General features: G+C 60.2%; 54 protein-coding genes and 2 tRNA genes (2 of these 56 running past the window's edge). 18 read left to right on the top strand and 38 right to left on the bottom strand.

Translation table 11 applies throughout. The annotated features are described in order from the left end of the window. The 6 genes from VWZ87_RS05925 to VWZ87_RS05950 form a co-directional block, all read right to left on the bottom strand. Nucleotides 1–122: the 5' portion of an acyl-CoA thioesterase gene (locus VWZ87_RS05925; RefSeq protein ID WP_340545571.1), read on the bottom strand. The gene continues 745 nt to the left of window position 1, outside the view; the window shows 122 of its 867 coding nt (coding positions 1–122); it begins with the start codon at nucleotides 120–122; its stop codon lies beyond the left edge, outside the window. A 78-nt stretch (nucleotides 123–200) separates the two neighbouring features. Further along, entirely contained in the window at nucleotides 201–1412 is a 1212-nt protein-coding gene (locus VWZ87_RS05930) for a serine hydrolase domain-containing protein (RefSeq protein ID WP_416534938.1), read from the bottom strand. Nucleotides 1413–1443: 31 nt separating this feature from the next. After that, a complete protein-coding gene (locus VWZ87_RS05935) occupies nucleotides 1444–2196 on the bottom strand; it encodes an enoyl-CoA hydratase/isomerase family protein (RefSeq protein WP_416534939.1) in 753 nt (250 codons plus the stop codon). 143 nt (nucleotides 2197–2339) lie between these two features. Beyond that, the gene (locus VWZ87_RS05940; protein WP_340545568.1) at nucleotides 2340–3134 is read right to left on the bottom strand and encodes an IclR family transcriptional regulator; all 795 of its coding nucleotides are present in this window, start codon (nucleotides 3132–3134) and stop codon (nucleotides 2340–2342) included. A 24-nt stretch (nucleotides 3135–3158) separates the two neighbouring features. Further along, the gene (locus VWZ87_RS05945; RefSeq protein WP_416534974.1) at nucleotides 3159–4148 is read right to left on the bottom strand and encodes a phosphotransferase family protein; all 990 of its coding nucleotides are present in this window, start codon (nucleotides 4146–4148) and stop codon (nucleotides 3159–3161) included. Between the two features lie 92 nt (nucleotides 4149–4240). Further along, a complete protein-coding gene (locus tag VWZ87_RS05950) occupies nucleotides 4241–5263 on the bottom strand; it encodes an NAD(P)H-dependent flavin oxidoreductase (protein WP_340545567.1) in 1023 nt (340 codons plus the stop codon). Between the two features lie 164 nt (nucleotides 5264–5427). Between VWZ87_RS05950 and VWZ87_RS05955 the strand changes: the two genes are divergently transcribed. The 3 genes from VWZ87_RS05955 to VWZ87_RS05965 all read left to right on the top strand — a co-directional run bounded on the left by VWZ87_RS05955 (nucleotide 5428) and on the right by VWZ87_RS05965 (nucleotide 7895). Further along, nucleotides 5428–6429 carry an NADPH:quinone oxidoreductase family protein gene (locus tag VWZ87_RS05955; protein WP_416534940.1) on the top strand — a complete coding sequence of 334 codons (1002 nt, stop codon included), beginning with the start codon at nucleotides 5428–5430 and terminating at the stop codon, nucleotides 6427–6429. A 264-nt stretch (nucleotides 6430–6693) separates the two neighbouring features. Continuing rightward, nucleotides 6694–7143, top strand: a complete 450-nt coding sequence (aroQ, locus tag VWZ87_RS05960; protein ID WP_340545565.1) for a type II 3-dehydroquinate dehydratase — start codon at nucleotides 6694–6696, stop codon at nucleotides 7141–7143. Next, a complete protein-coding gene (locus VWZ87_RS05965; RefSeq protein WP_416534941.1) occupies nucleotides 7140–7895 on the top strand; it encodes a helix-turn-helix transcriptional regulator in 756 nt (251 codons plus the stop codon). The genes aroQ and VWZ87_RS05965 overlap by 4 nt, the downstream gene beginning before the upstream one ends. A 493-nt stretch (nucleotides 7896–8388) precedes the next feature. Here VWZ87_RS05965 and tsf read toward each other — a convergent pair whose 3' ends face one another. From tsf to VWZ87_RS05990, 5 genes are all read right to left on the bottom strand, one after another. Continuing rightward, nucleotides 8389–9264 (bottom strand): translation elongation factor Ts, encoded by an 876-nt coding sequence (gene tsf, locus VWZ87_RS05970; protein ID WP_416534942.1) that lies wholly within the window; start codon nucleotides 9262–9264, stop codon nucleotides 8389–8391. A gap of 79 nt (nucleotides 9265–9343) precedes the next feature. Continuing rightward, nucleotides 9344–10117, bottom strand: coding sequence for a 30S ribosomal protein S2 (gene rpsB, locus VWZ87_RS05975; protein WP_340545562.1), 774 nt, complete (start codon nucleotides 10115–10117; stop codon nucleotides 9344–9346). Between the two features lie 189 nt (nucleotides 10118–10306). Beyond that, the gene (locus tag VWZ87_RS05980; protein ID WP_416534943.1) at nucleotides 10307–11152 is read right to left on the bottom strand and encodes a lysophospholipid acyltransferase family protein; all 846 of its coding nucleotides are present in this window, start codon (nucleotides 11150–11152) and stop codon (nucleotides 10307–10309) included. Further along, nucleotides 11149–11910 (bottom strand): GNAT family N-acetyltransferase, encoded by a 762-nt coding sequence (locus tag VWZ87_RS05985; protein WP_340546318.1) that lies wholly within the window; start codon nucleotides 11908–11910, stop codon nucleotides 11149–11151. Before VWZ87_RS05985 ends, VWZ87_RS05980 begins: the two co-directional genes overlap by 4 nt. Before the next feature lie 105 nt (nucleotides 11911–12015). Further along, a complete protein-coding gene (locus VWZ87_RS05990; protein ID WP_061049281.1) occupies nucleotides 12016–12201 on the bottom strand; it encodes a DUF3553 domain-containing protein in 186 nt (61 codons plus the stop codon). Between the two features lie 28 nt (nucleotides 12202–12229). Between VWZ87_RS05990 and VWZ87_RS05995 the strand changes: the two genes are divergently transcribed. After that, nucleotides 12230–12826 (top strand): histidine phosphotransferase family protein, encoded by a 597-nt coding sequence (locus tag VWZ87_RS05995; protein ID WP_340545560.1) that lies wholly within the window; start codon nucleotides 12230–12232, stop codon nucleotides 12824–12826. A gap of 77 nt (nucleotides 12827–12903) precedes the next feature. Here VWZ87_RS05995 and VWZ87_RS06000 read toward each other — a convergent pair whose 3' ends face one another. From VWZ87_RS06000 to VWZ87_RS06030, 7 genes are all read right to left on the bottom strand, one after another. Next, nucleotides 12904–14169: a glutamate-5-semialdehyde dehydrogenase gene (locus VWZ87_RS06000; RefSeq protein ID WP_340545559.1), complete on the bottom strand. Its 1266-nt coding sequence runs from the start codon at nucleotides 14167–14169 to the stop codon at nucleotides 12904–12906. Nucleotides 14170–14243: 74 nt separating this feature from the next. Beyond that, the gene (gene proB / locus VWZ87_RS06005; protein ID WP_416534944.1) at nucleotides 14244–15350 is read right to left on the bottom strand and encodes a glutamate 5-kinase; all 1107 of its coding nucleotides are present in this window, start codon (nucleotides 15348–15350) and stop codon (nucleotides 14244–14246) included. Continuing rightward, nucleotides 15338–16372 (bottom strand): GTPase ObgE, encoded by a 1035-nt coding sequence (gene obgE / locus VWZ87_RS06010; protein ID WP_340545557.1) that lies wholly within the window; start codon nucleotides 16370–16372, stop codon nucleotides 15338–15340. The genes proB and obgE overlap by 13 nt, the downstream gene beginning before the upstream one ends. 108 nt (nucleotides 16373–16480) lie before the next feature. After that, nucleotides 16481–17020: a GNAT family N-acetyltransferase gene (locus tag VWZ87_RS06015; protein ID WP_340545556.1), complete on the bottom strand. Its 540-nt coding sequence runs from the start codon at nucleotides 17018–17020 to the stop codon at nucleotides 16481–16483. Between the two features lie 191 nt (nucleotides 17021–17211). Beyond that, complete coding sequence (rpmA, locus tag VWZ87_RS06020; RefSeq protein WP_340545555.1) at nucleotides 17212–17481, bottom strand: 50S ribosomal protein L27; 270 nt, start codon at nucleotides 17479–17481, stop codon at nucleotides 17212–17214. Nucleotides 17482–17492: 11 nt separating this feature from the next. Further along, nucleotides 17493–18083, bottom strand: coding sequence for a 50S ribosomal protein L21 (locus VWZ87_RS06025; RefSeq protein ID WP_340545554.1), 591 nt, complete (start codon nucleotides 18081–18083; stop codon nucleotides 17493–17495). A 264-nt stretch (nucleotides 18084–18347) separates the two neighbouring features. Continuing rightward, nucleotides 18348–19166, bottom strand: coding sequence for a DUF2059 domain-containing protein (locus tag VWZ87_RS06030; RefSeq protein WP_416534945.1), 819 nt, complete (start codon nucleotides 19164–19166; stop codon nucleotides 18348–18350). A 152-nt stretch (nucleotides 19167–19318) separates the two neighbouring features. Here VWZ87_RS06030 and VWZ87_RS06035 point away from each other — a divergent pair. After that, nucleotides 19319–19408: transfer RNA gene (locus VWZ87_RS06035), tRNA-Ser, on the top strand. Nucleotides 19409–19645: 237 nt separating this feature from the next. Here VWZ87_RS06035 and VWZ87_RS06040 read toward each other — a convergent pair. The 9 genes from VWZ87_RS06040 to VWZ87_RS06080 form a co-directional block, all read right to left on the bottom strand. Continuing rightward, on the bottom strand, nucleotides 19646–20866 hold the full coding sequence (locus tag VWZ87_RS06040; protein WP_416601032.1) for a cysteine desulfurase: 1221 nt from the start codon (nucleotides 20864–20866) through the stop codon (nucleotides 19646–19648). After that, a complete protein-coding gene (locus VWZ87_RS06045; RefSeq protein ID WP_416535945.1) occupies nucleotides 20859–21440 on the bottom strand; it encodes a YIP1 family protein in 582 nt (193 codons plus the stop codon). Before VWZ87_RS06045 ends, VWZ87_RS06040 begins: the two co-directional genes overlap by 8 nt. Continuing rightward, entirely contained in the window at nucleotides 21437–21922 is a 486-nt protein-coding gene (locus VWZ87_RS06050) for a YIP1 family protein (RefSeq protein ID WP_416535946.1), read from the bottom strand. The genes VWZ87_RS06045 and VWZ87_RS06050 overlap by 4 nt, the downstream gene beginning before the upstream one ends. Beyond that, complete coding sequence (sufD, locus tag VWZ87_RS06055; RefSeq protein ID WP_340545549.1) at nucleotides 21922–23202, bottom strand: Fe-S cluster assembly protein SufD; 1281 nt, start codon at nucleotides 23200–23202, stop codon at nucleotides 21922–21924. Before sufD ends, VWZ87_RS06050 begins: the two co-directional genes overlap by 1 nt. Then, nucleotides 23203–23958 carry a Fe-S cluster assembly ATPase SufC gene (gene sufC / locus VWZ87_RS06060; RefSeq protein WP_340545548.1) on the bottom strand — a complete coding sequence of 252 codons (756 nt, stop codon included), beginning with the start codon at nucleotides 23956–23958 and terminating at the stop codon, nucleotides 23203–23205. Nucleotides 23959–24025: 67 nt separating this feature from the next. Further along, on the bottom strand, nucleotides 24026–24340 hold the full coding sequence (locus tag VWZ87_RS06065) for a YbjQ family protein (protein ID WP_340545547.1): 315 nt from the start codon (nucleotides 24338–24340) through the stop codon (nucleotides 24026–24028). A gap of 38 nt (nucleotides 24341–24378) precedes the next feature. Further along, nucleotides 24379–25902: a Fe-S cluster assembly protein SufB gene (sufB, locus tag VWZ87_RS06070; RefSeq protein ID WP_340545546.1), complete on the bottom strand. Its 1524-nt coding sequence runs from the start codon at nucleotides 25900–25902 to the stop codon at nucleotides 24379–24381. A gap of 15 nt (nucleotides 25903–25917) precedes the next feature. After that, complete coding sequence (locus VWZ87_RS06075) at nucleotides 25918–26961, bottom strand: cysteine desulfurase family protein (RefSeq protein WP_416535947.1); 1044 nt, start codon at nucleotides 26959–26961, stop codon at nucleotides 25918–25920. A 121-nt stretch (nucleotides 26962–27082) separates the two neighbouring features. Further along, entirely contained in the window at nucleotides 27083–27541 is a 459-nt protein-coding gene (locus VWZ87_RS06080) for an Rrf2 family transcriptional regulator (RefSeq protein ID WP_340545544.1), read from the bottom strand. 188 nt (nucleotides 27542–27729) lie between these two features. Here VWZ87_RS06080 and VWZ87_RS06085 point away from each other — a divergent pair, with 188 nt between their 5' ends. The 6 genes from VWZ87_RS06085 (at nucleotide 27730) to VWZ87_RS06110 (ending at nucleotide 32857) form a co-directional block, all read left to right on the top strand. Continuing rightward, complete coding sequence (locus tag VWZ87_RS06085; RefSeq protein ID WP_340545543.1) at nucleotides 27730–28383, top strand: alpha/beta hydrolase; 654 nt, start codon at nucleotides 27730–27732, stop codon at nucleotides 28381–28383. Next, complete coding sequence (locus VWZ87_RS06090) at nucleotides 28383–28631, top strand: hypothetical protein (RefSeq protein ID WP_416535948.1); 249 nt, start codon at nucleotides 28383–28385, stop codon at nucleotides 28629–28631. Before VWZ87_RS06085 ends, VWZ87_RS06090 begins: the two co-directional genes overlap by 1 nt. Continuing rightward, nucleotides 28624–29796 (top strand): HD domain-containing protein, encoded by a 1173-nt coding sequence (locus VWZ87_RS06095; protein WP_416535949.1) that lies wholly within the window; start codon nucleotides 28624–28626, stop codon nucleotides 29794–29796. Before VWZ87_RS06090 ends, VWZ87_RS06095 begins: the two co-directional genes overlap by 8 nt. Nucleotides 29797–29853: 57 nt before the next feature. After that, on the top strand, nucleotides 29854–30189 hold the full coding sequence (locus VWZ87_RS06100) for a DMT family transporter (protein ID WP_340545540.1): 336 nt from the start codon (nucleotides 29854–29856) through the stop codon (nucleotides 30187–30189). Nucleotides 30190–30336: 147 nt separating this feature from the next. Continuing rightward, nucleotides 30337–32157 (top strand): translational GTPase TypA, encoded by a 1821-nt coding sequence (typA, locus tag VWZ87_RS06105; protein ID WP_340545539.1) that lies wholly within the window; start codon nucleotides 30337–30339, stop codon nucleotides 32155–32157. A gap of 118 nt (nucleotides 32158–32275) precedes the next feature. Continuing rightward, nucleotides 32276–32857, top strand: coding sequence for a VOC family protein (locus VWZ87_RS06110; RefSeq protein WP_416535950.1), 582 nt, complete (start codon nucleotides 32276–32278; stop codon nucleotides 32855–32857). A gap of 108 nt (nucleotides 32858–32965) precedes the next feature. Here the strand turns inward: VWZ87_RS06110 and VWZ87_RS06115 are convergent, their stop codons facing one another. From VWZ87_RS06115 to recA, 3 genes are all read right to left on the bottom strand, one after another. Further along, nucleotides 32966–33253, bottom strand: a complete 288-nt coding sequence (locus VWZ87_RS06115) for a DUF1330 domain-containing protein (RefSeq protein ID WP_340545537.1) — start codon at nucleotides 33251–33253, stop codon at nucleotides 32966–32968. Nucleotides 33254–33331: 78 nt separating this feature from the next. Beyond that, the gene (alaS, locus tag VWZ87_RS06120; RefSeq protein WP_416535951.1) at nucleotides 33332–35983 is read right to left on the bottom strand and encodes an alanine--tRNA ligase; all 2652 of its coding nucleotides are present in this window, start codon (nucleotides 35981–35983) and stop codon (nucleotides 33332–33334) included. Between the two features lie 224 nt (nucleotides 35984–36207). Continuing rightward, nucleotides 36208–37275 (bottom strand): recombinase RecA, encoded by a 1068-nt coding sequence (gene recA / locus VWZ87_RS06125; RefSeq protein ID WP_340545535.1) that lies wholly within the window; start codon nucleotides 37273–37275, stop codon nucleotides 36208–36210. A 204-nt stretch (nucleotides 37276–37479) separates the two neighbouring features. Here recA and VWZ87_RS06130 point away from each other — a divergent pair, with 204 nt between their 5' ends. Then, nucleotides 37480–38073, top strand: coding sequence for a gamma-glutamyl kinase (locus VWZ87_RS06130; RefSeq protein ID WP_416535952.1), 594 nt, complete (start codon nucleotides 37480–37482; stop codon nucleotides 38071–38073). Nucleotides 38074–38137: 64 nt separating this feature from the next. Here VWZ87_RS06130 and VWZ87_RS06135 read toward each other — a convergent pair whose 3' ends face one another. The 3 genes from VWZ87_RS06135 to guaB all read right to left on the bottom strand — a co-directional run bounded on the left by VWZ87_RS06135 (nucleotide 38138) and on the right by guaB (nucleotide 43269). Then, nucleotides 38138–40447 carry an ATP-binding protein gene (locus VWZ87_RS06135; RefSeq protein ID WP_340545533.1) on the bottom strand — a complete coding sequence of 770 codons (2310 nt, stop codon included), beginning with the start codon at nucleotides 40445–40447 and terminating at the stop codon, nucleotides 38138–38140. A 93-nt stretch (nucleotides 40448–40540) separates the two neighbouring features. Beyond that, complete coding sequence (locus VWZ87_RS06140) at nucleotides 40541–41752, bottom strand: RsmB/NOP family class I SAM-dependent RNA methyltransferase (RefSeq protein WP_416535953.1); 1212 nt, start codon at nucleotides 41750–41752, stop codon at nucleotides 40541–40543. A 68-nt stretch (nucleotides 41753–41820) separates the two neighbouring features. After that, on the bottom strand, nucleotides 41821–43269 hold the full coding sequence (guaB, locus tag VWZ87_RS06145) for an IMP dehydrogenase (RefSeq protein ID WP_340545531.1): 1449 nt from the start codon (nucleotides 43267–43269) through the stop codon (nucleotides 41821–41823). Nucleotides 43270–43518: 249 nt separating this feature from the next. Here guaB and VWZ87_RS06150 point away from each other — a divergent pair, with 249 nt between their 5' ends. The 4 genes from VWZ87_RS06150 (at nucleotide 43519) to VWZ87_RS06165 (ending at nucleotide 47714) form a co-directional block, all read left to right on the top strand. Further along, the gene (locus VWZ87_RS06150; protein ID WP_416535954.1) at nucleotides 43519–44694 is read left to right on the top strand and encodes a CaiB/BaiF CoA transferase family protein; all 1176 of its coding nucleotides are present in this window, start codon (nucleotides 43519–43521) and stop codon (nucleotides 44692–44694) included. Between the two features lie 150 nt (nucleotides 44695–44844). Continuing rightward, nucleotides 44845–46941, top strand: coding sequence for an ASKHA domain-containing protein (locus tag VWZ87_RS06155; RefSeq protein ID WP_416535955.1), 2097 nt, complete (start codon nucleotides 44845–44847; stop codon nucleotides 46939–46941). A gap of 87 nt (nucleotides 46942–47028) precedes the next feature. Next, a tRNA-Gly gene (locus tag VWZ87_RS06160) sits at nucleotides 47029–47102 on the top strand. A 135-nt stretch (nucleotides 47103–47237) separates the two neighbouring features. Further along, nucleotides 47238–47714, top strand: a complete 477-nt coding sequence (locus tag VWZ87_RS06165) for an acyl-CoA thioesterase (RefSeq protein ID WP_416535956.1) — start codon at nucleotides 47238–47240, stop codon at nucleotides 47712–47714. Between the two features lie 24 nt (nucleotides 47715–47738). Here the strand turns inward: VWZ87_RS06165 and pgl are convergent, their stop codons facing one another. From pgl to VWZ87_RS06180, 3 genes are all read right to left on the bottom strand, one after another. Next, nucleotides 47739–48410, bottom strand: a complete 672-nt coding sequence (gene pgl, locus VWZ87_RS06170) for a 6-phosphogluconolactonase (RefSeq protein ID WP_416535957.1) — start codon at nucleotides 48408–48410, stop codon at nucleotides 47739–47741. Next, nucleotides 48407–49891 carry a glucose-6-phosphate dehydrogenase gene (gene zwf / locus VWZ87_RS06175; protein WP_416535958.1) on the bottom strand — a complete coding sequence of 495 codons (1485 nt, stop codon included), beginning with the start codon at nucleotides 49889–49891 and terminating at the stop codon, nucleotides 48407–48409. Before zwf ends, pgl begins: the two co-directional genes overlap by 4 nt. Nucleotides 49892–50169: 278 nt before the next feature. Next, nucleotides 50170–50439, bottom strand: a complete 270-nt coding sequence (locus tag VWZ87_RS06180) for an usg protein (protein WP_340545525.1) — start codon at nucleotides 50437–50439, stop codon at nucleotides 50170–50172. Nucleotides 50440–50662: 223 nt separating this feature from the next. Between VWZ87_RS06180 and gyrA the strand changes: the two genes are divergently transcribed. Both gyrA and VWZ87_RS06190 read left to right on the top strand, forming a co-directional pair. After that, nucleotides 50663–53395, top strand: a complete 2733-nt coding sequence (gyrA, locus tag VWZ87_RS06185) for a DNA gyrase subunit A (RefSeq protein ID WP_416536301.1) — start codon at nucleotides 50663–50665, stop codon at nucleotides 53393–53395. A gap of 123 nt (nucleotides 53396–53518) precedes the next feature. Beyond that, complete coding sequence (locus VWZ87_RS06190) at nucleotides 53519–53869, top strand: DUF6614 family protein (protein WP_340545524.1); 351 nt, start codon at nucleotides 53519–53521, stop codon at nucleotides 53867–53869. A gap of 94 nt (nucleotides 53870–53963) precedes the next feature. Here the strand turns inward: VWZ87_RS06190 and VWZ87_RS06195 are convergent, their stop codons facing one another. Continuing rightward, a complete protein-coding gene (locus VWZ87_RS06195) occupies nucleotides 53964–55433 on the bottom strand; it encodes a carboxypeptidase M32 (protein WP_416535959.1) in 1470 nt (489 codons plus the stop codon). 2 nt (nucleotides 55434–55435) lie between these two features. Further along, on the bottom strand, nucleotides 55436–56342 hold the 3' portion of the coding sequence (ctaA, locus tag VWZ87_RS06200; RefSeq protein WP_416535960.1) for a heme A synthase. The gene runs 242 nt beyond the window's last position; 907 of the gene's 1149 nt are visible here — the last part of the coding sequence; its start codon lies beyond the right edge, outside the window; it ends in the stop codon at nucleotides 55436–55438.

Below are 56342 nucleotides of genomic sequence, written 5' to 3' on the forward strand. Positions count from 1 at the left end.
ATAACCTGACCACCGTAAATCCGGGTCGGCGTCTCACCACCGGATCCAATTCCGCGATAGAGGTTGCGGTCCAGTTCCTCAAGATCGAGGAGATTGAGCAAAATTTCAGCTGCGTCAGGCATTTGTTACGTCCTGTTGATCTTTGCGCGGGTCATCGGCTGTGCGTCACCCTGCCCTCATGGCGTGGCCGACAGGCAGGATTAGCCCGTTATCGCTCCGTGAACCAGCGCCTTTAGCTCCGCGCGTGCCGGATAGGAGCTGGATGGTGCCAGCTGAGTAAAAAACACGACACTCATATCCAGCAGCGGGTCAACCCAGAAGAACGTCGACGCCATACCGCCCCAGCTGAAATCGCCCACCGATCCCGGACATCGCGCCCGCGCCGGATCAAGCACAACAGCGCCGCCCAGACCAAAGCCCATCCCCTCCATCGGCTGTTCCGCAAAGCTCTGCGGTCCCATCGACGCAATATCGCCTGGAAGGTGGTTTTGACACATGAAATCAACAATTTGTGGACTGATCAGATGGTGTTTCCCCAACCGCCCACGCAACCGGATCAACTCCGCAAAGCGCATATAGTCGTCAATCGTACTGAGCAGGCCGCCGCCGCCCGAGTGCATCTCGGCCCGGTCAAACGGCGTATCGACGTAGCAATCAATCAGCCGCAGGCTTTCGTCTCCCTGCTCTGCACCATTCAAACCCATGGCATCGCCACTCAGCGGAGAATATAATGAAGCCAGACGGTTACCGGCTTCCGCTAAGGTGTGAAATGCGGTTTGATCCATGCCAAGCGGGTCAAATATCTCACGCTTGAGGAACGCCGCAAGGCTGTCACCGGTTACAACCTCAATCACCCGGCCAATCACGTCAATGCCAACCGAGTATTCCCAGCGTTTTCCGGGTTCAAAAGCAAGCGGGAGCGAGGCCAGTTCCGTGACCTTCGTCGCAAGAAGCCCCTGATCCGGTTTGAACATCAGATCTGTTTTCGACATTTCTTCTGCCAGCAAGCCCGGATTGAACGGGTAGCTCAATCCGCTGGTATGGGTCAGCAGCTCATGCAGCGTGGGCGCGCGGCAGGGCTGTGTCTGGTCAATATCGGTCGCGCCCTCAATAAGACAGTGCATATCAATGAATTCAGGAAGAAATTCCGACACCGGCGCATCCAGATGTAACAGGCCGCGTTCCAGCAGCAGCATCAATGCAAGCGAGGTGACCGGTTTCGTCATCGAATAGATCCGTGTCACCGTATCGCGGGTGAATGGCAGACCTTCGGCGATATTGCGATGACCAACCGCGTAGAAATAGCATTCTTCGCCGCCGCGGTTGATCAGCAGCGAACTGCCGGCATATTTGCGGTGATCGACATAGCGATGCTGCCATCTTCTGATGTTTTCTAGCCGCGCGGCATCCATGGGGGCTCCTGTCGTCAGATATCGGTAAGGTTCAGCCGATGAGCCTGGTCATCGCTGGCACGGTTTCACTGGTAAACCACGGCGTATCATCCGATTCCACTGCCATCGCCGCCTTGATCCTGGCGATCGTCTCGCCTCGGAGCTGCTGCTTGATCGCGCCGTAGGTTCCGGCGGGCAAGTCCGCCAGTGTCCGTGCTTCCTTCAGTGCGTATCCGAGCAGATCTTCGGCATCATCGGCAATGATATCAACGATATCAAAGTTGCGGGCTGCGATTGGCCCAATGGTCTGCCCGGTCAGCATCAAACGCCGCTGAATATTGGGGCTGAGGGTTGCCCGGGCGATCTCCAGCGGCGCCACGGGAAAATCCACCCCGGCCTGCACTTCTGCAAGACCAAACTTGGATTTAACCAGGGCTACACGCACATCACTGCAAAGGACAAAGAACAATCCACCGGCAATCGCCGCACCATTAACAGCCGCAACCACCGGCTTGGGACAGGCGTAAAGCGCGAGGAACGCCTCGTTCAGCCCATCCACGGCAGCCCGCTGACCTGCGAGATCGAAATCCTTCGCGGCTTTCAGATCGAGGCCTGCCGAGAACACCTTGAACGCGCTGGTCAACAGGATCGCACGGACGGAAGGGTCCTCTCCGAATTCTTTGATTACATTGGCAAAATCCATCAGAAATTCGGGCGACAACGCATTGACCGGGGCCCGTGATAGTTTGAGTTCGACAACCCCGTCCCCATGTGACTGCCGGAACAACCAGTCGCTCTGTGTCATCTCTGCCTCTTCCCTTTGGGCTGGCGATCTGCTGCCAGCTGTTTGCGATATCATGCGTGGTTTGCCGACTGAGGTCGAGTATTTTGACCTACGTAAAACCACGCATAAAGCTATATCGCCCCCGCTTTGGCAAAGGGTTACCGCTAGGGGCGCATACTTAAGGTTTCGGCAGCAGAAATCAGCTGATCGGCGTAGCGCTGTTCCAGAACGGCACGGCTTACGTGAAAAGACGGTCCACCGACATTCAGCCCGTAGACCCGTGTCCCGTTCAGCGAGACAACCGGCACCGCGATACCGTTCACATCCTCGCGCCAATCGCCATAGCCGGTGCAAAAGCCCCGTGCCGCATATTCCTCCTGCGCGCGACCCAGACAATCCTGCCGCGCCTGTTTTCCCTCAGGGTCAAGCGCGTCGGCGATCTTCAGGCTCTCCGTCCGCTGATCGGGTGACATGCCGGCCAGAATGGCGCGGCCAACGGCCGAGAAAAACAACGGCAGACGCATCCCGACATGTGCCGCAAGCGAGACATCCTCGCGCGAGCGATGCACCGCGATATAGATGACGTCAGCATGATGTGCTTCGCCTAATGCGCTGGTAATATAGGAATTTTCTCCATTCCTCAGATCCCGCAGGATTTGCGAGGCACGGTCGCTGATATCCATTCCCGCCAGCACGCCATAACCCAGACGCAGAACCCCTGCCCCCAACCGATACGTCCCCGACTGCGGATCCTGCACGAGGTAGCCCAATTGGCACAGGGTATAGGTCAGCCGCGATACGGTCGGCTTTGGCAGGCCTGTGCGGTCGGCCAGATCAGTGTTGGTCAGCTCCAGCTCATTGCGCCGAAACGCACGCAGCACATCCAGCCCCCGCGCCAAGGCGGTGACAAAATTGCGGTCTTTCTCCGCATCCGCTGACGCTGTGTGGTTGCTGTCCATGCCCTGTCCCCTTGGCCGCTTGGCCTAGTCAAAACTACGCGTCAACGCGGCGAGCCCGGCGCGCGCAAACTCCGGCACAAATGCGCCCAGTCGCGCTGCATGTTCGGGGTTTGACGCATTGCCATCAAGCCCTCTTTTGCGCACACCCTGCAGGATCGCAGCCATCCGAAAGAAGCTGAAGGAGAGATAATAGCCAAAGTTATCAACTCCGGGCAAATCTCTGCGTTTACAATAGCTTGCAATAAAGGATTTATCTGATGGCAGACCAAGCTCGCGCCGGTCAAGCCCGGCCAGTCCGCGCCCCTCGCGGCCCGGTGGCATCTGCCACTGCATGATGACCCCGGCGAGATCTGCATAGGGGTGGCCGATCGTCGACAGCTCCCAGTCGAGCACCGCACGACAGTTGGTTCCCTCTGCAGCAAAGATCATATTGTCGATGCGGTAATCACCGTGCACCAATCCGCGCTGCCCATCATCCGCAGGCATCTGCGCATCCAGCGCGGCGATCAGATCATCCATTTCGGTAATGGTTTCAACCTCGCTGGCGCGATACTGCTTGCTCCACCGCGCCAGCTGACGCGTGAAGTAATTGCCCTCGGGCCCGTAGTCGGACAGACCGACAGCGGTGACATCAACCCCGTGTAGCGCCGCCAGAACGCGGCTCATTTCATCCATCACCGCGCCACGCTCGGTCGGCGACAGATCCGGCAGTGACGGATCTGAGAAATTCCGCCCAACCACATGTTCCATCAAGTAAAAAGACGATCCGATGACGCTATCATCCTCGCAGAGATGATGCATCATGGCGACCGGCACTTCGGTGTTGCGCAAGGCGGTCTGAACACGAAACTCACGCTCGACCGCATGGGCAGATTTCAGCAGCACACCGGGTGGTTTACGCCGCAGCACATATTGCCCCACATCGGTCGACACCAGATAGGTGGGATTGGACTGGCCGTTCTGGAATTTGCGGGCTGTGATCGGCCCGTCAAAGCCCGGCAGCCGTCCGCGCATGTAATGCTCGATAGCGCGCAAATCCAGCGCCGCTGCGCCTTGTTCACGATCAGAGCCGCTGCGGTCTTTGCCGTTTGAACTGCCGCGTCCCATTATACGTCTCCGATTGTGGTAAACTCTGCCGCCAGCGCTCTGCCCGCGGCCTCGTAATCGGCGGCGATCTCCGCAACCAATGTGGCGACCGGCTGCACCTCTGTGACCGCCCCGATACCTTGACCGGATCCCCAGATCTCCTTCCAGGCCTTGGGCTTGGATGACCCACCGGCGAAATTCATCGCCGTCGCATCGGCGCTGGCCAGATTGTCGGGATCAAGCCCCGCCTTTTGAATGGAACCACGCAGGTAGTTACCAGAAACACCTGTAAACAATGAGGAATAGACGATATCATCGGCACTGCTGTCGACGATCATCTGCTTGTACGCCTGCTGCGCATTGGCTTCCTCAGTGGCGATAAAAGGTGACCCGGCATAGCCGAAATCGGCCCCCAGCGCCCGGGCCGCCAGCAGAGAGCGGCCATTGGCGATTGCTCCCGACAGCGCAAGGGGGCCGTGAAACCAGCTGCGGATTTCGCTGATCAGCGCCAGCGGCGACAGCTGCCCGGCATGGCCGCCTGCCCCGGCGGCAACCGCGATCAGACCATCTGCGCCCTTCTCGATGGCCTTATGGGCAAAGCGATTGTTGATCACATCATGCAGCACGATGCCGCCGCAATCGTGAGCCACCTCATTCACCTCCGGTCGCGCCCCCAGTGATGTGATCCACAGCGGCACCTTCCAGCGATGACAGATCTCAAGATCACGCTCCAGCCTGGTATTTGACCGGTGAACAATCTGATTGACCGCAAAGGGTGCCGCCGGATGATCCGGGTTGTCCTGGTTATGGCGGTCCAGCGCCTCGGTGATCTGTTTCAACCAGGCTTGCAGAAGCGGCGGCTCGCCCTCAGCCTCACGCGCGTTCAGCGCCGGGAAGGATCCAACGATTCCGGCCTTGCATTGGGCAATGACGAGGTCGGGTACGGATATGATGAACAGCGGCGCGCCAATCAACGGCAGCCCAAGCCCCTGCAGGGCTTTGGGCATAGGCTGCCCACCCTGGGTGAGGTAATTTTTCTTCATTTCCAGCCCCTTATCCAGCAGAATTCAGGCCGCTTTCCGGTTGGAAAACAGATCGTTTGCAGAGCAGAATTGCATTTCGCAAATTCATTGACAACGCAAGATCTGCACAGAAGACTTGACGTCACACCGGCCAGGGTTCGGCCACCATGACAGGATAATCACTCATGCATGCGATGCTCTCCACCGCTCCAGGCGGCCCCGAAACCCTGCAGTGGAGCGCACAGGACGATCCCGTCCCCGGCCCCAGGGATGTGCTTGTGGCGATCCATGCCGCCAGCGTGAACTATCCTGATACTCTGATGATACAGGATCTCTATCAGATCAAACCACCGCGTCCCTTTGCACCGGGCGGTGAAATCGCGGGCGAGGTTATCGCCCTTGGCAAGGACGTCGATAATCTGAACATCGGCGACCGGGTTCTGGCGCTGACGGGATATGGCGGGTTTGCCACCCATATCTGCGTCCCTGCCGCCAGCGCCATCAAGATTCCCGATCAGATGCCCTATCTCGATGCGGCTGGTTTTGTCTTTACCTACGGCACATCTCATCACGCGTTGAAAGAACGGGCCCAGCTGCAACCGGGAGAGACCGTGCTGGTGCTGGGCGCCGCTGGCGGGGTTGGCTCTGCCGCAATCGAACTCGCCAAGGCCGCAGGGGCGCGTGTCATCGCTGCGGTGTCCTCCGCCGAGAAGGCGGCCTTCTGCGAGGAGATCGGCGCGGATGCGACGGTGATCTACGGCCATGCGCCCGACAAGGAGGACCAGATTGCCTTTGGAAAGAACCTCAAGGCGATGGCGGGGAAAACCGGGATCGATGTGGTCTATGATGCGGTCGGCGGCCCCTATGCCGAACCGGCGCTTCGCGCGATGGCCTGGCAGGGCCGCTATCTGGTTGTCGGTTTTGCCGCCGGCATCGCGAAAATGCCGATGAACCTGCCGCTCCTGAAAGGATGCCAGATCGTCGGCGTATTCTGGGGCGCCGCCGTTCAGCGGGCGCCAGAGCAGCATCGCACCAATGTCGGTGAGTTGTTTGAGCTCTATTGCAAAGGTGACATTCGACCGCGCATCCACGCGCAGTATCCGATGACCGAAGCCGCTGCTGCCCTGACAGAAATGCAAAACAGAAGCGTTCTGGGCAAGATCATCCTGACAAACACGCCAGATTGACACTGCTCGTCTAGAAGACAACGTTAGCGATAGCTCGCTTGCATATTATTCTAAAATATATATCAATATGAGCGAATTACGGCGGAGCAACCGCAGCGCTGACGGGCCGGCCAACCGATCCTGCGCCTGTCACTTGGGCCAGCCAACGACGCGCCGGCAGGGCTGGAGACTGGCGACCATCCCGGCGAGCCCGCACCACGGCAAATGTCCTCTATTGGGCGGAAGACGGGCAATCGGGACATCACAGAGTTATTGGATATCGACATGCACAACATCCTGGTTTTGAACGGCCCCAACCTGAACCTGTTGGGAACGCGCCAGCCTGAGGTTTACGGGCATGAAACGCTGGCGATGGTTGAACAACGCTGCATCGACCATGGCGCGTCACTTGGGCTTTCGGTGACGTGCGAGCAGTCCAATCACGAAGGCGCACTGCTTGATGCGCTGCACGGGGCCCGCGGCAGCTACGCCGGGATCATCCTCAATGCAGGCGCCTATACCCATACCTCCATCGCGCTGATGGATGCGATTTTTTCCATCGCCCTGCCGGTGGTTGAAGTTCACCTGTCAAACATCCATGCACGCGAGGAATTTCGCCATCGCTCCTATATCGCGCGCGCCGCGCTTGGACAGATCTGCGGATTTGGGTCACAGGGCTATCTGATGGCACTTGATGCGCTCAACAGCCATTTGAATCAGGAAAAACCGGGATGAAGCTGCGTGCCTACATAGACTTTCTATGCGGGGCGCGGACGCTTGAGGAGCTTTGGCTGGAACACGTCAAACAGATGCAGGCCTTTCGTTTTGACCGGCTTATCTACGGCTATACGCGTCACAAGACCAAAACCTCGCTCGGTGACCCCGAAGATTTCGTGATCCTGTCCAATCACTGCACCGAATACGTGAAAGGCTTCGTAAACTCCGGCCTCTATTTCGACGCGCCGATGTTGCAATGGGCGCTGAACAACGAAGGGGCCGGCAGCTGGCGCATGGTGCAGGAGCAGATGGCAAATCAATGCCTGACACCACAGGCGCAGAAAGTGATCGATTTCAATACGGCTATGGGGGTAAAGGCGGGCTACACCGTCAGCTTCTATTCGGCCTCTCAGCGGTTCAAGGGCGCGATATCTTTGGCGGCGGAGGAAACCCTCAGCCAGGATGAGGTCGATGAGATCTGGGCAACGCATGGGCATGATATCGTTCTGATGAACAATGTCGCGCATCTGAAGATCCTCACGATGCCTTATGACCCCCCAAACCGCAGCCTGACAAAACGCCAGAGAGAAGCGTTGGAATGGGTTGGTGACGGCAAGACCACTCAGGATATAGCGGTTCTTATGGGGCTGACGCCTGCGACCGTCGAAAAACACCTGCGCCTGGCACGCGAGGCACTGGCCGTTGAGACAACAGCCCATGCGGTACTCAAAGCGGCACTTCACAACCAGATGTATATTATGGAGAACTGATAATCCCTATAATATATCTTGGATATTACAGCTGATATTCAGAGAGTTTCTTCCAATTTTCGCAATCTATCTGCAATTGGGTATGGAATTCATTACTTCCCCAATAGGCGAACTACAGGCACACTTACCATGTTCCGTGAGTGGGGCTTTGGCCTGGGACGGCGCAGGGCATGACCCTTGGGATTGCAAGGCTCTCTAACCTGTCCGGTAGCTGCGCGTATTGTTCCGCGCCAGCGCCGGGATATTCTGAGGGGCTTGTTGCGGCCATTCGATGTCTTTCCTGACATGGGCGCGCGACAGGCCCCTCACCCTCTTCCGACGGTATGACTGCCAATATGATATGTGCCATGGGCTTTGCCATCTGGGCGCTGCTGACGCGCCCTGCCCCTGATCGCCGCGCCTCTCACATTGCATTGTCGCAAAGGAAAAGGCCGACGAAACGCGTTCGTCGGCCTTTAATTGTCTTACGGTCGGGCGTTAGCCCGCGTCGGGCTTAGCCCTGGGCTGCCTTGGCAACCTCAGCTGCGAAGTCTTCTTTTTCGACTTCGATGCCTTCGCCGACTTCCAGACGCACGAAACCGGTGATGGTGGCGCCTGCTTCCTTGGCCGCTTCTTCAACGGTCAGGTCAGGGTTCACAACGAACTGCTGGTTCAGCAGGGTCGATTCTGCCACGAATTTCTTCATGCGGCCGACGATCATCTTCTCGATCACCTGCTCCGGCTTGCCGGATTCGCGGGCGATGTCCATCTGGACCTGCTTTTCTTTCTCAACAACAGAGGCGTCCAGCTCCGCTTCGCTCAGCGCGGCGGGGTTCACAGCTGCGATGTGCATCGCAACCTGCTTGCCGATTGCTTCGTCGCCGCCGTTCATGGCAACCAATACGCCGATCTTGCCCATGCCTGCGGTCGCAGCGTTGTGCACATAGGAAACAACGGTTTCACCTTCGAGGGAGGCCATACGGCGCACGGCCATGTTCTCACCGATGGTGGCGATCTTGTCGGTCAGGGTTTCGGCAACGGTTTTGCCGCCCATGTCCGCTGCCAGCAGCGCGTCGACATCGGCTGCGTTCACTGCGGTCTTGGCAATGCCGGACACCATTTCCTGGAACTCGGCGTTTTTGCCGACAAAGTCGGTTTCCGAGTTCACTTCGACGGCAACACCTTTGTTGCCTTCGACGACCACGGCGACCAGGCCTTCTGCGGCGGTACGGCCGGATTTCTTGGCCGCTTTTGCCAGACCCTTGGTGCGCAGCCAGTCAACGGCGGCTTCCATGTCGCCATTGGTTTCGGTCAGCGCCTTCTTGGCGTCCATCATGCCTGCGCCGGTGCTGTCGCGCAGTTCCTTAACCATGGATGCAGTAATTGCCATCTTAGGCTCTCCTCAATTCAAAAACGGATATGGGGCAGGTGATAGCCTGCCCCGCATGTCAACTCCGTGACAGGACGGATCAGGCGTCAGCGGCGGCGTCTTCAGCAACGGCTTCTTCTGCCGGTGCCTCTTCCAGGGCGCCAAGATCAACGCCTGCGGCGCCGAGCTGTGCGGACATGCCGTCCAGAGCAGCGCGGGCAACCAGATCGCAGTAGAGCGCGATGGCGCGGGCCGCGTCGTCGTTGCCGGGGATGATGTAGTCAACACCATCGGGCGAGCAGTTGGTGTCGACGATGGCCACAACCGGGATACCCAGCTTGTTGGCTTCGGCGATGGCCAGCGCTTCTTTTTTCACGTCGATGACGAACAGCAGGTCAGGAACGCCACCCATCTCGCGGATACCACCGAGCGAGGCTTCCAGCTTCAGCTGGTCACGCTCCATACCCAGACGCTCTTTCTTGGTCAGGCCTTCGGCGCCGGACGCCATTTTCTCGTCGATTTCCTTCAGGCGGTTGATCGACTGGGAAACGGTTTTCCAGTTGGTCAGCGTGCCACCGAGCCAGCGGTGGTTCATGAAGTACTGAGCGGATTTCTCAGCTGCGTCTGCGATCGGCTGAGCCGCCTGACGCTTGGTGCCGACGAACAGGATCCGGCCGCCCTTGGCGACGGTGTCGCGGACAGCGTTCAGCGCTGCGTCCAGCATGGGAACGGTCTGGGTCAGGTCCAGAATGTGGATGCCGTTGCGTGCGCCATAGATGAAGGGCGACATGCGCGGGTTCCAGCGCTGGGTTTGGTGACCAAAGTGTACGCCTGCCTCAAGCAGCTGACGCATGGAGAACTCGGGAAGAGCCATGTATCTTTATCCTTTTCCGGTTTCGTGCCTCGGCGGGGGTCTCAGAGCGGATGCTCCAACCGGCGGTCTGCCAGGGATGTCTCCCCCGGTCAGGCCAATCCCCACCTGCGGATTGAATGGCGCGCGTATATGCCAGCGCTGAAGGATGCGCAAGGGCAAAAGATATATCCGCGCCCTGCCCCGGCCATTTCAGCGCGCGCCCTGCCCAACGCGCTGCCAAAGCGCGGTATGTCCGGCGCTGACCTCGGCTTCGCAGGCGGTCGCAAGGGCCTTGCGATCGGCGAAATCGGACACCCGCAGCGGAGTATGATAGTGCAGCACCACCTCGCCCTGACGCAGCGACGCCATTGTTTTCAGCAGATGTGAGCCGAAATCCATGTCTCCCCACCAACCATAAAACCGCGGATCCTCTCCATTTGGCGGGTAGAACACCACCGAAACCGGCTGGATCGAGATCATATCGCGCAGCTCGGGGTGAAAGAACGCCGCAAAAAGCGTTGTCTTGAACGGCAGCACACGCAGCCCGTCGGTCGATGTCCCTTCGGGAAAGAACAGCAGCTTGTGCCCCAGCAGCAGGCGCTGCTGGAACAATGCCGTCTGTTGGCGCGCTTCCCTTGCGTCGCGTTTGATGAACACCGTGCCCGTGGCCCGTGCCAGCCAGCCAATACCCGGCCATGAGGCAACCTCCGCCTTGGAGACGAAATAGATCCGCTTGCGGGCGTTCAGAGCAAAAATATCCAGCCATGACGTATGGTTGGCGACCACTGCGCCGCGTTGCGTCATCAATGAACCTTCGGTGCGGAACCCGATGCCCAGAATACGAAAGGCATTGCGGCAGACACATTGCGTGATGAACGGCGTCACCGGCCGGCTGAGACCACAAAGCGGCCGTTCGATCAGGCGCACCAGCAGCAGCACCAGCAAGCCGCCAAAGACCAGCGTGCCCAGACATAGGCCGCGACCGAGGATCAACACCCATCCAATGGCGCTGATCTTGATCGGAGGCGGCGCGTCCTCTCCCTCCCAGGTGGTCATGGCTCGCTGCGCCCTGCCTCGTAGATCCGTCGCTGACGCGCGTTCATGCGCGCCGTGTCCAGCACAAGACAGATATCGGTGGTGTTGAAATCATGGTCGATATAGGCGCCATCGCCCACGCAGCCGCCAAGCCGCAGGTAGGCCTTGATCAGCGCCGGCGTGTCCAGCATGGCGCGGCGACGGTCCAGATCGCCTGCCGGGATCAGGTCCATGGATTGGTAGCTGCGCGAAACCGGCCGCAGATCTTCCGGCGCGAGATGGTTGTGGTGCAGCGATGACAGCGCATTGGCCAGCGGCGCAACCTCCGTCCCATGAAAACTGGCAACACCAAACAGCACCTCGATCTCATGCTCGGCCACATAGGCTGACAGCGCGGACCAAAGGTGAAACATCGCGGTTCCGCCCCGATAATCCGGGTGCAGGCAGGAACGCCCCAATTCCAAAAGCTTACGACCCGAAGCTCTCAGTTTAGAGAGGTCATATTCATCCTCGGAATAGAATTGCCCGGCCAAAAGCGCCTGATCGCCACGCAGCACCCGGTAGACGCCAACCACCGCATCGCGCGTCTGGTCCCAGAGCAACAGATGGTCGAAAAACGCATCGAAACGATCCTGCTCCAGCCCTGCCTCGTGATCCACCAGCGCGCCGCCCCCGCCAAGCTCACTGACAAAAACGTCGTATCTGAGCGCCTGCGCCGCGCGTAAATCCGCCGATGTCTGTGCCAGTTTGACCTGAAATGCAGGAGAACTGCCGCCCATGAGCTTGCTCATCAATGGTTTGCCTTGCGTGCAGCTAGCCTATAAGGCACGGCATGTGCAAGTTTCGTTCAAATTGGTGAACAGGCGTTAACCGTTCATCAACGCTTATGACGGATCAAAGACTGGAATAAGGGCCACCTGCGCGCTGTTGAACACCACCTTGCCCTGATCGGGAAAGTTAACGGTGATCTTGCCGGCGGCGTTGGACTGGACCTGCCCCGTCCCCCATTCCGGGTGGTTGGGGTGGGTCACGAACATGCCAGGGGCAAGTATAGCGTTGAGGTCGTTCATGCGTGATGGCCCACTTCGGAGGAAAGATATGTCAGTAGATAACGCTAATCTCGCGGCTTTGATAGGGTCGCGTATCTGTCATGACCTGATCAGCCCGATCGGCGCGATCAATAACGGGCTCGAACTGCTTGGAATGTCTGGGGATATGTCCGGCCCCGAGCTGGAGCTGATCTCCGACAGCGTGGCCAATGCCAATGCCCGTATCCGGTTCTTCCGGATTGCCTTTGGCGCAGCCAGCGAACAGCAGATCAGCCGCGCCGAAGTGGTGTCGGTCCTGGAAGACATCGGCAAGGGCGGGCGGCTGAAATATCAATGGGCGCCGCAGGAGGCCTCGAGCAGGACCGAGGTGCGTCTCGCCTTTCTTGCCGCTTTGTGCCTCGAAACCGGCCTACCCTATGGCGGCACGGTCAAGATCCTCTGCGCGGATGGCAAATGGACCGTCATCGGCGAAGGCAGCAAGCTGAATATCGACGATGATCTGTGGGCGCGGGTCAGCGGCGGCACCTCTTCGGCAACAGTGACCCCGGCGCTGGTCCAATTCGCCATGCTGCCCGAAGCGGCGAAGGATCTGGGGCGCACCGTGCGCGTGGAACAGACATTGGAGCGGGTGACGATCCACTTCTAACCCGCATCAGGCGACCGAAATATAAAAGCGCTGCAATCACTTGCAGCGCTTTTTTTATGTCAGATGGGTTGGTGCTGTCAGCTGCGGACCGCACCGTTCCCGCGCACCAGATATTTGAAGCTGGTCAGCTGCGCCGCGCCCACGGGGCCGCGCGCGTGCATCTTCCCGGTTGCAATACCGATCTCGGCCCCCATGCCAAATTCACCACCATCCGCAAACTGGGTTGAGGCATTGTGCATCAGGATCGCGCTGTCCAGCTCAGCAAAGAACTGCGCAACGGCGCCGTCATCCTCGGTGATGATACAATCGGTGTGCTGCGAATGATGCGCGCGGATATGGGCGATGGCCGCGTCCAGATCCTGGACCTGTCTGGCGGCAATGATCGCATCCAGATATTCGCAGCCCCAATCGGCTTCGGTTGCCTCTGTCATGCCATCCGGGCCCGGCAGACCAGCCTCGGCGCGGATTTCCACACCGGCGGCGGCCAGCGCGGTCAGCACGTCGCGCCCAATCGTATCCGCGATATCCCGGTGGATGAGCAAGCATTCCGCAGCGCCACAGATGCCAGTGCGGCGCGTCTTGGCATTCAGCACGATCTCCAGCGCCTTTTGCGGATCTGCAGCCTTGTCGAGGTAAATATGCACGATCCCCTCCAAATGCGCAAAGACCGGCACCCGGGCCTCGCGCTGGACAAGACCGACCAACCCCTTGCCACCACGCGGAACAATCACATCGACCGTATCGGTCATCGTCAGCAGCTCCTGCACCGCTGCACGGTCGCGCGTCGGGACCAGCTGGACCGCATCCTCCGGCAGATCGGCGCTGCGCAGACCCGCAACAAGGCAGGCGTGGATGGCCTGGCTCGAGTGAAAACTTTCCGAGCCACCGCGCAGGATCACCGCATTCCCCGACTTCAGGCAGAGCGCGCCGGCATCGGCGGTGACATTCGGGCGGCTTTCGTAGATGACACCGATCACGCCAAGCGGTGTGCGAACACGCTGGATCTGAAGCCCAGAGGGTTGCGACCATTCCGCCAGCACTTCTCCCACCGGATCGGCCTGCGCTGCGACCGCCCGCAGACCGGAGACAATTCCGGCAATCCGGTCTTCATCCAGCGCCAGCCGGTCCATCATCGCAGGCGAAAGCCCCTTGGTGCGGCCGAAATCGAGATCCTTGGCATTGGCGGACAATATCTCTGCCCGCTTGTCCCAAACCGCATCAGCAGCGGCATTCAGCGCGGCGGTTTTGCATTCGGCACTGGCAACAGCCAGTTTTGCGGCGGCTTGCTTTGCACGTTTGCCGATGTCAGCCATCAGCGCAGCAATATCTTGCGTCTCATTCATCACTGGAAACCTTTTGTGGACCCACTTTGACACATCTGGTGGTCAGGCGGGGTCAGCCCTAACATAAATCACGGTTACAGCGCCATATCATCGCGGTGGATGACGGCCGCGCGCCCCGCATACCCAAGGATCGCTTCAATCTCGGCCGACTGGCGTCCCTGAATGGCGGCAGCTTCCTCAGCCGTGTACCGGCTGAGCCCCTGCCCCAGTTTTCGCCCGTCTGGGCCAAGGATGGCCAGCGGATCGCCGCGGCCGAAGTCTCCTTCGATATGTCGGATGCCCGCGGGCAGCAGGCTCTTGCCGCGACCTAGCGCCCGTGCGGCGCCTTCGTCGATGGTGATCACGCCACGGGTTTTCATCGCTGCAATCCAGCGTTTACGCGCCACCTGCGGATCACCCTGTGCCGAGAACCACGTGGACGGCGCACCGTCTTCCAGCAATTTCAGAGGGTTGTGTCGCGACCCTTCAGTGATTGCCATGGCGCAGCCAGCCGCTGTCGCCATCTTGGCGGCCAGCAATTTGGTGATCATCCCGCCCTTGGAGAGGCCAGAGACGCCGTCCCCGGCCATCGCCTCGATCTCGGCTGTGATGTGATCAATCCGGTCATAACGCTGCGCAGTCGGGTCCAGCACCGGATTGGCGCTGTAAAAACCGTCAACGTCCGACAGCAGGATCAGCGCATCAGCTCCGACGGTCACCGCAACCTGCGCCGCCAGTCGATCGTTGTCGCCATAGCGGATCTCATCGGTGGCAATGGTGTCGTTTTCATTGACGATGGGCACCACGCCAAGGCCGATCAACGTCTCCAGCGTCGCACGAGAATTCAGGTAGCGACGGCGATCGATGCTGTCTTCGAGTGTCACCAACACCTGCCCGGTGGTAATCTCATGCGGGGCAAGCGCCTCCTCATAGGCGCGCGCGAGACGGATCTGGCCGACCGCCGCTGCCGCCTGCGATTGCTCCAGCGGCAGCTCCCGCGCGGCAAGATCGAGCACGCGACGCCCCAGGGCGATGGATCCCGAGGATACAAGGATCACGTCCTTGCCCATGGATTTCAGCCAGGCAACATCCTCTGCCAAGGCCCGCAACCAATCCGCCCGCAATGCGCCGCTGTTCCGGTCCACCAGCAAGGCGGACCCGATCTTGACGACAATACGCCGGGCGTCGGTCAGGGTTGCCACGTGCCCTGCTCCCCCTGAGGTTTCTGGCGCAGACGATCTTCGTCGATCTGCGTACGCATGGCACGCAGCACCTCGTTCAGACCCTCCCGACTGACGCCGGACATCATGAAGACGGGACCGCCGACGGCGGCTTCCAGCTCGGCTTTGGCCTCCGCGCGTTCCTCATCATCAAGGGAGTCGACCTTGTTCAGCGCAGTGATGCGCGGCTTGTCCGCCAGCTCGCCGCCATAGGCCTCCAGCTCATTGATGATGGTCTGGTAGTCCTCCGCCACGGTTTCCGATGTCCCATCCACCAAATGCAGCAAAACGGCACAGCGCTCAACATGGCCAAGGAAGCGGTCACCGATCCCGCGCCCCTCATGTGCGCCTGCGATCAGACCGGGGATATCGGCCACAACGAACTCAACCCCGTCGATGCCAACAACGCCGAGATTCGGATGCAGCGTGGTAAACGGGTAGTCAGCGATTTTTGGCCGGGCGTTGGATGTCGCCGAGAGAAAGGTTGATTTGCCGGCGTTGGGCAGGCCCAACAGGCCGACGTCCGCGATCAGTTTCAGCCTCAGCCAGATGGTCCGCTCAATCCCGTCCTGACCGGAGTTGGCCCGGCGCGGCGCCTGATTTGTCGCGCTTTTGAAATGCAGGTTGCCAAAGCCGCCATTGCCGCCCTTGGCCAGGAGAAAACGCTCACCGACCTCCGTCAGATCCGCAAGAACGGTTTCCTGATCCTCATCCATGATCTCCGTGCCAACCGGCACGCGCAGCACGATATCATCGCCATCCTTGCCGGTGCGCTGGCGCCCCATGCCGGATTGGCCGTTCTTGGCAAAAAAGTGCTGCTGATAGCGGAAATCAATCAGCGTATTCAGCCCCTCGGTCACCTCGACCCAGACTGACCCGCCACGGCCGCCGTCGCCGCCGTCGGGGCCGCCATATTCCATAAATTTTTCACGGCGAAAGCTGACGCAGCCGTTCCCGCCCGCGCCGGAGCGAATGTAGACTTTGGCCAGATCGAGGAATTTCATGTCAGCTCCTTGCTGATGACCTGCCGCCACAGGCGGAGGGAAGATGGGTCGTGCCGCCGCTGTCGGGGGCTGTTGCCCCGACTTAACGCAAAGCGCGCGGCGCGCCAATCACAGTTTTCTGCTGTAGGTCCAGGTTGGCACCGTCGCATCGCGGGCGACCGAGAATGTTTCGGCGTCACCGAGATATTCAAAGCCACAATGGGTCAGGACACGCGCCGAGGCGGGGTTGTCCTGAAAAGCGCTGGCAAACATCGCGCTGCACCCTTGCGGATTGGTCTCGACCAGAGCCCGCAGCGCCTCGGAGGCCAGACCATTGTTCCAGAACACCGGCGCGATCCAATAGCCGACCTCGCTCTGGTCACGGTCAAGCCGCTTGAGGCTGATGATACCTTTCAGTTCTTCGCCACCATCTGCGGTGCCGTCGATGGCCCAGACATCTTCTTCGCGCTCTTCGTCGGTGGCGCGGGCAACAAATGCCTCGATCGCGCCGGGCGGCAGCGGGTGCGGAATGGCGGTGGTCATGCGGGCGACACGTTCGTCGCTCACGTAATGGGCAATCAGCCCCTCGTCGGATTTACGCAGCGGGCGCAGGACAAAACGTCCCGCATCGATCACAGGCTGTTCTGCTCTTTTATGATCCAAACTCATGCCCTCGCTCCTCTCGAAGAATACAAAACCGACCATCTGGCCGGGTAAACCTAGTGGGCCTTAACAAACTGACGCGCTCTGCCATACAGCAAAGCCGTTTAGAACTGGTTAGGGTTTGCGCCCCCGGGAAAATAAAAAGGGACCGGCGGTGTCGCCGATCCCCTGATTGTGTCTCACCTTTCAGGTTCGGCTTATTCAGCGGCCTCCGCCACTGGCAGAACCGAAATAAAGGTGCGGCCCTTGAGGCCCTTGTGGAAGGTCACAGCACCGTCGGTGGTCGCAAAGATTGTGTGATCTTTGCCCAGACCTACGCCTTCACCCGGCCAGAACTTGGTGCCGCGCTGACGAACGATGATGTTGCCAGAGATGGCCGACTGACCACCGTAGAGTTTCACGCCAAGGCGGCGACCGGCTGAGTCGCGGCCGTTACGTGAGGAACCACCAGCTTTCTTATGTGCCATTGTCTATCTCCTTAGCCTTTAGCCAATTCTTTGGCCTGCTCAACCCATTCGGGTTTCACTTTGACCGCGTCGATAGCAGCAATGTCAGCATCCGACAAGGCCGCGATCTGGGCAAAGCTGGTCAGACCGGCTTCTTCCAGTTTCTTGGCAGCAGCCGGACCAACACCGGTCAGCGCAGTCAGGTCGTCGCCCGATGCAGCCGGAGCGGCTTTCTTGGCAGCAGGCGCAGCTTTGGCAGCAGGAGCAGAGCCCTGGCCGCTGGCAGCTTTCACGCCGGACTTGTCAGCGCCGGAGGCCAGGATCTCAGTGATCTTGACCAGGGTCAGCTTCTGACGGTGGCCCTTGGTGCGCTTGGAGGAGTGCTTACGACGGCGCTTCACAAAGTGAATGACCTTCTCGCCTTTGATCTGGTCGATGACTTCGGCCTGAACCGCAGCACCATCCACAAAGGGCGCACCCACAACCGGTGCATCACCACCGAGCATCAGAATGTCGTTGAACTGGATTGTTTCGCCAGCATCAGCAGCCAATTTTTCCACGCGCAGCATATCGCCGGCCTGAACTTTGTACTGCTTGCCGCCGGTTTTGAGGACCGCAAACATATGCGTCTTTCCTTTTCTACCCGCGTCCTACGGTCCCGGATGTATCCTGCAATACGGTCGGTGTTTCGGCCAGTGGGCCACCTCGAACAGCGCGCCCCCTGGGGGCGTATGACAAATAAACCCCGGCACAGGGAATCCGGGCCGGGATGCGGGCTTATGCGGCGAATTGAGCAGCGTGTCAACCCTGCGCTGCCCCCTACGCCAGTGGCCAGTGTCGCGCCGTGTTTTGCACGGATGTTTCACACTTCGGGCGCGGATTGCCCCTTACAGATCCTGCGCCGGTTCAAGCCCCTTCAGACGATAGGCCAGAAGTTCAAAGCGGTTGGCGGTGATCTCGAATGTAACCGCATTCAGCAGCTCATAGACCCGCTGCATCAACGGATGCTCCAGCGCGGCGATATATTGCTCCAGTTCTGCGTCGCTGAACCCCTGATAGGTATAGGCATTGGCTGCCAGATTGGCCGCCTGCATCGCCATCCGCGTCGACGCCTGCTGCTCCTTCATCAATGCACGCAGCCCATCTGCATCGAGCTGCAGGTCAATCACCCCAGCCGCGCTGGCAGCCATCAGGAAGCGGAACTGGATCTCCTGCACCGCCTTCACCCCGGTGCCATCGGAATCCAGCGCCAGCCCCATGCGCTGAAACAGATGCGGGCGATCACTGCCGTCCGCCACCAGATCGGAGATAATGCGCATGCCCGCCTGCTGCTTGGTTTCGTCATCCTCCACCATGTGAGAGGCGTTCTCCGCTTTCACCAGACGTGCGCCCAATGGGCTGGCGTAGAACTCCGCCGCATGGGACAGCGCGTCCTCCTCAAGCGTTTCCTCCAGAATGCCAAGGGCGATCTCGCGCATTTCCCTGCGGTCAAAGACATCCTGCGACAGCTCTACCCAGGCTGCGCCAAAATCACCGGCATCAACACCCAGCATACCCGGTGCCATCTCAGCCGAGAGTGCAATACTGTCCAGCGCCACGTCAAAACCAGTTGTTTCAAGGAACGCGACAACCCGGTCACGATCCGCCGCCTGCGCGCCGGAGAATGCAAATAACGATGCAAGAACAAGGCCCAAGAGCGGTTGCATCAGAAGTTTTCGGAGGGGTGAAAGCTGTTTCATACCACGAAATCTAAGGGTTTTATCGCGCGAGACAATGAAAATTCCGATTTCCTGCAGAAAGGGCAAAATCCCCCCTTGCGCGCCCAAGCTTTCCACTTTAAACGGCCCTCACCCCCCGCGGAGAGGTGCCGGAGTGGTCGAACGGGGCGGTCTCGAAAACCGTTGTTCCTTCACGGGAACCCAGGGTTCGAATCCCTGTCTCTCCGCCATTATTCCAGACCACATCCACAGACCACGCCTATGGTACTGGCTGACAGATCACCTAATGATCCTGCATCGGGCGCGCCACAGCCTGATGTTGAGGCAACCGGGGCTTTCTGCAACACGGGCGATCGTTTCGGGCACTTTTCCAGCAGCCTTCACATCTTGCATCTGCATAAGCAGTAAAAAAAACGTCACCCGGCCGGGTGACGTTTCTGAAGCTGGGCAACATGTTGCGACGGATGCTAGGCAAATAGATCGTGGGCCAGTTCCAGCGCCTCGATCAGCACGTCGACCTCGTCCTTGGTGTTATACATGGCAAAGGACGCACGACAGGTCGCCGCAACGCCAAGGTGATCCATCAGCGGTCCGGCGCAATGTTGTCCTGCGCGTACCGCGACACCCTTCTTGTCGAGAATGGTCGAGATGTCATGCGCATGTGCCGCGCCTTCCAGTGTGAAGCTGAAAATAGCAGCCTTGTCAGCGGCTTGACCTTGGATATTGACCCAGTTCAGACCGTTCAGCCGTTCGCTGGCATAGGCGGTGATCGCCGCCTCATGGGCTGCGATATTCTCCATGCCGATAGCCATCATGTAATCCAACGCAACACCCAGTCCGATCATCTGTACGATGCCGGGCGTGCCGGCCTCGAATTTCATCGGAGCGTCATTGTAGATTACCTGATCGCGGGCAACCTCCTTGATCATGTCGCCGCCACCCATGAAGGGGCGCATTTCAGCCATGCGCTCCGGGCGAATGTAGATGGCACCGGAGGAGGACGGCCCGTAGAGCTTATGACCGGTAATCGCATAGAAATCACAGCCCATATCCTGCACATCCACGGGCAGATGAACCGCCCCCTGCGAGCCATCAACCAGAACCGCGACGCCGCGCTGGCGGGCCTCATGGCAGATGGTTTTCACATCAACGATGGTGCCCAAGACATTGGAACATTGGGTAACTGCAATGAGCTTTGTCTTTGGACCGATGGCGTCCAGCACGGCCTGCGGATCGAGGCTTCCGTCGGCTGCTGTCTCCACCCATTTCAGAACCACGCCCTGACGTTCACGCAGGAAATGCCAGGGAACGATATTTGCGTGATGCTCCATCACGCTGAGAATGATCTCATCCCCGGCCTGAAGCTGCGGCATGGCCCAGCCGTAGGCGATCGTGTTGATCCCCTCCGTGGTCCCTGAGTTCATGACGATGGTATCTTCGTCGCCCGCATTCAGGAACCGTGCAATGGTGCCCCGAACGCTTTCGTATTTCTCGGTCACCAGATTAGAGAGATAGTGCAACCCTCTGTGAACGTTTGAGTATTCCTCAGAATAGGCGCGCGTAATTGCGTCAATTACAACCTGGGGCTTCTGTGCCGATGCGCCATTGTCCAGATAGGTCAGCGGTTTGCCATTCACCTGACGAGACAGGATCGGAAAATTGGCGCGGATTTTTTGGACGTCATACATGGTCGGGAAGCCCCAGTAGTGCCGGGGCCTGCGCCCCCAAAAGCAGAGAGAGAAGAATGACGATCAAAACCGCCGACATCAGAACCGAGCCGATGGCCCGCCAGATGGATGTAAACTGATGCGCTTCCTTGATAAACAGCAGAAAGATTGCCAGCATCATGAAATTCGCGAGCAAGGCGATCAAGGATGCCGCCAGCGGCAGCACCAGATGCAGCAGCATCACCGCCACCAAAAGCGCGATCTGCACGGCATTCAGCCAGACATTGACCGCCAGAATATCGCTGAACTCCGCCTTGCCGCCAATCCAGCGACCGGTCCAGGTCAGAAGCGCCGTCACGGCCAGATGCAGCGCAAAAACAGCACCGGCATAGTACAGGGGTTGAATGGCGGCCAGTACCGCGATGTTGCCCGGAAGGATCAGATCGGCGAGCTGAAGGATCATCGTGTTGACAACCGCCGTCAACAGCAAGGCAAGAACAAGCACCCGGCGCGGCCAGTCAACGGACAGAAGAACCCGCGCCGCCGCTGTGGGAGCGCTGAAGGTAAGGCCCGCAAGTGACTGATAATGGATCATTCTTTGCCCCAATACGCCTGAACCATCCCGCTGCCCCAGAACCACAGGAACAGCACAAACCATAGCCCGCCAACCAGATTGAGCTCCAGCCCCGGGCCGATGAATCCCGCGACAAGCCCGTTCAACAGCATCAGCGGACCAGCCGCGAGGAACGCCCAGAACAAGGCCAGACGTGCCTTCGCGCTGTCGCCAGAGCCGCCAAAGATCCGCGCGACACCATGCGCCAGAAAGGCCACCCCGTAGAGGAGCAGCGGCGCAATGAAGATCAGCGCCAGCAGCGAGCCGCCCAGCAGCATGTTCAGCTCCTGCCCGCTCAGATGCGCCTCACGCGCCCGAGCTGGCATCTGAGCAATGAACGCCAGAGCGCAGCCGGCCATGAGCATGGCCAGCAGCCGATCTTCACGCAGCCCCATGGCCAGCCGCCGCGCATAAACCCTGCGCGGCCCCCTGTAGGTGGCAACGATGTCCTGACTGACGGACATCAGCGGCGCCGGGCCAGCCAGCCTTCCAGCCGGTCCACAACGCTTGCCGCAACATCGGCGTCTTCGATCTCCTCAACTGCTTCAGCAAGGAAGGCAAGGGTCATGAGATCGGTTGCTTCAGCCTGAGGAATGCCGCGCGACCGCAGGTAGAACAGACCCTCCTCGTCAATTGCGCCTGAGGTGGAGCCATGCGAACAGGCCACATCATCGGCGTAGATTTCCAGCTCGGGTTTGGCCAAAAACTGGCTGTCGTCATCCAGCAGAAGAGACTGAGAAATCTGATATCCATCAGTCTTTTGCGCGCCCTCTTTGACAAGGATTTTGCCCTGGAAAACACCGGTTGCCCCGTTGCGCAGAACCTTCTTGAAAACCTGGCGGCTCTCACAGTTCACCGCATCATGGGTGATGAAGACGGTGTCATCGTGGTGGAAATCACCATCACCGACACAGGCGCCTGCGATATGCGCGACCGCATCATCGCCGGTCAGTTCAATCACCGCCTCATTGCGCGTCAGCACGCCGTTTACAGTGAGGGTGAAGGCCTTGAACACGGATTCAGTACCGAGGCGTGCAAACAGATGCGTTGCAGCCCGGCGCTCATGATCACGCCCCTGCGCCCGCACCAGATGCAGAGACCCGCCGTCGGCAACGTCGATTTCCATACATTTGTTGAACCGCGATGCAGCCGGGCCGTTTTCCAGAATGGTCGCTGATGCCCCGCTTTCAACACGGATCACGTGATGCAGGATGGCGTCTGACTCTTCTGCCGCGTGACGGTAGATCAGATTGACCGGTTTGGACGGGCTGCCGGTCACACGGATGGCGACACCATCGCTGGCAAATGCGGTGTTCAGCGCCGCCAGAGGGCGGGCAACAGGCGTCTGTCCGCGCGCTTCAAGAACGCCGTACAAATCCTTGGCCCAATGGATATCTTTGTCACAGATATCGGCGATGCGATCAATGCTGATGCCCTCCAGCGACAGATCGTCAGAGGCATCGGCATCAAAGACACCGTCAACGAACACGATCTTGATGCGATCAAATTCGTTGAACATCGGTGCTTCGCCAGCATCAAAAACTGCGGCCTTTGGTGCCACGGCGGCGGTCAGCGTGTCCGGGCGGGTGTATTTCCAGTATTCATCGCGGCGGTTCGGCAGGCCCAGTGTCTGAACCCGCGACAACGCCGCATGGCGCGCCTCTGCCAGACAGCCACCCTCCGGCATGGTCAGCGCCGCCAACCGTGCCTCGGTTTCGCTTTGTTTTCTTTCAGGAGCGGCCATTTACACACCCTCTGCCAGAATATCGGCATACCCGTTGTTTTCGACTTCCAGCGCCAGCTCGGGACCGCCGGTTTTGACGATGCGGCCGTCTGCCATGATGTGAACGACGTCGGGTTTGATGTGGTCCAGCAGGCGCTGGTAATGGGTGATCACCAAGAAGCCGCGGCCCTCGTCGCGCAGGGCGTTCACACCTTCGGCAACCAGTTTCATGGCATCGACATCCAGACCGGAATCGGTCTCATCGAGGATGCACATTTTTGGCTCAAGCATCGCCATCTGTAGGATTTCGTTACGCTTTTTCTCGCCGCCGGAGAAGCCGACGTTGACCGGGCGCTTCAGCATATCGGCGTCGATTTTCAGGGTCTTTGCCTTGGCCCGCACTTCCTTCAGAAAGTCGGAGGCGCTCAGCTCGTCTTCGCCACGCGCCTTGCGCTGCGCGTTTACGGCAGTGCGCAGGAAGGTCATATTGCCGACACCTGGGATCTCGACCGGGTATTGGAACGCCAGGAAAACACCTGCGGCGGCGCGCTCTTCCGGCTCCATGTCCAGCAGATCTTCGCCAGCCAGCGTCGCCGCGCCGTCGGTGACCTCATAGCCATCGCGACCGGACAGCACATAAGAGAGGGTCGATTTGCCAGAGCCGTTCGGCCCCATGATGGCATGTACCTTGCCAGCCTCAACGGTCAGGTTGACACCTTTGAGGATCTGTTTGTCCTCTTCTTCAAGTTTGACGTGCAGGTTTTTGATTTCGAGCATTTTTTCCTCGTTTATATCTCTTCGGAGCATCGCCCCGATTGTTTCTGTGCCCCGAAGGGCGAATTCCTTAGCCGATCACAACGGCTGTTCCACTGGCAGAGACCATCAGCATGGACTGGCCTACCACCTCGTAATCGAGGTCGACGCCGACAACCGCATTTGCGCCCTTGGCCCGCGCACGGTCCTCCAGCTCTGCCAGCGCGGTTTCGCGCGCGTCCTGCAGCTTGCTTTCATAGGCACCGGAGCGGCCGCCGACGATGTCTGTGATCGAGGCAAAGACATCGCGCACCACATTGGCGCCCATGATCGCCTCGCCCACCACGATGCCCTTGTATTCGGCGATCTGGTAGCCTTCGACGGAGTTGGTGGTTGTGATGATCATTTTATTGTTTCCTCGCGATGATGCCCAAGGGCCTGCCATTACCCGACAGACCCTTCCAGCGAGATCGCAACCAGCTGCTGCGCTTCCATGGCGAACTCCATCGGCAGCGCCTGCAGCACGTCCTTGCAGAAGCCGTTCACCACCAGGGCCACCGCCTCTTCCTCGTCCATGCCGCGCTGACGGCAGTAGAACAGCTGGTCGTCGTCCACCTTTGAGGTGGTCGCCTCATGCTCCACGCGGGAGGAGTTGTTCTTGACCTCGATGTAGGGAACCGTGTGCGCCCCGCATTTGTCGCCTATCAGCAAGCTGTCGCACTGGGTGTAGTTGCGCGAGTTCTTCGCCTTCGGGTGCATCGACACCAGCCCGCGATAGGTGTTCTGCGCCTTGCCGGCGGAGATCCCCTTGGACACGATGCGGGATTTCGTGTTTTTGCCCAGATGGATCATCTTGGTGCCGGTATCGGCCTGCTGCATGTTGTTGGCGATGGCGATCGAGTAAAATTCGCCCTGGCTTTCCTCGCCGCGCAGAATGCAGGAGGGGTATTTCCAGGTCACCGCAGAGCCGGTTTCCACCTGAGTCCACATCACCTTGGCGCGGTCACCGCGGCAGTCAGCGCGTTTGGTCACGAAGTTGTAGATGCCACCCTTGCCGTTCTCATCACCGGGATACCAGTTCTGGACGGTGGAATATTTCACCTCGGCGTCTTCTTCGATGATGATCTCCACGACGGCTGCGTGCAGCTGCGCGATATCGCGGGCCGGTGCAGTACAGCCTTCCAAGTAGCTGACATAGCTGCCTTTATCGGCAATGATCAGGGTGCGCTCGAACTGACCGGTGTTTTCCGCGTTGATGCGGAAATAGGTCGACAGTTCCATCGGGCAGCGCACACCCGGCGGCACATAGACAAAGGAGCCGTCCGAGAACACGGCTGAGTTCAGCGTGGCATAGAAGTTATCGGAGACCGGAACCACGGTGCCGAGGTATTTCTTTACCAGCTCGGGGTGTTCGCGGATCGCTTCGGAGATCGAGCAGAAGATGACGCCTGCCTTTTTCAGCTCGGCCTGGAAGGTGGTGCCGACCGAAACGGAGTCGAACACCGCGTCAACTGCGACCTTGCGACCTTCGGCGGGCATGTTTTCAGCCCCCTCGACGCCTGCAAGGATCATCTGTTCTTTCAAAGGGATACCGAGCTTTTCGTAGGTAGCGAGCAGTTTTGGGTCGACCTCATCCAGCGATTTCGGCTTCACCTCCATCGATTTCGGACGGGCATAGTAATACTGGTCCTGGAAATCGATTTCCGGGTAATCCACCATGGCCCAGGTCGGCTCTTCCTTCTGAAGCCAGCGATCATAGGCCTCAAGCCGCCAGTTCAGCATCCACTCCGGCTCCTCGTTCTTTTCCGAGATCAGCCGCACGATATCGGTGGTCAGTCCCTTGGGCGCGTATTCCATCTCGATATCGGTTTCCCAACCGTATTTATAGGCGCCGCCCACCTCGCGGACCGCATCGACCGTTTCCTGGTCAACGCCTTCTTTCACCTGAACATCATCCAATGCTGTCATGGTCATCTCCTGCACTCACGCCACCCGGGCGCGATGTTTCTTTTGTTTGGCGCACCAGCTTTCGGCAAAGCGCAGCACATCCGTTTCTGTTGTGTTCGGCCCAAGCGAGACGCGCACGGCGCTCTGGGCGGTTAACTCGTCATATCCCATGGCGGTGAGCACCGCGCTGGCGCGGACCTTGCCGCTGGAACAGGCGCTGCCGGCGCTGATGGCAAATCCGGCCAGATCCATCTGCATGACCTGGGTTTCGCCCTTCCAGCCCGGCGTGGCAAAACAACTGGTATTGGGCAGGCGCGCCGCTGATGTCCCAACAAAAATAGTGTCAGGGCTGCCCGCTGCAAGGGCGGCCTCCATTGTGTCGCGCAGCTCTGCCACACGTTCCCAGACACCATCCGCCAGCGCCCTTGCCGCAGCTTCCGCGGCCGCTCCGAACCCCGCGATCCCTACGACATTTTCCGTGCCGGAGCGACGCCCCATCTCCTGACCGCCGCCGGTGATCTGCGCCGCCAGATCGGTTCCCCGTTTCAGGACCACCGCGCCCACGCCCTTTGGCCCGCCCAGTTTATGCGCCGAGATCAGCGCCATCGTGGCCCCCATCCAATTGAAGGCGACAGGCAGCTTGCCGAAGGCCTGCGTCGCATCGGTCACCGCCAGCCCTTCGGGCAGCTTCTGGATAACGCCGGTTTCAGAATTGGCCAATTGAACGGAGGAGCGCTGCGGATCAATCACCGCAACAGCGCCATCAGGTGAAACCTGCAAATCTTCGACGGACCAGGACCTTACGGCGTCATGCTCAACTGCTGCACCATGCAGATCGCGGCCGCTCATTGCCAGCGCGGCCCCTTCTGTCGACCCGGAGGTGAACACGATATCAGCGCCATCTGCCCCAAAAGCCGAGGCAATCTGCGCCCGCGCGCGTTCAACCAGCGCCTTGGCGGCACGGCCTTCGGCGTGAACGGAAGAAGGATTTCCGCAAACCTCCATCGCGGCAACCATCGCGGCCTTTGCAGCATCGCAAAGCGGCGTGGTGGCGTTATGGTCAAGATAGACACGCGACATCGGCGGTGCGGATCCTTCTGTCTTGTCCCTCGCACCCATCAGGATGCTGTAACGAGGGCGTTCTTAAATCTACGAAACAGCGCAGGCCGCGCCGGGGTTAGAGGGCGGATATCTCGGGCCGTCAGTCGTCGACCACCGCAAACAGGCTGGGCACCGCCGGACATGGCGCCAGATCGTTCTTGATAACGTCAGACAGGCGGGTCTGATGCAGGAACACATAGACATGGGCGCTCAGCCCTTCCCAGAGGCGGTTGGTCAGCGATTGCGCGCGACTCCCGGACAAGGCACCGGATGCGCCTGCGCCCTTGTGCATCGCATCAACCGTTTCATCAACTGCGCTCAGCACATCGACGATGCGAATGTCAGAGGGCGGATGCGCAAGACGGTAACCCCCACCCGGACCGCGCACAGAGACTACAAGCCCGCTCCGACGCAGTTTCACAAACAGCTGCTCCAGATAGGGCAGCGAAATATCCTGACGTTTGGAGATATCGCCCAACACCACCAGACTGCCCTCCGGCTGCAAGGCGATATCTGCCAGCGCCACCATTGCATAGCGTCCCTTGGTCGAAAGTTTCATATTTTCAAATCCTCCGACCCTGGCGGCACAGCGAAAAGATTGACCTTGAACGCTGCAATGCGTATCTCAGCGAGACGGCAGCGAAACTTGACCTCTGCCATCAATTAGAACCGTTCTAAGGTGCCTTACGGAATTCGTCAAGTATTCCAGTCGGCATCCCCGAAAATAAGAGTAGGATCCACCCACCCATGCCTGAGGTCATTTTTCCCGGACCCGAAGGCCGCCTGGAAGGCCGCTATCACCCGCAAAAAGAAAAAGACGCCCCGATTGCCATCGTTCTGCATCCGCATCCGCAGTTCGGCGGCACGATGAACAACAAGGTCGTCTACAATCTGCATTATGCGTTCTACAACATGGGCTTTACGGTTCTGCGGTTCAATTTCCGCGGCGTTGGCCGGTCGCAGGGCGAATATGATCAGGGTGTTGGCGAATTGTCCGACGCGGCATCGGCGCTGGATTACCTCCAGTCGATGAACAACAACTCCAAACATTGCTGGGTCGCCGGTTTTTCCTTTGGGGCCTGGATCGGTATGCAGCTGTTGATGCGCCGCCCGGAAATCACCGGCTTCATCTCGGTGGCACCGCCAGCGAATATGTATGACTTCTCGTTTCTGGCGCCCTGCCCCTCCTCGGGTCTGATCATCAATGGCACCGCAGACCGCGTGGCGCCGCCCGCCGATACGGTAAACCTGGTGAACAAGCTGCACGAGCAGAAGGGGATCACCATAACCCATACCGAAGTTGAAGGCGCCGATCACTTCTTCCAGGACCCCTATATGGATCCGATGATCAGCAATGTCTCCGACTATGTGAAACGGCGGCTGACAGAAAGCTCCCGCTGATGAGCACGATCGAGACGCTGGCCCAGAAACTGGCCGCCGACACGCTGAAGGTTCAGGACGCCACTGGCGAAGAGCGCCTTTACATGGAGGTGAGCGAGGTTCTGGGGGCAGCGTCTCAGTCGCTTGAGGAAGCCTTCCTCACTGAAATGCGGGTCCGCCTTGCCGAGCGCAAAGCGCGTGCCTTTCTCAACAGCAAGATCAGCGCCGCCAAGGCCAAGATCGCATCCAGGGCCCCAGAGAATGACTGACCAATCGACGCGGCTTGCCAGCCAGTTCCGTTTCTTGCTGGAGGCGGACAAGCTGCGCCGCGTGGAGCGTCAAAACCTGATCCTGGATGGCTCACGCTGCGAAAACTCCGCCGAACATAGCTGGCACCTGGCGGTTTATGCGCTGGTGCTGGCCCCGTTTGCGCCTGCTGATGTCTCGGTTGAACGGGTCGTACAGATGCTTTTACTGCATGATCTCGTCGAGATCGACGCAGGCGATCACCCGATTGATGGGGATGTCGACTGGGAGGCGGTTGCCAGCGCCGAAGCGGTGGCCGCAACCCGGCTGTTCTCGCTCCTGCCAGCCGATCAATCAGCTTTTCTGCATGGGCTCTGGCGCGAGTTCGAGGCCAGCCAGACACCTGACGCCCAATGGGCAAAGCGGATTGACCACTGCCAGCCGATTTTCCAGACGCTCTACAACGAAGACGTGCCTGCGGCACATATCGAGGTGGTGCGCGGCAATCTTTTTGGCGGACGCGCTGCGGCCCTGCAGGACGCCTTTCCCGAGGTATTTCACCACGCCGTTGCCCGCCTGGAAGGCTTGCAGCCACAGGATGCGCTCACCGCACCGCTCAGCTTCCTAAATGAGGTCGACGGGCTGAAGACGGTCCTGCGGGCAACGACGCTTGCCGATGGCAGCCGCCGCGAAAACTCGGCCGAGCACAGCTGGCATATCATGCTCTATGCCTGGGTGCTGGCCCAGCACAGCCACGCGCCCGTCGACATGGCCAGGGTGCTGCAGATGCTGATGCTGCATGACATCGTGGAGATCGACGCGGGCGATGTGCCGATCCACGCAACCCTGTCGGAGGCTGAACAGGCCGCGATTGCCGCCAATGAACAAGCCGCCGCAGAACGGATTTTCGGCCTGCTGCCCGCCGCGCAGGGCGAGGTATTTCACCGTATCTGGACGGAATTCGAAGCCGCCGAAAGCCCCGAAGCGATCTATGCCAAGGCGATTGACCGGGTACAGCCTGTGCTGCTGAACCTGATGTCAGGCGGCGGCAGCTGGCGCGCGTATAATGTCACGCTGGAGCAGCTGGAGGCCCGTGTAGGCCACAAGGTCGCCCGTGGGGCACCGGCGGTCTGGGACCATGTGCGCGCCGCTGTCGCTCCCTGGTTTGCCGAAAATACCAGCGCCTGACCCCGGCGCTGCGCGGGCTGGTTCCGCGCGCAGCCCATCCTCAGCGGAGGCCTGATCATGCCACTCCATTATCTCTATCTTGTGCTGGCGGTTGCGGCAGAGACCATTGGCACCACTGCGCTACAGGCCAGTCAGCAATTCACCCGGCTTGGCCCGTCACTGCTGGTGGTGGTCGGCTACGGACTGGCCTTCTATCTGATGGCCCTGACGCTGCGCCACATGCCGGTCGGGATTGTCTACGCGATCTGGTCCGGCCTCGGGATTTTCCTCATCGCCATCATTGGCTGGGTCGTCTTTGGCCAACGGCTTGATTTGCCAGCGGTTCTGGGGCTGCTGTTGATCCTTGCCGGGATTCTGGTGATCCATCTGTTCTCCAGCACAACCGGCCACTGACGGCGCAACCGGCGCGTCACCGAATGGCCGCACGCCGCCGGACGACCCACCGGATCGCCCCTGCGCGCGCAAAAAGATGTATTTCCTCTGGTCTTTGGCCAACGATCACGCTATGCGCGCGTCAACTTCCTTACAAAGGCTGACGTCATGGACCTGCGCAACATTGCGATCATTGCTCACGTGGACCACGGGAAAACCACCCTGGTTGATGAGCTTCTGAAACAATCCGGCGCCTTCCGCGAAAACCAGGCTGTGGCGGAACGCGCCATGGACAGCAACGATCTGGAACGCGAGCGGGGCATCACAATTCTGGCCAAGGCCACTTCGGTGGAGTGGAACGGCACCCGGATCAACATCGTCGACACTCCCGGCCACGCCGATTTCGGCGGCGAGGTCGAGCGGATCCTGTCGATGGTCGACGGGGTGGTGCTGCTGGTTGACGCCGCCGAAGGCCCGATGCCGCAGACCAAATTCGTGACCTCCAAGGCGCTGGCCCTTGGTCTGCGCCCGATCGTGGTTGTGAACAAGGTCGACAAGCCCGACGGCGAGCCTGACCGCGCGCTGGATCAGTGTTTCGACCTCTTTGCCAACCTTGGTGCAGATGATGATCAGCTGGATTTCCCGTCCATGTATGCCTCCGGTCGCGCCGGTTGGGCCGACATGGAGCTGGACGGCCCGCGCAAGGATCTTTCTGCGCTGTTTGACCTGATCGTCAAACACGTCCCTGCCCCAAAGCAGATCGAGCAAAAAGGCGAGCCTTTCCGTATGCTGGCAACCACGCTAGGCGCGGATCCTTTCATGGGCCGTATTCTGACCGGTCGCGTTGAATCCGGCACCCTGAAGGCTGGCGACAGCCTCAAGGCGCTGAGCCGTGACGGTGAGCTGATCGAGAACTTCCGCTGCACAAAAGTGCTGGCGTTCCGTGGCCTAGGTCAGCAGGCCATCGACGTGGCGGAGGCCGGCGATATCGTCTCCATCGCGGGGATGACCAAGGCCACCGTCGCCGACTCGCTGGTGGATACTTCGGTGACGGAGGCGCTGCCCGCCCAGCCGATTGATCCGCCGACCATCACCGTGACCTTTGGCATCAACGACAGCCCGCTGGCCGGTCGCGATGGCAAAAAGGTTCAGTCCCGTGTGATCCGTGATCGCCTGATGAAGGAAGCAGAATCCAACGTCGCGATCCAGATCTCCGACACCCCCGGTGGCGAAGCGTTTGAGGTGGCCGGTCGCGGCGAACTTCAGATGGGTGTTCTGATCGAAAACATGCGCCGCGAAGGCTTCGAGCTGTCGATCTCGCGCCCTCAGGTCCTGTTCAAGGAAGAAGACGGCGTTCGCATGGAGCCCGTCGAAGAGGCAACCATCGACGTTGACGATGAATACTCCGGCGTTGTGATCGAGAAACTCACCGGCCACCGCAAGGGTGAACTGGTCGAGATGAAGCCCGCAGGCGCTGGCAAGACCCGCATCATCGCGCATGTCCCCTCCCGCGGTCTGATCGGCTATCACGGCGAGTTTCTGACCGACACCCGCGGCACCGGCGTTCTGAACCGTGTGTTCCACGGCTGGACCCCGCACAAAGGCTCCATTCCCGGCCGTCGCGCTGGTGTTCTGATCTCCATGGAGAATGGCACCTCGGTGGCCTACGCCCTGTGGAACCTCGAAGAGCGCGGCAAGATGATGATCGGCGCACAGGAAGACGTCTACACCGGCATGATCATCGGCGAGCACAGCCGCGACAATGATCTGGAAGTGAACCCGCTGAAGGGCAAGAAGCTGACCAACGTCCGCGCCTCCGGCACCGATGATGCCGTACGTCTGACCACGCCGATGAAGCTCTCGCTGGAAGAGGCGATTGCCTATATCGACGATGACGAGCTGGTAGAGGTAACCCCGAACTCCGTGCGTCTGCGCAAACGCTACCTGGATCCGCATGAGCGCAAGCGGATGGCTCGCGCCAACGCCTGATCCTGACGGTTCAGCTGGAAAAAACAAAGGCCGCCCGGCAATATGGGCGGCCTTTTTGCTATCTGTCGCCTGCGTGCTACCCTTTGCAAAATCAGGCGTTTAACCAGGGAGAGACAGCATGCGCAAGCTACAGGTTCAAGGCGTCCACCACATCACCTTGACCGGCGCTGACCGGCAGACATCCATTGATTTCTGGGAAGGTGTCCTTGGGATGCCCTTCATCTTTGACCAACCCAATCTGGATGACCCGGACGAGGGGCATCTCTATTTTGATCCCGGCGATGGGCGCCTGATCACCGTCTTCACCAACAAGCGCCGTACAGCTGACCGTCGCCGCACCCCGACGGAGCCGGGATGCGTCCATCATCTGGCTTTCAACGTCTCAAAGGCGACATTTGCCCAGGCGGTCGAGCGGCTGGACGAACGCGGCATCGGGCATTCAGGACCAAAGGATCGGGGATTTATGGATTCGATCTACTTCAAGGACCCGATGGGGCTTCTGATCGAGCTTGCCTGCTATAAATTCGAACCGCCAATGGGATGCTCCCACGCCGATGTGATGATCACCGCGCATCGTGTCCGGGTGGCCGCAGGGGACGCCCATATTCAGGAAATCCATCTGGCCGAGGCGATTGAGCAGCTTGTTCAGCAGCGCCAGCCCTCGCTGTCGGATAACCGCGCGCCACGCGATCCCTATTGATCGACCGGCCGGGCTGGCGCAAATGAAAAAAGAGCGGCCAGAAGCCGCTCTTTCATCGTTCCTGGAGGCATCGTCCCTTAGGGGATCCGACGCGCAGGTATGTCGCGCTCATTCGGTGATTTCGACCACCATCAGCTCCCGCTCGGAGGCGTCGCGCGCATGGCTCAGCGCCTCCTGGTATTCTGGGCTGTTGTAGCAATCCACCGCCGCATCGACGCTGGGAAAGCGGGCTACCACATTGCGCGGGCGTTCCTTGCCTTCCAGCTGTACAAAACGACCGCCACGGGCAATGAACTGCCCTCCGTGTTTGGCAACGGCCGGTCCCGCCAGCTCGGCGTATTTGCCGTAGGCCTCGGCATCGGTGACGGTAACATGCGCAATCCAGAGTGCGGGCATCTGAGCCTCCTTTGGTGATGATCTTCCCGGCAGCTTAGGCAGATTGCGGGAAAGACCAAGGTTTTTTTGACCAGTTGGTCAGCCTGCCAGCAGCGCCTCGGCCGCCTTGATCGCCTCTTCGGCGCCGGAGAAATCCTTGCCGCCGCCCTGCGCCATATCGGGACGACCACCGCCACCCTTGCCGCCAACAGCCGGAACCGCCGCTTTCAGCACATCTACGGCAGAGATCTCGCCGGTCAGATCGTCGGTGACACCCGCGGCGACCGCGACCTTACCGTCATCATTGGCAATCAACAGGATCACGCCTGAGCCGATCTTTTGCTTGTGGGCATCTATCAACCCGCGAAGATCCTTGCCAGAGACGCCTTCCAGCGCCTGCCCGAGGAAGGTTTTACCGCCGATTTCCTTGGTTGCGGATCCGCCTGCCGCGCCGCCGCCCATGGCGACCTGCTGTTTCAGCTGGGACACCTCGTTCTGCAGCGCCTTGCGTTCATCCATCAAGGCTTTCAGGCGGTCCATGACTTCGGCCGGCTGGGCCTTCAGGACGCCTGCAACCTCGGCCATACGGCCTGCTTCACGCTCCAGATGCTGCACCGCTGCCGCACCGGTCAGCGCCTCGATCCGGCGCACGCCGGCTGAGGAGGCGCTATCGCCCAGAATGACAAAGGTGCCGATGTCACCGGTCTGCTTCACATGGGTGCCGCCGCACAGCTCAATCGAATAGGTATCGCCGTCCTGACCCTTACCCGTCGCTGCGCGGCCCATGGAGACAACGCGGACCTCTTCGCCGTATTTCTCGCCAAACAGCGCCTGTGCACCCAGCGCACGCGCATCATCCGGGGTCATGATCCGGGTCGAAACCGGCGTGTTCTGACGAATGAAATCGTTCACCTCGGCGCCGACTTTGGTCAGTTCCTCTGCGCTCATCGCCTTGTTATGGCTGAAGTCGAAGCGCAGCCGGTCCGCAGCATTGAGCGAGCCCTTCTGCGCGACATGCTCGCCAAGCGCGTTGCGCAGCGCCTCGTGCAGCAGGTGGGTGGCCGAGTGGTTGGCGCGGATCTTGCTGCGGCGGTCGTGATCCACTTCCATCGCAGCACCCTGCCCGACGGCGATGTCACCCTCGGTCACCTCGGCGATGTGCAGGAACAGCCCCTCAACTTTCTTGGTGTCGGTGATGCGGGCTGCACCGCCCTCAACGGTCAGGACGCCACTGTCGCCAACCTGACCGCCGCTTTCGCCGTAGAACGGCGTCTGGTTCAGGATGATCTGCACCGTGTCGCCCTTAGCGGCGGTTTGGAGCTGAGCACCGTCCTTGACCATGGCCATGATCTGACCTTCAGCCTTCTCGGTCTCATAACCCAGAAAGTCGGTGGCACCGACCGCGTCAACAATGTCGAAATAGACCTTCACATCCGCCGCTTCGCCAAGACCGATGCCGCCAGCACGGGATTTCTCCTTCTGCTCCTTCATCGCCGCATCGAAGCCATCGGTATCGACCTCGATCTCCTTGGCGCGCAGGGCGTCCTGAGTGAGGTCGAGCGGGAAGCCATAAGTGTCATAGAGCTTGAACGCAGTCTCACCCGGTAGGACGTCGCCCTTGCCCAGATCGACCGAGGCTTCGTCCAGCAGTTTCAGGCCACGATCCAGCGTTTTGAGGAAGCGGGTTTCCTCCTGCTCGAAGGTCTCTTCGATCAGCGCCTGGCCCTGGCCAAGCTCAGGATAGGCGGCACCCATCTTCTGCACCAGCGACGGCACCAGCTTGTGCATCACCGGATCGGTAGCGCCCAGGAGCGAGGCGTGACGCATCGCCCGGCGCATGATCCTGCGCAGCACGTAACCGCGACCTTCGTTCGACGGCAGCACGCCTTCGGCAATCAGGAAGGAGCAGGAGCGCAGGTGGTCCGCGATAACCCGGTGATGCACGTTGTGATCCCCGAATGGGTCGGTGTTCGTCGCGTTCGCGGACGCCTCGATCAGCGACTTGAACAGATCCGTTTCATAGTTGTCATGGGTGCCCTGGAGCAACGCCGCGATCCGCTCCAAACCCATACCGGTGTCGATGGACTGCATCTCAAGATCGACCATTGAGCCATCGGCGAATTTCTCGTTCTGCATGAACACGAGGTTCCAGATCTCGATGAAACGATCGCCGTCTTCCTCCGGCGAGCCCGGAGGGCCGCCCCAGATGTGGTCGCCGTGGTCGTAGAAGATCTCGGTGCAGGGACCGCAGGGACCGGTGTCGCCCATCTGCCAGAAGTTGTCAGAGGTCGCGATGCGGATGATCCGCTCCTCCGGCACACCCATCTTTTTCCAGATCTCAAAGGCTTCGTCATCGGTGTGATAGACGGTGGTGTAGAGCCGGTCCTTCGGAATATCGAATTCCTTGGTGATCAGCTCCCAAGCAAAGGGGATCGCTTCATGCTTGAAATAGTCGCCAAAGGAGAAGTTGCCGAGCATCTCGAAAAACGTGTGGTGGCGCGCGGTATACCCGACGTTGTCGAGGTCGTTGTGCTTGCCGCCGGCGCGCACGCATTTCTGCGCTGTGGTCGCGCGCTTGTAGTCGCGGGTTTCCACGCCGGTAAAGCAGTTCTTGAACTGCACCATGCCCGAGTTGGTGAACATCAGGGTCGGGTCGTTGCGGGGCACCAGAGGGCTGGAGTCAACCACCTCATGCCCCTGTTTGGCAAAGTAGTTCAGGAAGGTGGAGCGAATATCATTGAGCGTCGGCATAATCGGGATCTCTCGGCTGGCTGTCTCAGCGGTTCGGGAAGATGTATCCGGCCCCAGTGAGCCTGTCCAGCGCTGCGGTGCGGAAAGGCGCCGTGAAACCCGCATGAAAAAGGGCGCGGAGTGATCCACGCCCTGATTTGATCAGATTTTTCAGCCTGCGCCGGTGTTTATCGAGCAACCGCTGCCCTCTGCATCACCCGGCAAGAGGCGTCATCAGCCTTGTGTCAGGCTTCCAGAATATCGTCATCGGCGCCGTCAGGACGGTGGAACTCCAGCCCGTGCGCCGCGCGGATCTTATCCTCAATATCATAGGCGATATGGGGGTTCTCCCGCAGGTATGTCTTGGCGTTTTCACGCCCCTGCCCGATCCGTTCATCACCATAGGAGAACCAGGCCCCGGATTTCGCGACAACACCAGCCGCTACGCCCAGATCCAGCAGTTCGCCCATCTTGGAGATGCCTTCGCCATACATGATGTCGAATTCAACCTGTTTGAACGGAGGCGCCACCTTGTTCTTCACGACCTTGACGCGGGTTGCGTTGCCGACCACCTCGTCACGGTCCTTGATCGCGCCGATGCGGCGGATGTCCAGACGCACCGAGGAGTAGAATTTCAGTGCGTTACCACCGGTCGTAGTTTCCGGCGAGCCGAACATCACACCGATCTTCATGCGGATCTGGTTGATGAAGATCACCATACATTTGGAGCGGCTGATGGAGCCGGTCAGCTTGCGCATCGCCTGGCTCATCAGGCGAGCCTGGACGCCCACATTGCTGTCGCCCATGTCGCCTTCCAGCTCCGATTTCGGAGTGAGGGCTGCCACGGAGTCCACGATCACCATGTTCACCGCGCCGGACCGCACTAGAGTGTCCGTGATTTCCAGGGCCTGTTCGCCGGTGTCGGGCTGCGAGATCAGCAGCTCATCAAGGTCAACACCCAGTTTCGCCGCATATTGCGGGTCCAGCGCATGTTCCGCATCCACAAAGGCGCAGACGCCACCGTTCTTCTGCTGCTCTGCAATGCAGTGCAGAGTCAGCGTTGTCTTGCCCGAGCTTTCGGGACCGTAAATCTCGATAATGCGGCCCATCGGCAGACCGCCAATGCCAAGCGCAATGTCCAGCCCCAACGATCCCGTTGAAGAGGCTTCAATCTCGGCCAGGGGATTACCATCGCCCAGCTTCATGATCGAGCCCTTGCCAAACTGCCGCTCAATCTGCGCCAGAGCGCTGTCCAGCGCCTTTTGTTTGTCGCCGCTCTTCTTATTGTCTTTCATGGTCAAAAGATCCGCCATAGTCCCTTGTCCCTTTCTATGTGTCACACCCGCGACCGGGCGGCAATCACTGCTTTGTTCGCCTCTTGTTCTATATGAGATCAAAAAGAGAACATTGCAACGGAAATCTTACATGATCACTCCCATACCGATCTGGTGGCCAAGAGGGTTAAGAGAGTGTTATCCAAGGGAGACACCGATCATTTGCTGCGGAAATTTCACGCTATGCTCATCTTTTTCAAGGAACGGCTGGCTCTGCTGAGCGTGCCCAAAACCGGGACAACCGCCTATCACGCCGCTCTGGCCAGCCGTGCCGACATGGTGTTTGCCAATCCGCCGCAGCTGAAACACGCGCCGGTCTATCGCTACAATCGCTGGATTCGCCCGATGCTGGCAAAGGTCTGTGACGCGGAGATGGAGCTGGTTGCCGTCATGCGTGAACCTGTCAGCTGGCTGGGCAGCTGGTACCGGTTTCGTCAGCGCGACGATCTGCGCGATCATCCCAACAGCACCCAAACCATCAGTTTTGACGATTTTCTGCGAGACGCCTGCAAGGGCAAGCCGCCAGCCCATGCCGACGTCGGCAGCCAGGCGAAATTCCTCGAGCCGCAGCCCAATGGCTGCGCGGTCAGTCATCTGTTTCGCTACGAGGCCCCAGAGACTCTGCAGTCATTTCTACAGGAGCGGCTACAGACCCGCATCGACCTGCCCAGACTGAATGTCAGCCCGAAAGCGCAGTTACGCCCAAGCGAGGCAGCGCTGGAAATTGTCCGGCGTAAACGCGCGGCGGAGTTCGACCTTTATGACAGCCTGACCTAAGACACGCGGGCGACCGGCCAAAAGGGGCGGCAGACGCCACACCGGGCCGCTCCGGGGGGACTGCCTAGTGTAGCTGCTCATGGACGGTTTCGGTCAGCTGGTTCAGCGAGAAGGGTTTGGGCAGGAACACCGAGTTCGGCACCGATGGCTCTGCCTCGCCAAAGGCCCCCTCGGCGTAGCCCGAGACAAAGACGACGCGGGTGTCGGGCCGTGTCTTCAGCGCCTCACGCACCCAGCTCGGCCCATCCATTCCCGGCATCACCACATCGGTGACAAAGACATCAACGGTCAGACCCGGATCTTCGAGCGTGCGCAGCGCGTCCTCAGCGGATTCGGCTTCGAGAACCGTATAGCCGCGCATCCGCAGAGCCCGCGAGGCAAAGGCCCGCACCGGCGCTTCGTCTTCGACCAGCAGAACAACCCCCTCGCCGTGCTGTGCCGCAACCGGTTTGGCAGCTGGGTTCACGGTGACTGTGGCTTCTGGTTCGGGCTGCGTGTTGACAGGGAAGAACAGAGTGAACTGAGTCCCCTGATCCTTGATCGAGTCGACAAAGATGTAGCCGCCCGTCTGTTTGATAATCCCATAGGCGGTTGAGAGACCCAGACCGGTCCCCTCACCTGTCCGTTTGGTGGTATAAAACGGCTCGAACACCTTCTGCAGCTTATCCGGCGCGATACCGACACCCTCGTCGGAGACTTTGACTGTGACCCAGTCACCGGCGGGGACCACCGCACGGTTGCGCTCCAGCGGTTCATCCAGAACCACCGCTTCGGTCTCGATACGGATCTCGCCGCCCTGTGGCATCGCATCACGTGCGTTCACCACCAGGTTCATCAGCACCTGCTCCAGCTGCCGTTTGTCCGCGCGGATCGACCGCATCACCGGATCATGGCTGAGCGTCAATGTCACCTTCTCACCAACCAAGCGATTCAGAAGATGGGTCAGATCCGACAGGGTATCGCGAACATCCAGCACTTCGGGCTGCAGCGTCTGCTTGCGTGAGAAGGCCAGGAGCTGGCTGACCAGAGCGGCCGCGCGGTTGGCATTCTCGTGGATCTGGATCAGGTCGCCGAAATCCTGGTCGCCCTGATCGTGCCGCAGCAGCAGCAGGTCGCAATGCCCGGAGATGGCTGTCAGCAGGTTGTTGAAATCATGCGCCACACCGCCGGCCAACTGACCAATCGCCTGCATCTTCTGGCTTTGAACGAACTGCGCCTCAAGCGTCTTCAGCTCGGTGGCATCGTTCAAGACCGCAATCAGAACGGTCTCACCCTCTTCGATCACACGGGTGAGTGTCACCTGAACAAAGACTTCCTTGTCACGGCGGGTGAGACGCAGGAATTCGGATTTATGCGAGGCCTGGCCCTCGGCGGTATCGCGCAGCCAGTCCGACATCGGACGGCCAAGTCCATCCATCAGCTGGCCGATATTCAGGTTGCCGCAGGAGCTGATACCAAGCAGGTGCATCCCCATCTTATTCGCCGAAAGCAATGTTCCCTTGGGGTCCACCTTGACGAAGGGCACCGGCAAGCTCTCGAGCGAGGCCTGACCGACCGAGGCTTCGCTGGCATCCAGCTGCAGAAAATACAGTTCGCTCCGCCCCTGGCTGCGGTTCTTCTCGCAGACCAGAACCTCGATCAGCCCGCTTTTGGTGCTCATCGTGTTGATCTGCCCGGACAGCACCGGCAGCGAGGGGAAGAGACGATCAGTGGATTTGACCCGTTCCCCGATCAGGCTGCGTGCGGCTTCGTTCATGAACAGGACGGCGCCGGTCCGGCCAATGGTCAGCATCGGGATCGGCACCGCATCGGCGCCACGGCTGGTTGTTGGACGATCGGTGATTTCTTCGACCCGCCACAGGAAGCTGCCGCCCTGCATCTGATGGACCGCCAGCCGCACATGGCCGCGTCGCGTCACGATATCCTCGCGCGCTGCGCCATCGACACGCGCGCGGCTCTGCATCCGAAAGAGCACGGCCGAGGGATTGGCCAGGATGGACCGCAGCGTCCCTGCCAGCGTTTCGGTATCAACATCGGCAAAACGCTTGCGCGCGGCTCCGTTCGAAGCATGGATCATACCGTCATCGTCACAAACGAAGGTTGCGGTCGCATCCTTGTCGATAAAGCCGGTAAGAAGCGCTGTCGCCACCGCCCGTGCGCGCAGACGTGTGCGGGCCTGTATCAGCATCATCAGGGCCACCGCAATCAGCGTCAGGCCAACTGTGACCAGCCCGCGGGTGATCCAGTCCGGGGTCTGTAACAGCCAGGGCGCCGTGATGACCATGGCCGACAACAGCAAGACCGCCGCCAGACGAGCGTGTTCTGGCGTGTAGACGCGCAATTGGGGAACGGGTGAAGCTTGGCGACCGTTCATTGCGGCTCCCTCGATGAATTGATCTGCTTATATCGAGACGAATTAAGTTAAAACTGCGTTAAGAATGCAGCGTATGGCTTGCATATAGCGTGGTCAATCGTCGCCCAAACGGACCATCACGGCAACATAGAAACCGTCGGTTCCATTGTGGACCTGCCAGCCGTGATCCTGTTGCAACTGCCAGCCCGGATTCTCGGCCAGAAACCGATCCACCTGCGCGCGGTTTTCCACATCCAGCATCGAGCAGGTTGCATAGGCCAGCACACCGCCAGCGCCGACCAACTGGCTGGCATCGCCGAGGATCTGCGCCTGGATCCCGCAGAGCTCATCCAGTTTCCCCTGCGTGAGCCGCCACTTGCCCTCGGGCGCACGCCGCCATGAGCCGGAGCCGGAACAGGGCGCGTCGCAGAGCACCAGATCAAAGGGCGCGCGGGCTTCCACATCACCGGGCGCGAGCAACGTGATGGCGGCTCCGGCACGCGCAGCACGGGTCGGGAGATCCTTCATCCGCTGAGGCGCGATGTCATGGGCAAAGACATCCAGACTGGCCCGGGCCGCCATGGCCAGGCTCTTGCCGCCGCCGCCTGCGCAGAAATCAAGGACGCGCAGGCCATCCGCCAGCGGCAGTGCTTCGATCACCGCCTGGCTGGCAGCGTCCTGTAACTCGACCAATCCGTTTGTGTAGGCATCGCTGTTGCGCAGCTTGCGAGCGCCTTCGGTCACACAGAGGGCCGTGGCCGCCGCCGGATGTGGTTCAGCAAGGATGCCCTCTTCCGCCAGCCGCGCAATCGCTGCGGCCTGATCAGGATGGCTGCGGTTGACGCGCAGATGCACCGGGGCCCGCTCCTGCAATGCGCGTGCCGCAGTCTCGGCGGCGCTGCCAAGGCTGGCTTCAAATGCAGGCCAGAGCCAGTCGGGCATGTTCAGCTCTTCAGCCTGCCCCATCTGCGGCGCGGTCTGCAACAGCGCCTGTTCGGCAGCGTCCAGCGGCGCCGGTGCGTGGCCCACGCCGGTGAAGATATCGGCCGGATCAACCTCTTCTGCGCGTAGAGCCCCCAGCATCAGCTGTCGACCGGTCGTATTGCCGTCAGAGACGGGTGCAGCACCACCGCCACCACCAAGGGCTGCATAGGATCGCAGGCTGCGCAGCGCGTCAAAAACATGATCCCGCACCGCTGCCCGGTCCTTGGACCCCGCAAACCGGCTCCGCCGCGCCCAGGCCGTCAGCTCCTTCTCGGCAGGCTGTCCCGTCAGGATCTGATCAAGGATCTCAATCGCGGCCTGACGGCGGGCAGCCGGGGTCATACCCCGACCTCTGGGTGATGGCGGTTGGTCATTGCGACGATGGTCATCGGGGGATCTCCCTGGCTGGCTCAGCCAATACGGTAGTTCGGGCTTTCGCGGGTGATCTGCACGTCATGAACGTGGCTTTCCTTCAGACCAGCGCCGGTGATGCGAACAAATTCGCAGTTCTTGCGCATCTCGTCGACCGTGGCACAGCCGGTGTAGCCCATGGCGGCCCGCAACCCGCCAACCAGCTGATGGATCACCGCCCCGGCCGAGCCTTTATAGGCCACCTGCCCTTCGATGCCCTCCGGCACCAGCTTGTCGCTGGCCGCATCCTTCTGGAAGTAGCGATCCGCAGACCCCCGCGCCATTGCGCCAAGCGAACCCATCCCGCGATAGGATTTGAACGAGCGCCCCTGATACAGGATCACCTCACCGGGGGACTCATCCGTGCCCGCAATCATCGAACCGACCATCGCGCAGGACGCCCCTGCCGCGATCGCCTTGGCAAAATCGCCGGAGAATTTGATGCCACCGTCGGCAATGATCGGAATATCACCGGCAGCGCCTGCGCAATCCATGATCGCGGTCAGCTGCGGCACCCCGACACCTGCCACCATACGTGTGGTGCAGATGGAGCCGGGACCAATGCCGACCTTCACGGCATCCGCACCAGCATCAATCAGCGCCTTGGTTGCGGCGGCTGTGGCGACGTTGCCTGCCACGACCTGCACCTTGGAGGACAGCGCCTTGATCCGCTTCACCGCGTCGATGACGCCTGCCGAATGGCCATGGGCCGTATCCACAACGACGATATCAACACCTGCATCAATCAGCGCCTCGGAACGGGCAAAGCCGCTGTCGCCGACCGAGCTGGCCGCCGCGACACGCAGGCGCCCCAGATCATCCTTGCAGGCGGTGGGGTTCAAAACCGCCTGTTCAGTATCCTTGAGTGTCAGCAGACCTGTCAGCTTGCCAGCCTTATCGGTGACCAGCAACTTTTCGATGCGACGCGCCTTCATCATCGACTTGGCCTCTTCCAGCTCGGCCGGCTCATGCAGCAGCGCGAGATTGTCAGAAGTCATCATTACCGAAACCGGCGTATTGTCGTCAGTGGCAAAGCGCATATCGCGGTTGGTCACGATGCCAACCACACGGCCGTCATTGTCCACAACCGGGAAACCGGTGACGCGGTAGCGCTCCTGCAGAGCCTTGGCATCCGCCAGGGTCTGATCGGCGGTCAGGGTGATCGGGTTGTAGACGATGCCGCTCTCGAAGCGTTTCACGCGGCGCACCTGGCGGGCCTGTTCTTCCAGATCCAGATTCTTGTGAATGACGCCCATACCGCCGGCCTGCGCCATGGCGATGGCCATACGCGACTCCGTCACCGTATCCATGGCAGAGCTGAGCAGCGGTATGTTAAGGGAGATGCCACCGGTCACCCGCGTGCGGGTATCCGCAGTGCTCGGCAGAACGCTGGACGCAGCCGGTACCAGAAGAACATCGTCGAATGTGAGAGCCTCACGAATCTGCATTTGTCATCCCCATGCATAACCCCGTTTGGCGATGACCCTATGGCACAGAAGCCGAAGGGGGAAAAGAGGCCGAACCGGAAAATCGGAAGAATTGCGCGGGTTTCTCTTGCCGGTGACGAACGGCCCTTGGCGTGGCTCTACGCCCCGGCTGCGCATCCGCACACCCGTCGCCCGGCTGATCTGTATCAAGGCAGGCCCGCCGCCAATCCGCCACCAAGGGCGCGCGGACAGAGCAAACAGGAGACCCCGATGATTTACCCGCTATCCGGCATTGTTGTTCTTGACCTCACCCATGTTCTGGCAGGTCCCTATGCCTCGATGACGCTCAAGGATCTCGGCGCAAGGGTCATCAAGGTGGAGCGACCGGGCCTGGGTGATGATACCCGTGCATTCCCGCCCTTCAAGGACGGCGAAAGCGCCTATTTTGCCACCATCAACCATGGCAAGGAAAGCATCGCGCTGGACCTGCGCGCCGAGGAAGATCGCGGTATCTTCGATCAGCTGCTGAACGAGGCCGATGTGATCCTCGAGAACTTTCGCCCCGGCGTGATGGAGCGGCTGGGCTACGGCTGGGAGGCGTTGCACACCCGGTTTCCCAAGCTGGTTTATGGCGCCGTCTCGGGCTTTGGTCATAGCGGGCCGGACCGGCTGCGCCCGGCCTATGACATGGTGGTGCAGGCGCGCGGGGGGGTGATGTCGATCACGGGCGAGCGCGACCGCGAACCGGTTCGCGTCGGCGCCTCCATCGGGGATATCGCGGCTGGCATGTTTCTCTGTCAGGGGGTTCTGGCCGCGCTTTATGCGGTGCGCGGCGGCGCGACGGGGCAGAAAGTGGATATCTCGATGCTCGACAGCCAGCTTGCGCTGCTGGAACATGCAGTGGCGATCACCTCCGTAACGGGTCAGCCGCCGCGTCCTTCGGGCGCCCGCCATCCGTCGATCACCCCGTTTGAGACCTTTCACGCCAGCGACGGTTTGTTCGTGATTGCTGCCGGGAATGACGCGCTCTTTGCCACCCTCTGCACCGCGTTGGAACTGCCGCTGGCCAATGATCCGCGCTTTGCCGACAATCAGTCGCGCTGTGAAAATGCCCGTCTCCTCAAACGGTTGATCGAGGCGGTCACGCTGGATCAGCCGGCGAGCCACTGGATCGACCTGCTTCAGCGCGCAGGTGTGCCCACCGGCCCGATCCAATCGGTGGCCGAGGTAATGCAGGACCCGCAGATCCTGGCGCGCAATATGCTGGTGGATGTCTGCGACAAGGACGGCACACCGAGGTTCAAGGCCGCAGGCAATCCGGTCAAACTCTCCGAGCTGCCCGATGCAACGACCCGCAGGCCCGCTCCGAAACTGGACGAAGACCGGGCAGACATCCTGCGCTGGCTGGCTGCGACTACGGGCGAGTCTCCGGCACGGACCCCTTAGATCGCCGTGACGCCGCCAAAGGGGCGCCAGTTTTGAGCAAATGCGCTCAGAAATGACGCCCGGAGACCGCAAAATGACGCGCTCCGCCTTCCCTCGCGCAAAAAACGCCATATGCTCCGGCCAAACCGCGCAAGCAAGATAGGTACAGGCATGGCAAACGATCCCGTCACCGAGATCCCGACCGAGACCGCAACTGATCCCGCGTCCCATCCGCTGGTGGTCTTCACCCCCTCGGGCAAACGGGGCCGGTTTCCGGTTGGCACCCCGGTTCTCACCGCGGCCAGACAGCTCGGCGTCGATCTGGATTCGGTCTGTGGTGGCCGGGGCATCTGCTCGAAATGCCAGATCACGCCCTCTTATGGTGAGTTCTCCAAACATGGAGTCACCGTCGCCGATGATGCGCTGACCGAGTGGAACAAGGTCGAACAGCGCTACAAGGACAAACGCGGGCTGATCGAGGGGCGGCGGCTGGGCTGTCAGGCACAGGTGCAGGGCGATGTGGTGATCGACGTGCCACCTGAAAGCCAGGTCCACCGCCAGGTCGTGCGCAAACGCGCAGAGGCCCGCGAAATCACCATGAACCCCTCCACCCGGCTCTATTATGTCGAGGTGGAAGAGCCCGACATGCACAAGCCCACCGGCGATATGGAGCGGCTGATCGAGGCGCTGGACAGCCAGTGGAACCTGAAGGGGGTCAAAACCGACCTGCATATCCTGAGCGTGTTGCAGCCTGCCCTGCGCAAGGGCGGCTGGAAAGTCACGGTGGCCGTGCATCTGGGCGATGCGAACCACCCGCCCAAGATCATGCACATCTGGCCCGGCTTCTACGAAGGCTCGATCTACGGCCTTGCTGTTGACCTCGGTTCCACCACCATCGCTGCGCATCTGTGTGATTTGCAGACCGGCGAGGTCGTGGCCTCCTCCGGCATCATGAACCCGCAGATCCGCTTTGGCGAAGACCTGATGAGCCGGGTCTCCTATTCGATGATGAACAAAGGCGGCGATCAGGAAATGACCCGCGCGGTGCGCGAGGGCATGAATGCGCTGTTCACCCAGATCGCGACTGAAGCGGGTATTGACAAGGCGCTGATCGTCGATGCGGTCTTTGTCTGTAACCCGGTGATGCACCACCTGTTCCTTGGCATTGATCCGTTCGAGCTGGGCCAGGCGCCCTTTGCCCTGGCGACCTCCAATTCGCTGGCCCTGCGCGCAAGCGAGCTGGAGCTGAACATCCACCCCGCTGCCCGTGTCTACCTGCTGCCGTGCATCGCTGGCCATGTCGGCGCCGATGCCGCCGCGGTGGCGCTGTCGGAAGCCCCTGACAAATCCGAGGATCTGGTGCTGGTGGTCGATGTGGGCACCAACGCCGAGATCCTGCTGGGCAACAAGGAAAAGGTTCTGGCCTGCTCCTCCCCCACCGGGCCCGCATTCGAGGGCGCGCAGATCTCCAGCGGCCAGCGCGCCGCGCCCGGCGCCATTGAGCGGGTCGAGATTGATCCCGTCACCAAGGAGCCGCGGTTTCGCATCATCGGCTCTGAGCTCTGGTCCAATGAGGACGGTTTCGCCACGGCTGTCGCCACGACCGGGATCACCGGCATCTGTGGCTCCGGCATCATCGAGGCCATTGCCGAGATGCGACTTGCGGGCATTCTGGATGCCTCCGGTCTGATCGGATCTGCCGAACAGACCGGCAGCACGCGCTGCATTCAGGACGGGCGCACCAATGCCTATCTCCTGTGGGATGGCTCGGCCGACGGCGGCCCGACCATCACCGTGACCAACCCGGATATCCGCGCCATCCAGATGGCAAAGGCCGCGCTCTACTCTGGCGCGCGGTTGCTGATGGACAAATTCGGGATAGACAAGGTGGACCGGGTTGTCCTTGCCGGTGCCTTTGGCGCGCATATCTCGGCAAAACATGCGATGGTTCTGGGCATGATCCCGGATTGCCCGCTCGACAAGGTTACCTCGGCCGGCAATGCGGCAGGCACCGGCGCACGGATCGCACTCCTCAACACCGCTGCCCGCGCCGAGATCGAGGCGACCGTGCAGCAGATCGAGAAGGTCGAAACCGCTGTGGAACCACGCTTTCAGGAGCATTTCGTGAATGCCTCCGCAATCCCCAATTCCATGGAGCCATTCCCGATCCTCAACAGCATCGTCACCCTGCCGGATGTCAACTTCAACAGTGGCGGCGGTGACAGTGGTGACGACGGCGGACGCCGTCGCCGTCGGCGCCGTGGCTAGCGTCTGTTGACGGTTCAAATTTGCTGGTTGGAGGGCGGTTGTGCGCTTGACCCTCCCCGGCGAAACCGGTAATCAGCCCTTATTGGCGCGGGTATGGTGAAAAGGTATCACGGCAGCTTCCCAAGCTTTAGTTACGAGTTCGATTCTCGTTACCCGCTCCAAAATCTCCCAGATCAGCACACTGCGCCAAGCCATTGATATTTCGCTGGATTTTTCGGCGCGTGATTGGCATTTCCCACATAGTTACGCCGCAAGTCGACTTGCGACCTACCGCCATTCCTTCTACCGACAGGGCCATGGATCTTATTTTTCACACCCCGCTCAGCCCCGAAGCGCAACGCCATCACGGGCTGGAGACGCCGCAGCCGCTTGCCATGGCGGATCTGGTGCGGTTCTCTGAATTGGACATTCTGCACCACGTCAATAACAAGGCCTATCTGAGCTGGTTCGAAACCCTGCGCGTGGCCTATTATGATCGGTTTTTTGCGCCCCATTTCACGGGCATGCCCACGCCACGCAATGTATTGCGCAACGCCAATGTCCATTATGTCAAAGAGATGGTGCTGGATGAGAGCTATATCGCCACCGCCCGTGTGGTGTCGTTCCGGCGCACTTCATATGTCATGGAACAACAGATCTGGTCAGGCGATCTGCGTGCCAAGATGACAGGAGTCATGGTGCTGCGCTCGCCAAATGGACGCGCAGGCTATCCGCTCCCCGACAGTTTGCGCGCCGCCCTTATGGAGCAGGACGGCGCAGTCGCAGAGGCCTGAGCCATCAGCAGAAGGTCACATCACTTAAGGCGCCCAATGCACTGTCATTTCTGACAAAACCGCCTGAATCGGCGCCTCTTCGGGCGGCAGAGATTTCGCCCGTTCCAATGCCTCACGCTTGGCATCGCCATAAATCACCAGATGTTTGGCAATCGCAGCGTCCAATACACGCGCCGACAGGCTGACACGCGGTTCGGGCTGGCTGTCGGGCCGCATCACCGCCAAAATCGGCGCATCCGCAGCCAGAGCCTCGGCCAGCCCGGAGACGCCGGGAAACAGCGAAGCTGTATGCATGTCCTCGCCCATACCAAGCAGCACCACCGACAGCGGCAGATCCGGCTGGATCTGGCTTTCGACTTCGGCCAGCACCTCCTCGGGCGCGCGCGCGGGCACATGGAACGGCAGAAACGTCGCCGCAGCGGCGCGGTTGACCAACAGCCGTTCACGGATCATCCGGGCATTGGAACGCGCGCTGTCAGACGGCACCCAGCGCTCATCTGTCGCCATGAGGCGCACCCGCGCCCAGTCAATATCGGCAGCGCAGAGGTCGTCAAAAATCGGCGCAGGCGTGGTGCCGCCCGCAACGGCAAAAGACGCGCTGTCATGATGCAGCAGATGGGTTTTCAGGTCACCGGCCAGTTGATTGGCCACATCAATGGCCAGCATGTCCCGATCAGCATATTCGATAATATTCATGGGTTGATCCCCCGCCATTCCCGTTGATCGCGCCGCATCAGAAGATCCGCATCCCCCGGCCCGGTGCTACCGCTATCATAGGGTTTTGGCACATCTCCGCGCGATGTCCAGCCCGCAATGATGGGATCGGTCCAGGCCCAGGCCGCTTCGACCTCGTCGCCGCGCATGAACAACGTCTGATTGCCCCGGATCACATCGGTGATCAACCGCTCGTAAGCATCCGGCGCGCCGTCGATATCGGCCCCCAGCGCCTGGGCAAAGCTCATATCCAGCGGCACGTCGATCAACCGCATACCGCCCGGCCCCGGCTCCTTGATGGTCACCTTGAGGGTGATGCCCTCATCCGGTTGCAGGCGAATGGTCAGCAGATTGGCATGGCGCCCGGCATCAGCACCAAAGATCGAATGTGGAGCATCCTTGAAAAACACATTGATCACCGAGGATCGCGCCACGAGCCGCTTGCCGGTACGCAGATAGAACGGCGTGCCTGCCCATCGCCAATTGCTGATATGCGCCTTCAGCGCCACATAGCTTTCGGTGGTCGAGCGCGGATCACCGGCGGTTTCGCGATAGGAAAGATCCGCGCCCGGCTCCGCCCCCTCAACAGAGGTATATTGGCCGCGCACGATATGGTGCGGCTCCACCGGTTCCAGCGCCCTGATCACCTTCAGCTTTTCGTCACGTACTGCGTCGGGATCAAACTTCGCCGGAGGCTCCATCGCAATCAGGCAGAGCAACTGCATCAGATGGTTCTGCATCATGTCACGCATCGCGCCGGATTTGTCGTAATACGACTCCCTGCCGCTTACGCCCACCGATTCAGCCACTGTGATTTGAATATGATCAACATACTGGCTATTCCACAGAGGCTCAAAAAGCATATTGCCGAACCGGATCGCCATCAGGTTCTGCACTGTCTCTTTGCCCAGGTAGTGATCAATCCGGTAGATCTGGCTTTCATCGAAATGGCTGGCGAGCGTACGGTTCAGCGCCTTGGCCGAGGCAAGATCATGCCCGAACGGCTTTTCCACCACGATTCGGGTGTTATCATCGGCCAGTTCATGGGCCCAGATCTGTTCGGCCAGCGGTGCAAATAGCGTTGGCCCGACGGAAAAGTAGAACACCCGCACACGGTCCGTCGTCGGCCGGCCCAATTGCTGCGCCAGCGCGCGCCAGCCTGCTGTCTCCGTGGCATCAATGGCAAGATAGTCCAACCGCGCCAGAAACCGCTCAAGCTCAGCGGCGCGCATCGCCAGATCTGTGGCGCCGCTCTCATCCTGCAAGGCGCGGCGGACCAGATCGCGATACCCGTCACTGCCAAGGTCGCCCCGCGCCGCGCCCAGAATACGGGCATCCTGTGGCAGCTGGCCCGCGCAATGGCGCCGGAACAAGGCGGGCAGAATCTTGCGCTGCGCCAGATCACCGGTACCGCCAAATATGACCAGATCGAAGGCCTGAACCGGAATAACACGAGAAACCATGATGCGCCTTCTCTCACCCCTGAGATTCCACGCCGCGGTGAGATGCGCCTCAGGCACATGCACGCGGCCGCAAACCGTCACCGAAGCGGGCGCCAACCAGCTGGGCCCACCTGTTTTCGGTTCTATTCGGCGCCAGTATAAGCAGTTGTCAGTGAAAGAAAACAGCTCTCCGGCACGCCCAAGTGACAGCAGCACAGCTGGAGAGCGGCCGCAGGTAAGATGGCTCAGCTCTGCTCAGCCCCCAGCGTCTTCACCGGGGACCGCGCAATGGGGCGCTGTTAGTGGATCTGCAACACGCCTTTGACGTGGCGCCACTCTCCGGGGCTGATCATCTTGCGATGGGTAAATCGGACAGAATGAAGCGGGCCGTCGATCTCACGGTGCCAGAATTCAATGAATTTGAACAATCGAGGATGGTCCGGTGCAAGATCATAATCCTGCCAGATAAAGGTGTTCAGGACATGGGTGTGATCCGGCATATGATAGGTCATCTCTGCCGTGGTCAGACCGTAGCCCTTCAGCATCAGTTCGGTTTCGCTTTCCTTCATTTCAGGTCTCCCCTTCGGATCCCCCCATTCCACACTAGCACGCAATGGGTTAATTCTGAACGAATACAGCTCCTTGCCCAAAAACATCGGTCATTGACCGGGTGAAAACCCCTGCTTGCTTGCGCCTTATATGCCCTGTCTGTTAAGGTGCTGACACAATATATAGACCCAATAATAACAACGGGCAGCCAACGTGAACGATACGCCGGAAACTCCTGAAAACATGGACGAAAACAAACCCGCAAGGCCCAAATACGACGGCCCGACGGTGTCCATCGAATCCGAGATGCGCACATCGTATCTCGATTATGCGATGTCGGTTATTGTCAGCCGCGCCATTCCCGACCTGCGCGATGGTCTGAAACCGGTTCATCGCCGGATCCTCTACGCCATGCATGAGGTCGGAAACTCGCATGACAAACCCTATCGCAAATCGGCGCGTCCGGTTGGTGATGTCATGGGTAAATACCACCCCCATGGTGACTCCGCGATCTATGACGCGCTGGTGCGAATGGCGCAGGATTTCTCCATGTCGCTGCCGCTTCTGGACGGTCAGGGCAACTTCGGCTCGATGGACGGCGATAACCCGGCGGCCATGCGTTACACCGAGGTGCGGATGGACAAACCCGCAGCCTCGCTGCTGGCGGACATCGAAAAAGAGACCGTCGATTTTCAGGACAACTACGATGGCAAGGACCGTGAACCCACGGTACTGCCCGCGCGTTTCCCGAATATGCTGGTCAATGGCGCTGGCGGTATTGCCGTCGGCATGGCCACGAATATCCCTCCTCACAACCTCGGCGAGGTAATCGACGCCACGCTTGCGCTGATCGAGGATCCCGATCTGACCAGCGAGCAGCTGATCGATTATATCCCCGGCCCCGACTTTCCGACCGGCGCGCTGATGCTGGGTCGCTCCGGTGCCCGCAAGGCCTATCTTGAGGGGCGCGGCAGCGTCATTATCCGTGCGAAGACGCGGGTCGAGGAAATCCGCAAGGACCGCTATGCCATTGTCGTGGATGAGATTCCCTATCAGGTGAACAAGGCCGCGATGATCGAGAAAATCGCCGAGCAGGTGCGCGAGAAGAAGATCGAGGGCGTCGCCCACGTGCAGGACGAATCTGACCGCAACGGCGTGCGTGTGGTCGTGGAACTGAAGCGCGATGCCACCGCCGAGGTGGTGCTGAACCAGCTCTACCGGTTCACGCCGATGCAGACGCATTTCGGCTGCAACATGCTGGCGCTGAACGGTGGGCGTCCCGAGCAGCTGACGCTGCGCCGGTTCCTGACCTCCTTCCTTGATTTCCGCGAAGATGTGATTGCCCGGCGCACCGCCTATGATCTGCGCAAAGCGCGTGAACGCAGCCATATTCTGTGCGGCTTGGCGGTTGCTGTCTCCAATGTGGATGAGGTGGTTGCGACCATCCGTGCCTCTGCGGATGCAGCCGAGGCGCGGCACAAGCTGATGACCCGGCGCTGGCCGGCCGCAGATATTGCGCCCTATATCCGTCTGATCGACGACCCGACCCATACGATGAATGACGATGGCACCTATAACCTCTCCGAGGTTCAGGCCCGCGCCATTCTGGAACTGCGGCTGCAGCGTCTGACCCAGATCGGCGTCAAGGAAGTCACCGACGAGCTGGAACAACTGGCGGGCAAGATCAAGGAATACCTTGAAATTCTCTCCTCGCGTGAGCGGATCCTTGGCATCATCTCCGACGAGCTGCGCGAAGTGCGTGACAATTTCGCGGTTCCCCGTCGCACCGAGATCGTCGACTGGTCCGGTGATATGGACGACGAAGATCTGATCGAACGCGAAGACATGGTCGTGACGATCACCAGTGGCGGCTATATCAAGCGGACCCCGCTTGCCGATTTCCGCGCGCAGAAGCGCGGCGGCAAGGGTCTGTCAGGGATGCAGACAAAGGAAGAGGATGTTGTCACCAACCTTTTTGTCGCCAATACCCACACGCAGCTGTTGTTCTTCACCACTGATGGCATGGTCTACAAGCTGAAGACCTGGCGTCTGCCACAGGGCGGCCGTACCTCAAAAGGCAAGGCAATCGTCAATATCCTGCCGATCCCCACCGGGGTGTCCATCGCGGCGATCATGCCCGTCGATGTGCCGGATGACGAATGGGAAAACCTGCAGGTGGTCTTTGCCACCAGCGGCGGTGACGTGCGCCGCAACCGGCTGTCGGATTTCACCAATGTACGCCGCAACGGCAAGATTGCGATGAAGCTGCCCGAGGATGGCTCGGTCAAGCTGGTCAATGCCCGGATCTGCTCCGAAGATGATGACGTGATGCTGTTCACCGACTCCGGTCGTGCGATCCGCTTCCGCACCACTGATGTGCGGGTCTTCAACTCACGTGAATCGACCGGTGTCCGTGGCATCCGCCTAACCGGTGATGACCATGTGGTGTCGATGTCGGTAATCCGCCATTTCGAAGCCTCGCCCGAGGAACGCGCCGCCTATCTCAAGATGCGCCGCGCGGTGGCAGGTCTGACCGATGATGGCGAAGGTGACGAGGAAGAGGCCGTCGCAGGCGCCATCAGCCAGGAGCGCTATGCCGAGATGTCGGCCTCCGAGAACCTGATCCTGACCATTACCTCCGGCGGCTCGGGCAAGCTCAGCTCCAGCCATGATTACCCGGTGCGTGGCCGCGGTGGCATGGGTGTCACCGCAATGGACAAGGCGATGCGCGGCGGTGCCATTGTTGCCTCCTTCCCGGTTGAGATGGATGACCAGATCATGCTTGCCACCTCCAAGGGGCAATCGATCCGGGTGCCGGTTGATGGCATTTCCTTCCGGTCGCGCTCCGCCGGTGGCGTGCGGGTGTTCAACACTGCCAAGGGCGAAGAGGTTGTCTCGGTTGCCTGGATTGCCGAGCAATCCGACGATGACGACGATCTGCCAGACGCGGATACCGCCGCCAGCGCAGAGGCCTGATCCCGCCCGGGATCATCTGCCAAAACTTCAAAACGCCACCCTCGGGTGGCGTTTTCGTTAATCAAAACCTAAGCAGTGTCTGTCATTCTTCCTCCCACAAACGCCATCGCGAAGGGAGGCACCATGAACCTCTATCACTGCTCGATCGACCTGCATCATGAGGCCAAGGCGCTTGCCTTTGCCAACGCCGTGGACCAATGGATGTCTTATCTGCGCGAGCGTGAGGTGATCCAGGGCTGGCGCCTGCTGCGCCGCAAGCTGAACCTCGCCAGCGACAAGCACCGGGATTTCCTGCTGGAAATCGAATTCGCCAATATGACCCAACTGGATCAGGCGTTTCGGGTGCTGGGCGAATTGGACGAGCATGTCGAGCGGCTCTACGCAAATGTGAATGCGCTGATCGCCTCGGCTGATTTCGGGCTTTATCGCCCCTTCCCCGATCCCGAACGTGCCGAGCGGATGGCGCTGATCTGACTGGCAGGACTCCGGCCGGAACAGACAAATAAGCCCCCGCCAGTTTCCGGCGAGGGCTTTGAATTACTGCTCAGGATCTTGAACCAATGCGCGCTTACAGCCCGTAGAGCGCGCCGAACTTCTGTTCCAGATAGGACAGCAACGGCTCCGGGCTGGGCGCCATGCCCGCAGCATGAGTGATCGTCTCGACCGGGCTACGCAACCCGCCATGGGTCTGCAGGTTGTCCCGCAGCCAGCTGGTTGCCGCTACGGTATCACCCGTCGCCAGCTGCGCGTCCAGATCCGGCACTGCCTGACGCAGCGCGTCATAAAGACAGCCGGCATAGACATTGCCCAGCGAATAGGTCGGGAAGTATCCAAACAGCCCCACCGACCAGTGCACGTCCTGCAGGCAGCCGTTGGATGGCTTATCAACGGCATAGCCAAAATCAGCGGCAAAACGGTCGTTCCAGGCTGCTTCCAGATCCTTAACCTGCAAATCGCCGGACATCAGCGCCCGTTCCAGATCAAACCGCATCATCACATGCAGGTTATATTGCAGCTCATCCGCCTCGGTGCGGATATAGCCGTTATGCACCGCATTCACGGCCGCATAGAAGGCATCAGCATCCGCAATGCCGAAATCACCAAACTGCAGCACCATCTGATCGAACAGCCAGCCGGTGAAGGCACGGCTGCGGCCCAGCTGGTTCTCGTAGATCCGGCTCTGGCTTTCGTGCACCCCCATCGACACGCCACGCCCCAGCGGCGTGAACAGATAGGCATGGTCAATGTTCTGTTCATAGGCGGCATGGCCCACTTCATGGATGGTCGAGTAGAAGCAGTTGAACGGATCCTCATCGCTGGTGCGGGTGGTGACGCGCACATCAAGCCCGCTGCCGGAACAGAAGGGATGCACCGCCTTGTCGACCCGGCCGTGGCTCATCTGATAGCCGAAGGTCTCGGCCAGCGTGGTGGTCAGGGCCATCTGTTTATCGGCATCGAAATGACCGCTGACGCCTTTGGGCGCGGGGCGGTCCAGCACGCGGGCGCGCAGCTCCACCAGGCGCGGGCGCATGGCATCAAACAGCGTCGCAATTTCCGCCCCTGTGGTGCCGTGTTCATAATCCGCAACCATCGCGTCATAAACATCGCCCCCGGCGGCGAGTGCCTGCCCCTCGTCGCGCTTCAGGGCAACCACCTCTTCCAGCACGGGCAGGAAGGCTTCGACATCCTCGGCGGCACGGGCAGCCGCCCATTTGCCCTGCGCCTCGGAGGTAACGCGGGCGATACGTTTGGCGAGATCTCCGGGCACTTTCACGGCGCGCTCGTAGCTGCGGCGGATCTCGCGCAGCTGGGCGGCACCGATCTCATCGGGCGCCTCGGCCTGCTCCAGCCAGTCAGCGACCTGCGGATCAGAGCGGCGGGCGTGCAGCACAGCCTCGATGGCGGCCATTTCCTCGCCCCGCTGAGGCGCGGCACCGCGCGGCATCATCGTCTCCTGATCCCAGCCCAAACGGCCGGCAATCTGGCCAAGCGCCTGGGTGTCACGCTCATAGGCCATCAAATCGTCAAATGCGCTCATTCTCAGTGATCCTTAATCGAAGTTGCAATCGGATAGCCCGACAGATACCGCGCCCTGAGGATCAGGACCCAGAGGCAAACAGCCATCAACTGATGCAGGATCGCAACCTGCCAGGGTGCGGCATAGAGCACGGTGACAATACCCAGAACCATTTGCAACAGCAGCGCCGCAAAGACCGCGTTAAAGGCAAAGCGCGTCCGCGGATGGGCGCTGCCCCTGCCCCGCAGCCAGACAACAACGCCAAAGGTCAACAGGAGATATCCGCTGACGCGGTGAATGAACTGCACAAGGCCGGGGTTTTCAAAGAAATTGGTCCAGAGTGGCTCCAGCATGAAGGGCTGCGGCGGCAGGATCTGCCCCCCCATCAGCGGCCAGTCGGTGTAGGAACGGCCCGCATCAATACCGGCAACCAGGGCGCCCAGAAGGATCTGCAAGAAGCTGAAATGCAATAGCCCGGTCGACAGGCCGAACAGCTTGGTCTCCTTGGCGCGACGCGCCTGCATCAGATCGCGATCCTCGCGCCCCAGCAGGAACATATACCAGGAAATGAACCCCAGAATGACAAAGGCGAGCCCCAGATGCGTCGCCAGCCGGTAAGAGGCAACCGAGGTCATGCCTTCACCCTGCGTGACACCCGATTCCACCATCCACCAGCCGATCGCGCCCTGCACGCCGCCCAGAACACCCAGTAGCGCCAGACGTCCGGTCCAGCCGACCGGGATCTGCCGCGCCAGCGCAAAACCTAGGAACCCCAGCGCCCAGACCAGACCAATAACGCGGCCCAGTTGGCGATGGCCCCATTCCCACCAGTAGATTTCCTTGAAGTCGGCCAGCTGCATCCATTGGTTGGCAATGCGCCACTGGTCGATTTCCTTGTATTTGTCGAACTCCGCCTGCCAGTCTGCCTCG

The organism is Phaeobacter sp. JH20_37 (assembly GCF_048056015.1).
Taxonomy (GTDB): Bacteria; Pseudomonadota; Alphaproteobacteria; order Rhodobacterales; family Rhodobacteraceae; genus Phaeobacter; species Phaeobacter bryozoorum.

Bases quoted from the DNA above. Each gene is read 5' to 3' on its own strand.
- VWZ87_RS05930 (WP_416534938.1), bottom strand. From the start codon at position 1,412: ATGGATGCCGCGCGGCTAGAAAACATCAGAAGATGGCAGCATCGCTAT.
- VWZ87_RS05935 (WP_416534939.1), bottom strand. From the start codon at position 2,196: ATGACACAGAGCGACTGGTTGTTCCGGCAGTCACATGGGGACGGGGTT.
- VWZ87_RS05940 (WP_340545568.1), bottom strand. From the start codon at position 3,134: ATGGACAGCAACCACACAGCGTCAGCGGATGCGGAGAAAGACCGCAAT.
- VWZ87_RS05945 (WP_416534974.1), bottom strand. From the start codon at position 4,148: ATGCGCGGACGGCTGCCGGGCTTTGACGGGCCGATCACAGCCCGCAAA.
- VWZ87_RS05950 (WP_340545567.1), bottom strand. From the start codon at position 5,263: ATGAAGAAAAATTACCTCACCCAGGGTGGGCAGCCTATGCCCAAAGCC.
- VWZ87_RS05955 (WP_416534940.1), top strand. From the start codon at position 5,428: ATGCATGCGATGCTCTCCACCGCTCCAGGCGGCCCCGAAACCCTGCAG.
- aroQ (WP_340545565.1), top strand. From the start codon at position 6,694: ATGCACAACATCCTGGTTTTGAACGGCCCCAACCTGAACCTGTTGGGA.
- VWZ87_RS05965 (WP_416534941.1), top strand. From the start codon at position 7,140: ATGAAGCTGCGTGCCTACATAGACTTTCTATGCGGGGCGCGGACGCTT.
- tsf (WP_416534942.1), bottom strand. From the start codon at position 9,264: ATGGCAATTACTGCATCCATGGTTAAGGAACTGCGCGACAGCACCGGC.
- rpsB (WP_340545562.1), bottom strand. From the start codon at position 10,117: ATGGCTCTTCCCGAGTTCTCCATGCGTCAGCTGCTTGAGGCAGGCGTA.
- VWZ87_RS05980 (WP_416534943.1), bottom strand. From the start codon at position 11,152: ATGACCACCTGGGAGGGAGAGGACGCGCCGCCTCCGATCAAGATCAGC.
- VWZ87_RS05985 (WP_340546318.1), bottom strand. From the start codon at position 11,910: ATGGGCGGCAGTTCTCCTGCATTTCAGGTCAAACTGGCACAGACATCG.
- VWZ87_RS05990 (WP_061049281.1), bottom strand. From the start codon at position 12,201: ATGAACGACCTCAACGCTATACTTGCCCCTGGCATGTTCGTGACCCAC.
- VWZ87_RS05995 (WP_340545560.1), top strand. From the start codon at position 12,230: ATGTCAGTAGATAACGCTAATCTCGCGGCTTTGATAGGGTCGCGTATC.
- VWZ87_RS06000 (WP_340545559.1), bottom strand. From the start codon at position 14,169: ATGAATGAGACGCAAGATATTGCTGCGCTGATGGCTGACATCGGCAAA.
- obgE (WP_340545557.1), bottom strand. From the start codon at position 16,372: ATGAAATTCCTCGATCTGGCCAAAGTCTACATTCGCTCCGGCGCGGGC.
- VWZ87_RS06015 (WP_340545556.1), bottom strand. From the start codon at position 17,020: ATGAGTTTGGATCATAAAAGAGCAGAACAGCCTGTGATCGATGCGGGA.
- rpmA (WP_340545555.1), bottom strand. From the start codon at position 17,481: ATGGCACATAAGAAAGCTGGTGGTTCCTCACGTAACGGCCGCGACTCA.
- VWZ87_RS06025 (WP_340545554.1), bottom strand. From the start codon at position 18,083: ATGTTTGCGGTCCTCAAAACCGGCGGCAAGCAGTACAAAGTTCAGGCC.
- VWZ87_RS06030 (WP_416534945.1), bottom strand. From the start codon at position 19,166: ATGCAACCGCTCTTGGGCCTTGTTCTTGCATCGTTATTTGCATTCTCC.
- VWZ87_RS06040 (WP_416601032.1), bottom strand. From the start codon at position 20,866: ATGTATGACGTCCAAAAAATCCGCGCCAATTTTCCGATCCTGTCTCGT.
- VWZ87_RS06045 (WP_416535945.1), bottom strand. From the start codon at position 21,440: ATGATCCATTATCAGTCACTTGCGGGCCTTACCTTCAGCGCTCCCACA.
- VWZ87_RS06050 (WP_416535946.1), bottom strand. From the start codon at position 21,922: ATGTCCGTCAGTCAGGACATCGTTGCCACCTACAGGGGGCCGCGCAGG.
- sufD (WP_340545549.1), bottom strand. From the start codon at position 23,202: ATGGCCGCTCCTGAAAGAAAACAAAGCGAAACCGAGGCACGGTTGGCG.
- sufC (WP_340545548.1), bottom strand. From the start codon at position 23,958: ATGCTCGAAATCAAAAACCTGCACGTCAAACTTGAAGAAGAGGACAAA.
- VWZ87_RS06065 (WP_340545547.1), bottom strand. From the start codon at position 24,340: ATGATCATCACAACCACCAACTCCGTCGAAGGCTACCAGATCGCCGAA.
- sufB (WP_340545546.1), bottom strand. From the start codon at position 25,902: ATGACAGCATTGGATGATGTTCAGGTGAAAGAAGGCGTTGACCAGGAA.
- VWZ87_RS06075 (WP_416535947.1), bottom strand. From the start codon at position 26,961: ATGTCGCGTGTCTATCTTGACCATAACGCCACCACGCCGCTTTGCGAT.
- VWZ87_RS06080 (WP_340545544.1), bottom strand. From the start codon at position 27,541: ATGAAACTTTCGACCAAGGGACGCTATGCAATGGTGGCGCTGGCAGAT.
- VWZ87_RS06085 (WP_340545543.1), top strand. From the start codon at position 27,730: ATGCCTGAGGTCATTTTTCCCGGACCCGAAGGCCGCCTGGAAGGCCGC.
- VWZ87_RS06090 (WP_416535948.1), top strand. From the start codon at position 28,383: ATGAGCACGATCGAGACGCTGGCCCAGAAACTGGCCGCCGACACGCTG.
- VWZ87_RS06095 (WP_416535949.1), top strand. From the start codon at position 28,624: ATGACTGACCAATCGACGCGGCTTGCCAGCCAGTTCCGTTTCTTGCTG.
- VWZ87_RS06100 (WP_340545540.1), top strand. From the start codon at position 29,854: ATGCCACTCCATTATCTCTATCTTGTGCTGGCGGTTGCGGCAGAGACC.
- typA (WP_340545539.1), top strand. From the start codon at position 30,337: ATGGACCTGCGCAACATTGCGATCATTGCTCACGTGGACCACGGGAAA.
- VWZ87_RS06110 (WP_416535950.1), top strand. From the start codon at position 32,276: ATGCGCAAGCTACAGGTTCAAGGCGTCCACCACATCACCTTGACCGGC.
- VWZ87_RS06115 (WP_340545537.1), bottom strand. From the start codon at position 33,253: ATGCCCGCACTCTGGATTGCGCATGTTACCGTCACCGATGCCGAGGCC.
- alaS (WP_416535951.1), bottom strand. From the start codon at position 35,983: ATGCCGACGCTCAATGATATTCGCTCCACCTTCCTGAACTACTTTGCC.
- recA (WP_340545535.1), bottom strand. From the start codon at position 37,275: ATGGCGGATCTTTTGACCATGAAAGACAATAAGAAGAGCGGCGACAAA.
- VWZ87_RS06130 (WP_416535952.1), top strand. From the start codon at position 37,480: ATGCTCATCTTTTTCAAGGAACGGCTGGCTCTGCTGAGCGTGCCCAAA.
- VWZ87_RS06135 (WP_340545533.1), bottom strand. From the start codon at position 40,447: ATGAACGGTCGCCAAGCTTCACCCGTTCCCCAATTGCGCGTCTACACG.
- VWZ87_RS06140 (WP_416535953.1), bottom strand. From the start codon at position 41,752: ATGACCCCGGCTGCCCGCCGTCAGGCCGCGATTGAGATCCTTGATCAG.
- guaB (WP_340545531.1), bottom strand. From the start codon at position 43,269: ATGCAGATTCGTGAGGCTCTCACATTCGACGATGTTCTTCTGGTACCG.
- VWZ87_RS06150 (WP_416535954.1), top strand. From the start codon at position 43,519: ATGATTTACCCGCTATCCGGCATTGTTGTTCTTGACCTCACCCATGTT.
- VWZ87_RS06155 (WP_416535955.1), top strand. From the start codon at position 44,845: ATGGCAAACGATCCCGTCACCGAGATCCCGACCGAGACCGCAACTGAT.
- VWZ87_RS06165 (WP_416535956.1), top strand. From the start codon at position 47,238: ATGGATCTTATTTTTCACACCCCGCTCAGCCCCGAAGCGCAACGCCAT.
- pgl (WP_416535957.1), bottom strand. From the start codon at position 48,410: ATGAATATTATCGAATATGCTGATCGGGACATGCTGGCCATTGATGTG.
- zwf (WP_416535958.1), bottom strand. From the start codon at position 49,891: ATGGTTTCTCGTGTTATTCCGGTTCAGGCCTTCGATCTGGTCATATTT.
- VWZ87_RS06180 (WP_340545525.1), bottom strand. From the start codon at position 50,439: ATGAAGGAAAGCGAAACCGAACTGATGCTGAAGGGCTACGGTCTGACC.
- gyrA (WP_416536301.1), top strand. From the start codon at position 50,663: ATGGACGAAAACAAACCCGCAAGGCCCAAATACGACGGCCCGACGGTG.
- VWZ87_RS06190 (WP_340545524.1), top strand. From the start codon at position 53,519: ATGAACCTCTATCACTGCTCGATCGACCTGCATCATGAGGCCAAGGCG.
- VWZ87_RS06195 (WP_416535959.1), bottom strand. From the start codon at position 55,433: ATGAGCGCATTTGACGATTTGATGGCCTATGAGCGTGACACCCAGGCG.